Genomic DNA, 41,124 nt, shown 5'->3' on the forward strand with positions numbered 1-41,124 from the left:
CGGGGAGCAGGGGGCGCAGCGCGAGGTAGGCGACGTTTCCGGTGGTGCGGACGACGGTCCCCTCGGGGGCACCGATCAGCTCGTCGTGCGGGAAGGCGCCCTTGTGGGTGTGGAAGCTCTTCCCTGCTTCGAGCGTGAACGTGTAGTGGCGTCCCTTGGGGTCGGTGAGCTGAACCTGGTCCCCGACCTTGAAGGGCCCGCGACGGCGGGCGGCACCGGTCGGTTCGGACATGGGCGCAAGCCTAGTCCACCCGGGTCACGGCGCCGACCGCGGCCGGGGGGAGGCGGCCGGACGGGCCATGGCGTCGATGAAGGCCCGTTCGACGTCGCTCGTCGAGAGCACACCGTAGATCTCGCCGGTCTCCTCGACGACCAGGTACTCGGTGGCCGGGGTGGCCCGCAGCCGGTCGAGCAGTCCCTCACCGGTGAGGTCGGCGGGCACCCGCATGCCCTCGGTCAGGTCCTGGGCGAGCGTGCTCACCGCGACCCACGGCCTGCGGTGCTGCGGAACGCCGGCGATACCCGACTCCCGCACCACGGACTGCGGCGTCCCCTGGCCGTCCACCACGACCAGGGCCCGGGCACCCGCGTCGTTCGCGCGGCGCAGCGCCTCGGAGAGCGGGGTCTCCGGGCTCACGGGAACGGCCCTGCGGGTGAGGGCGCGGGCGTTGAGCGCGGGCAGGCGCTCGCGGAGGCGGGCCATGCGCAGGCTGTTGCCCGCGCCGGTCCAGATGATGGCGGCGAGGATGGCGGCGAGCAGCGCGTCGGTCAGGGACTGGAGCCCGGAGAACGAGTCGCGGTCGGCGACCGAGCCCATGTGCGTGGCCAGCGGGAAGCCGATGAGCACGACGATGGCCAGCACGCGCCCGGTCCACGCCGCGGCGACGGTGCCGGTCATCGGGCTGCCCGAGAGCTTCCATACGACGGCGCGCAGCATCCGGCCGCCGTCCAGGGGCAGGCCGGGAAGCAGGTTGAAGACGGCGACGATGAGGTTGGAGATCATCAGGCCGGCCAGCAGGACGCCGGGTACGGTGCCGGACTCCACGGCCAGCATGCCGACGTAGAAGACGCCGGCGAGGACGAGGGAGAGCAGCGGGCCGACGCCGGCCAGGACGAACTCGCGGCCCGGGGTCTGGGACTCCTTCTCGATCTCCGATACGCCGCCGAAGAACTGGAGCTGGATGCGCCGCACGGGCAGGTCGAAGCGGACCGCGGCCAGGGTGTGGGCCAGCTCGTGGACCAGCACGGAGGCGTAGAAGGCGACGGCGAAGAAGAGGGAGACCAGATAACGGCCGCCGCCCAGCTCGGGCAGGACCCGGTCGAGCTGATTGCCGAAGAACCAGGTGATGAGTGCGGCGACCAGGAACCAGCTGGGAGCGACGTAGACCGGAACGCCGAACACCCGGCCCATCAGGATGCCCCCGCCGCCCTCCTTGGGGCGCCGCTGCTCGTCGTCCCGAGCCTCCTGGGCCCCGGAGCGCGCTTTCCGGTCGCTGTCCGAGTCTCCCACCGGTTCCCCTCGTCGCGTTAAGCCCGATCATGCCGTGCCCCGGGCCCGGAGTCGATGGTATGCCGCTGTCTGTCAGTGACGCGCCGTAGGGTTCGTTCCATGACTGGGTCTTCCGCGGCGCCGCCCCACTCTCTTTCTCCTTCCCGGGCTGCCGACTTCATGCAGTGTCCCCTGCTTTACCGCTTCCGGGTGATCGACAAACTGCCCGAGGAGCCGAGTGCCGCGGCGACGCGGGGGACGGTGGTGCACGCGGTCCTCGAGCGCGTCTTCGACGCACCGGCCGGGGAGCGCAGCGCGCGGCGGGCCCGTTCGCTCGTGGTGCGCGAGTGGCAGCGGCTGCTGACGCGGCGGCCCGAGCTGGCCCGGCTGTTCGCGCCTGAGGACGGCGGCGCTGCGGAGCCGGTGGAGGGCGACGGGGCGCAGGCACCGCCGGTGGACGCCGAGCGGCTGGCCAAGTGGCTCACGGAGGCCGAGGAGTTGGTGGAGCGGTGGTTCACCCTTGAGGACCCGGCGCGGCTTGAGCCGGCGGAGCGGGAGCTGTTCGTGGAGACGCGGCTGGACTCCGGGCTGCGGCTGCGCGGGGTGATCGACCGGGTGGACGTGGCGCCCACCGGCGAGGTGCGGATCGTCGACTACAAGACGGGCCGGGCCCCGCGCGCGGAGTTCGCCGGGGACGCGCTGTTCCAGATGAAGTTCTACGCGCTGGTGCTGTGGCGGCTGCGGGGGGCCGTTCCGCGGCGGCTCCAGCTGGTGTACCTGGGCAGCGGCGACGTGCTGACGTACGACCCGGACGAGGCCGATCTGCGCGGGGTGGAGCGCAAGCTGCTCGCGCTGTGGGAGGCGATCCGGCGGGCGACGGAGAGCGGTGACTGGCGGCCGAGCCCCGGCCGGCTGTGCGACTGGTGCGATCACCGTTCGCGCTGCCCCGAGTTCGGCGGCACTCCCCCGCCCTACCCGCTGCTGGTCCAGGATCAGCTGCCGCTCGCGGTGCCGCCGCAGGCGGCGCCGGACGCGGACGCGGATGCGGACGGCGCGGATGCGGACGGCGTCGGGGGCGCGGGCGGACTCCCGGGCGCGGGGGCCGCTGCACCGTGAGCCAGAATGGGGGCGCGGCCACCGGCGTCTCGGGCCGTCCCCCCGACCGAAGGGTTCCTTCATGCCGATCCGCGTTCTGCTGGTCGACGACCAGCCGCTGCTGCGCACCGGGTTCAGGATGATCCTGGAGGCGGAGCAGGACCTCGCCGTCGTCGGGGAGGCCGGGGACGGTCTCCAGGCGCTGGATCAGGTGCGGGCGCTCCAGCCGGACGTGGTGCTGATGGACATTCGCATGCCGCGGATGGACGGGGTGGAGGCGACGCGGCAGATCACGGGCCCGGCGAAGGACGGCCCGGTGAAGGTGCTGGTGCTGACCACGTTCGACCTGGACGAGTACGTGGTGGAGGCGCTGCGGGCCGGTGCCAGCGGCTTCCTGTTGAAGGACGCGCCGGCGGCGGAGCTGGTGCAGGCCATCCGGGTGGTCGCGGCGGGCGAGGCGATGCTCGCGCCGAGCGTCACCCGGCGGCTGCTGGACATGTACGCGGAGAGGCTGCCGTCGGGCGACGAGCCGGTGCCGGACGCGCTGCACACGCTGACGGACCGCGAGGTGGAGGTGCTGAAGCTGGTGGCGCGCGGCCTGTCGAACGCGGAGATCGCGGCCGACCTGTTCGTGAGCGAGACCACGGTGAAGACGCATGTGGGACACGTGCTGACGAAGTTGGGGCTACGGGACCGGGTGCAGGCGGCCGTGTTCGCGTACGAGAGCGGTCTGGTGCGGCCGGGCAGCTGAGGGCGGTCAGTCCTGCGGCGTGCGGGCGATCTCCCACAGGCGGAAGACGTCCGTGCGGTCGAGGGCCCAGGGGAGCCCGGTGACGCTCTCGCCCGCGACGGCGTACTGCCTGCTCTGCCACAGCGGGACGAGCGGCACGTCCTCGGCCACGATGTCCTGTAGCTCGGCGAAGTCCTCCGCGGTCGCGCCGCGGTCGCCCTGCCGCTCCGTGCGCGGGATCAGCTCCTCGGTCACGCGCGGCGCGGCGTAGCCGCCGGTGAGCAGCCCGCCGGTGCCGAAGTAGGGGACGGTGTAGGCGTCCGCGTCCGGGTACTGGGGCGCCCGGCCGTGCGCGAAGGCGCCGAACGAGCTGTCCGCCACCCCCTGTTCGAACGTGTCGGCGGCCACGCTCGTGACCTGCGCGTCGAACAGGCCGCTGGCGTTCAGCCGGGCGGCGAGGTGCTCGAACGCCGCCTCCGTTTCCGGGCCGTGGCGGTCGAGGGTGATCCACAGCGTCAGCGCGACGGGCTCGGTGATGCCCGCCTCGCGCAGCGCCGCCTCGGCACGGTCGCGCCGCGGCTCGTCGCCGTAGGCGTCGAGGAACGAGGGGGTGTGCCCGGGAATCCCGGCCGGGATGACGGAGTACAGGGGCTCGGCGGTGCGCGGCCGCACGTCCTCGATCAGGGCGGCGCGGTCGACGAGGTGGGCGACGGCACGACGGACGCCGGGCCGGCCCGCGACCGGGTCGTCCAGGTTGAAGGCGAGGTGCAGGGCAGCGGCGCCGGTGCCGTCGACCGTCTTGGGGCCGCCGCCGTCCGCCGCGGCGGGCGGCTCAAGGTCCGCGAGGTCTGCGCTGCCGAGGCCGCGGGCGACGTGGACCTCGCCGGCTGCCAGGGCCGCCCGCAGCGCCGCCCGGTCGCCGTGGAAGAGGCGGAGGGTGACGCCGGTGTTCCGGGCGACGGCGGGGCCGCGGTAGTCGGCGTTGAGGGAGAGGACGGCCTCGTTCCCGGTGAGCCGCTCCAGCCGGTAGGGGCCTGAGCCGGTGGCGCCGCCGTCGGCGCGCAGGGCGTCGGCGGGGTAGGCACCGGGATCGACGATGGCTCCCACGGCGGAGGCGATCTTCTGCGGGAAGGTGGCGTCGGGTCGGCCGAGGTGGAAGGTGACCGTCTCCTCGTCCGGGGTCTCGATGCGGTCGATCGAGGACAGCAGCGCGGCCGGGCCGCCCGGGGCGTCGATGCGCAGCGTCCTGTCGAAGGAGAACTTGACGGCCGCCGCGGTCAGCCGTTCACCGCTCGTGAACGTCAGGTCGTCACGGAGGGTGCAGGTGAAGCGGCGGCTGACGCGGTCGGTGAAACCGCATTTCTCGGCCGCGTCGGGCTGCGGCTCGGTCCGGCCCGGCGGGAAAGCGAGCAGCGACTGGAAGACGTTGTCCAGGAGCACGGCACTGCCGGGCCCACCACCGGCGGCGGGGTCGACGGCGGCGATCTCCTCTGTGGTGCCCACCACGACCCGCTCGTCCAGGGCCGAGGCGTCCTCGCTGCCGAGGTGGCGGCCCAGGGACAGCACGGCGAGCAGGCCGCAGGCGAGCGGCAGGGCCACCGGGGTGGCACGTTCGCGTAAGGGGCGCTCCCGCCGGGCGGCCGCGCGCGGCGGCGGTCCGCCGGCGGGGTGGGTCATGGGCGAACGGTCCTTGCGGGCGTTCCCCCGGGGGCCGGGGCGGCGGCGACCTCGCGCAGGAGGGCGAGGTCGACCTCCTCCAGCGTGCGCACCAGGGTCCGCCCGTCGGCGGCGGGGATGGGCGCGACCGAGGGCACGGCCACGACGCGGCAGCCGGCCGCCTCGGCGGAGGCGACGCCGGTGGCCGTGTCCTCGACGGCGACGCAGCGTGCCGGGTCGGCGCCGAGACGGGTGGCCGCGGTGAGATAAGGGTCGGGGTGCGGCTTGGTGCGGGGCAGCTCGTCGCCCGCGACGGTGACCGCGAAGTACTCGGGGCCCAGGGAGCCGAGGATGCGGTCGATGACGGTGCGGTGCGAGGCGGAGACCAGCGCGGTGGGCACCCGGTGGGCGGCCAGCTCGGTCAGCAGCCTGCGGGCGCCGGGCATCAGGGGGACGCCTGCCTCCAGGCGGCGCAGGAACGTCGCGTTGAGCAGGAGGCGCAGCTCGTCGAGCGTGATGTCCGCGCCGGTCACCTCGATGAGGTAGCCGGCGCTGCGGGTCATGGGGCCGCCGACGACGACCTCGCGGTGCTCCTCGGCCAGCTGGTGGCCCAGCGCCTCGAAGACCTCGCACTCGGCGTCCCACCAGAAGCCCTCGGTGTCGACCAGCGTGCCGTCCATGTCCAGCAGAACGGCCTGGGGGCCGGGCCCCGCGGGCAGGGCCGTGTCGACGGCCGACAGGGAACTCGTCATCCGCGCGCACCTCCATGGGGGCGAGCAGGCCGGCCGTCCGCGGCGGGACGGCCGACCTGTACCGGACCGATCAGTCTACGTCGGCGGAAAAACCGCCGCCGCCCCATATCACTCGCACGGGTTAGCGGGCGTTGAAATAGTTGGCTTCGGGATGGTGAAGGATGAGGGCGTCCGTGGACTGTTCCGGGTGCAGCTGGAACTCCTCGGAGAGCGTCACGCCGATGCGCTCGGAGCCGAGCAGCTCGGCGATCTTGGCGCGGTCCTCCAGATCCGGACAGGCCGGGTAGCCCAGGGAGTAGCGGCAGCCCTGGTACTCGGTGCGGAACATCCCGTCCAGCGCCTCGGGGTCGCCGCCGGCGATGCCCAGCTCCGCGCGGACCCGGGCGTGCCAGTACTCGGCGAGTGCCTCGGCGAGCTGGACGGACAGGCCGTGCAGCTCCAGGTAGTCGCGGTAGGCGTCGGCCGCGAACAGCTCGGCGGTGGCGTCGCTCACCCGCGGCCCGATGGTGACGGTCTGGAGGGCGACCACGTCGGTCTCGCCGCTTTCCGCGGGGCGGAAGAAGTCGGACAGGCACAGCCGCCGGCCGCGCCGCTGGCGGGGGAAGGAGAAGCGGGTGCGCTCCTTGCCGTCCTCGTCGAGGATCACCAGGTCGTTGCCCTCGGCGTGGCACGGGAAGTAGCCGTAGACGACGGCGGCCTGGAGCAGGTTGTCGGTGTGCAGGCGGTCCAGCCAGCCGCGCAGCCGCGGCCTGCCCTCGGTCTCGACCAGCTCGGCGTAGTCGGGCCCGTCGTCGCCGCGGGCCGCCTTCAGGCCCCACTGGCCCTTGAACAGCGCGTCGGGGTCGAGCCAGTCCGCGTAGTCCTTCAGCGGAACGCCCTTGATCACCCGGGTGCCGAGGAACGGCGGAACGGGCACAGGTACGTCCGTCGCCGTGGCCGAGCGGGCGGGCGCGTCCGTGTCGTCCGGCAGCGGCAGGGGGCTCTCGCGCTTGGGCACGCGCCGCTGCTTCAGCTCCGGCAGGGTGGCGCCGGGGACGCCGCGCTTGACGGCGACGAGCGCGTCCATCAGCCGCAGGCCCTCGAAGGCGTCGCGGGCGTAGCGGACCTCGCCCTCGTACACCTCGTGCAGGTCCTGCTCGACGTAGGCGCGGGTGAGGGCGGCGCCGCCGAGGATGACGGGGTAGTCGGCCGCCATGCCGCGCCGGTTCAGCTCCTCCAGATTCTCCTTCATGATCACGGTGGACTTCACCAGCAGCCCGGACATGCCGATGACGTCGGCGCGGTGCTCGGTGGCGGCCTCCAGGATCGCGGAAACCGGCTGCTTGATACCGAGGTTGACCACGTTGTAGCCGTTGTTGGTCAGGATGATGTCCACGAGGTTTTTGCCGATGTCGTGGACATCGCCGCGCACGGTGGCCAGGACGATGGTGCCCTTGCCGTCGTCGCTCGTCTTCTCCATATGGGGTTCGAGGTAGGCGACCGCGTTCTTCATGACCTCGGCGGACTGGAGGACGAACGGCAGCTGCATCTGCCCGGAGCCGAACAGCTCGCCGACCACCTTCATGCCCGCCAGCAGCGTGTCGTTGACGATCTGGAGGGCAGGCCGTTCGGCGAGGGCGGCGTCGAGGTCGGCCTCCAGACCGTTGCGCTCGCCGTCGATGATGCGCCGCTGGAGGCGTTCCTCCAGGGGCAGGGCCCGCAGCTCCTCGGCCTTGCCCGCCTTCATGGACTTGGCGTCGACACCCTCGAAGAGTTCGAGGAAGCGCTGCAGCGGGTCGTAGTCGGGGCGGCGGCGGTCGTAGATCAGGTCGCGGGCGACCTCGGCGTGCTCGGCCTCGATCCTGGCGATCGGCAGGATCTTGGCGGCGTGCACGATCGCGGAGTCGAGCCCGGCCCTGACGCACTCGTCGAGGAATACGGAGTTGAGCACCAGACGGGCGGCGGGGTTGAGGCCGAAGGAGATGTTCGACAGGCCGAGGGTGGTCTGGACATCGGGATGGCGCCGCTTCAGCTCACGGATGGCGGCGATGGTGTTCGCGCCGTCCTTGCGGGATTCCTCCTGCCCGGTGCAGATGGTGAACGTCAGGCAGTCGATGATGATGTCGGATTCGGCGACGCCCCAGTTGCCGGTGAGGTCGGCGATCAGCCGCTCGGCGATGGCCACCTTGTGCTCGGGGGTGCGGGCCTGGCCCTCCTCGTCGATCGTGAGCGCCATCAGCGCGGCGCCGTGCTCGACCGCGAGGCGGGTGACCTTCGCGAAGCGGGAGTCCGGGCCGTCGCCGTCCTCGTAGTTGACCGAGTTGATCACGGCCCGGCCGCCCAGCTTCTCCAGGCCGGCCTCGAGTACGCCGGGCTCGGTGGAGTCCAGCACGATCGGCAGCGTGGAGGCGGTGGCGAAACGGCCGGCCAGCTCCCTCATGTCGGCAACGCCGTCCCTGCCGACGTAGTCGACGCACAGGTCGAGCAGGTGGGCGCCCTCCCTGATCTGCTCGCGCGCCAGCTCCACGCAGTCGTCCCAGCGGCCGGCGAGCATGGCCTCGCGGAACTTCTTGGAGCCGTTCGCGTTGGTGCGCTCCCCGATGGCCAGGTAGGAGGCGTCCTGACGGAAGGGCACCGTCTGGTACAGCGAGGAGGCGCCCGCCTCCGGCTGCGGGTCCCGCTCCGCGGGCCGCAGGTCGCGCACCCGCTCCACGACCTGCCGCAGGTGCTCGGGCGTGGTGCCGCAGCAGCCGCCGATGAGAGAGACGCCGAATTCGGCGATGAACGACTCGTGCGCGTCGGCCAGCTCGGCCGGGCCGAGCGGGTAGTGCGCGCCGTCCTTGCCCAGCACGGGCAGCCCGGCGTTCGGCATGCAGGAGACCGGCACGCCGGCGTGCCGGGACAGGTACCGCAGGTGCTCGCTCATCTCGGCGGGGCCCGTGGCGCAGTTGAGGCCGATCATGTCAATGCCGAGCGGTTCGAGCGCGGTGAGGGCGGCGCCGATCTCGGAGCCGAGGAGCATGGTGCCGGTCGTCTCCACCGTGACCTGGACGAGCAGCGGCAGGTTGGCGCCCGCGGCGGTCAGGGCGCGCCGGGCGCCGAGCACGGCGGCCTTCGTCTGGAGGAGGTCCTGGCTGGTCTCGACCAGCAGGGCGTCCGCGCCGCCCGCGATCAGGCCCTCGGCGTTCTGCTGGTAGGCCGCGCGCAGCTCGCCGTAGGAGACGTGGCCGAGGGTGGGGAGCTTGGTGCCGGGGCCGATCGAGCCCAGGACCCAGCGCATGCGCCCGTCACGCACGGTGAACTCGTCCGCGGCCTCGCGGGCGACGCCCGCGCCGGCCCGGGACAGCTCGAAGACGCGGTCGGCGATCTCGTACTCGCCGAGCGCCGAGAGGTTGGCGCCGAAGGTGTTGGTCTCCACGCAGTCCACGCCGGCCTCGTAGTAGGCGTGGTGAACGGTGCGGACGATGTCGGGACGGGTGACGTTCAGCACCTCGTTGCAGCCTTCGAGCTGCTGGAAGTCGTCGAGCGACGGGTCCTGCGCCTGGAGCATGGTGCCCATCCCGCCATCGGCGACCACGACCCGCGAGGCGAACGCCTCGCGCAGGGCGGTGGCCCGGTCGGAGGGGCTGGCGAGGGGCGGGCTTGCAGAGGCCATGGAATTGCTCCCTGGGGTGCGACGGCTGTCGGCTATGCGGCCTCCGTGACGGAGCGCACCGAGTCAGCCTAACGGCCGGGGCCGCCGGATTGGGAGACACCGCAGGTCCCGGGACCGCCGTACACTCAATTCGCCCCCGGGGGCTATCGGCATGACCCGCTCGTGTTCGACAATGCCGAACGGGAGGCGCTTGGGTTACCCGGAACAAGGAGGCGGCCCCATGGCTCGGACCATCCAGTCGCTTGAGCGTGCCGCGGCAGTCCTGCGGCTCCTCGCCGGCGGCGAGCGGCGGCTGGGTCTGTCCGACATCGCATCCGCCATTGGTCTCGCCAAGGCAACCACACACGGCCTGCTGCGCACCCTCCAGCAGGAGGGCTTCGTCGAGCAGGACCCCTCCTCCGGCCGCTATCAGCTCGGCGCGGAGCTGCTGCGCCTGGGCAACAGCTATCTCGACGTCCACGAGCTGCGGGCCAGGGCCCTGGTGTGGACGGACGACCTGGCGCGCTCCAGCGGGGAGAGCGCGTACGTCGGGGTGCTGCACCAGCAGGGCGTGCTGATCGTGCACCACGTCTTCCGGCCGGACGACAGCAGGCAGGTCCTGGAGGTGGGCGCGATGCAGCCGCTGCACAGCACCGCGCTCGGCAAGGTGCTTGCCGCCTACGACCCGGTCGCGCACAACGAGGTCATGGAGAGCGATTTCGCGGCGATCACCGAGCTGACCGTGACCGACCCGGCGGAGTTCGAGCGCGGACTTGAACGCGTTCGGGCGCGCGGCTGGGCGAGTGACGTCGGCGAGACGTGGGACGGGGTCGCCTCCATCGCCGCGCCCATCCTCGATCGCCGCCGAATGCCGGTCGGCGCGGTGGGGATCACGGGCGCCGAGGAGCGCATGCGATCCGACGGCGCGCTCAGCCCGCGCCTCATCGCCGCGGTGCGGGACTGCGCGAGGTCCGTGTCGCGCGATCTCGGAGCCGGGCGCTTCTAGGACAATCCGGATACCCGAGAGGTATCTGCCGCCCAACCCTTGACGACAGCCTCTTCGGGGAGAAAACTCCCGTTCGATGGTCGACATTGTCGAACACTGGACGGACGTCGACCAGGAATCCCTGGACGAAGGACAAAGGAGTCACGGGTGTCCAGCTCCGACATCTTTTTCGGCGAGGTCCTCGGCACCGCCGTACTGGTCTTGCTCGGCTGCGGCGTGGTCGCAGGAAACGTCCTCAGAAAGTCGAAGTCCTTCGATGCCGGATGGGTCGCCATCACCTTCGGGTGGGGCATCGGCGTGCTCTCCGGCTTCTACGTCTCTACCCAGCTTTCCGGTGCCCACCTCAACCCGGCGGTCACGCTCGGCCTCGCGATCGACACCGGCGAGTGGGGCGACGTGCCCACGTACGTCGCCGGGGAGATGACCGGTGCGCTGCTCGGAGCCGTCCTGGTGTGGCTCGCGTACTACGGCCACTTCCAGGCCCACCTGGAACACCACAAGGTCGTCGGCGGCTCCAGGACCCCGGGCCCCAAGGCGTTCGACGCCGCCGCGGAGACCGAGGAACGCCGGGAACCCTCGCGCCAGGAGCCGGGCCCCGTGCTCGGCGTGTTCGCGACCGCCCCCGAGATCCGCAACAGCGTGCAGAACGTCACCACGGAGATCATCGGGACCGCCGTCCTCATCTTCCTGGTCCTCGGCATCGGCCTCAACGACGGCCTCACCATGTCCGGCACCGGCGGGCTCATGGTCGCCCTGGTCGTGGTCGGCATCGGCCTCTCCCTCGGCGGCCCCACCGGGTACGCCATCAACCCGGCCCGCGACCTCGGCCCCCGCATCGTCCACGCCCTCCTGCCGCTGCCGAACAAGGGCGGCTCCGACTGGGGCTACGCCTGGGTTCCGGTCGTCGGCCCGCTCGTCGGCGCCGCCATCGCGGCCGGCATCCACAACCTGCTGTTCTGACCGCCCGCCGCCCGCCCCCGCCCGCACCACGACCAGGAGCCGCGTTATGACCGACGCACACGACGACACCTCGGGCGCCCCGCGCGAGTACATCGCCGCCATCGACCAGGGCACCACGTCAAGCCGCTGCATCGTGTTCGACCGGGACGGGCGCGTCGTCTCGGTCGAGCAGAAGGAACACGAGCAGATCTTCCCCAAGCCGGGCTGGGTGGAGCACGACGCCACCGAGATCTGGACCAACGTGCAGGAGGTCGTCGCCGGCGCCCTCGCGAAGGCCCGCATCTCCAAGGAGCAGGTCAAGGCCATCGGCATCACCAACCAGCGCGAGACGACGCTGCTGTGGGACCGGGCCACCGGTGAGCCCGTCCACAACGCCATCGTGTGGCAGGACACCCGCACCGACGCGCTGTGCCGCGAACTCGGCCGCAACGTGGGCCAGGACCGCTTCCGCCGGGACACCGGACTGCCGCTCGCCTCCTACTTCGCCGGCCCCAAGATCCGCTGGCTGCTCGACAACGTCGAGGGCCTGCGGGAGCGCGCGGAACGCGGCGAGATCATGTTCGGCACGATGGACTCCTGGGTCATCTGGAACCTCACCGGGGGCACCGAGGGCGGCGTACACGTCACGGACGTCACCAATGCCTCCAGGACCCTGCTGATGAGCCTGCGCACCCTCCAGTGGGACGAGAAGATCTGCAACTCCATCGGTGTCCCCACCGCGCTGCTGCCCGAGATCCGTTCCTCGGCCGAGGTGTTCGGCACCGCACGCGGCGGAGCGCTCGACGGCGTTCCGGTGGCCTCCGCGCTCGGCGACCAGCAGGCCGCGCTGTTCGGGCAGACCTGCTTCTCCGTCGGCGAGGGCAAGTCGACCTACGGCACGGGCACCTTCCTGCTGATGAACACCGGGCCCAAGGCCATCAACTCCTACGCCGGCCTGGTCACCACCGTCGGCTACCGCATCGGCGACCAGGACCCCGTGTACGCGCTGGAGGGCTCCATCGCGGTCACCGGCGCCCTGGTCCAGTGGATGCGCGACCAGATGGGGCTGATCAACAGCGCCGCCGAGATCGAGACCCTCGCCCTGTCCGTCGACGACAACGGCGGCGCCTACTTCGTGCCCGCCTTCTCAGGACTCTTCGCCCCCTACTGGCGCTCCGACGCCCGCGGCGTCATCTCCGGCCTGACCCGTTACGTGACCAAGGCGCACCTCGCCAGGGCCGTGCTGGAGGCCACCGCATGGCAGACGCGGGAGATCGTCGACGCCATGAAGAAGGACTCCGGGATGGAGCTGACCACGCTCAAGGTCGACGGCGGGATGACCTCCAACAACCTGCTGATGCAAAACATCTCGGACTTCCTCGACGTGCCCGTCGTCCGGCCGATGGTCTCCGAGACCACCTGTCTCGGCGCCGCCTACGCGGCCGGACTGGCCGTCGGCTTCTGGAACGACGTCGAGGACCTGCGCGCGAACTGGCGCAGGGCCGCCGAGTGGACCCCGCAGATGGACGCGGCCGAGCGCGACCGCGAGTACCAGTTCTGGCTCAAGGCCGTGAATCGGACCATGGGCTGGCTCGACGAGGAGAGCTGACAGACGATGAACACCCCGCACCCGGCTGCCGCAGCCGTCGCCACGACCGCCACGGAACGGCGCGCCGAGACCAGGGACCGGCTCGCCAGCGCCGCCTACGACCTGCTGGTCGTCGGCGGCGGCATTCTGGGCACCTCCGTCGCCTGGCACGCCGCCCAGTCGGGACTGCGGGTCGCGATGGTGGACGCCGGCGACTTCGCCGGCGCCACCTCATCGGCCTCCTCCAAGCTGGTCCACGGCGGGCTGCGTTACCTCCAGACCGGCGCCGTCCGGCTGGTCGCGGAGAACCACCACGAGCGGCGCGTCCTCTCCCGCGACGTCGCCCCGCACCTGGTCAACCCGCTCACGTTCCACCTCCCCGTCTACCGCGGCGGGCCGCACGGCGCGGCCAAACTGGGCGCCGGCGTGTTCGCCTACTCGGCGCTGTCCGCGTTCGGCGACGGCGTGGGGCGCGTGATCTCCCCCGCCAAGGCCGCGGCCGCCAACCCGGCGCTGCGCACGGAGCACCTGAAGGCCGTCGCGGTCTACCGCGACCACCAGATGAACGACGCGCGCGTGGCCGTCATGACCGTCAGGGCCGCCGTCGAATCCGGCGCCGCCGTGCTCAACCACGCCGAGGTCACCGGCCTGCGCTTCACCCGCGGGCGCGTCACCGGCGCCGACCTGCGCGACCGGCTGGACGGCACCGAGTTCGGCGTCACCGCCCGGCTGGTGCTCAACGCCACCGGCCCCTGGGTGGACCACCTGCGGCGCATGGAGGACCAGGGGGCCGAGCCGAGCATCCGGCTGTCCAAGGGCGCCCACATCGTGCTGCGCCGCACGGTGCCCTGGCGGGCCGCACTGGCCACCCCGGTGGACAAGTACCGCATCACCTTCGCCCTCCCCTGGGAGGACCAGCTGCTGCTCGGCACCACCGACGAGGAGTACGAGGGCGATCCGGCCGAGGTCCACGCCACCGAAGCCGACATCCGGCAGATCCTCGACGAGGCCGCCCTCTCCATCCGCGACGAACACCTGTCCCGTTCCCTGCTCACCTACGCGTTCGCGGGACTGCGCGTGCTGCCCGCCGGTCCCGGCGGCGTCACGTCCGCGCGGCGCGAGACGGTCGTCTCCGAGGGCAGCGGCGGCATGCTGTCCGTCGCGGGCGGCAAGTGGACCACCTACCGGCACATCGGCCGGACCGTGCTCGACAAGGTCGCCAAACTGCCCGGCTCGGTGCTCGCCGAGGACATGGCACCGGTGGGCGATTTGGTGCGGCGGGTGCCGCTGCCGGGAGTCGCCAATCCGGACGCCGTCGCGCACCGGCTGCTCGCGGACCGCGATCCGGGCGCGGCCCTCGCCCCGGCGACGGTCCGGCACCTGGCCACCCACTACGGCTCCCTGGCCTTCGAGATCGCCGACCTCGTCCGCCGGGACCCGGCACTCGGCGAACGCGTGCACCCCGAAGGCCCCGAGATCTGGGCCCAGGTGGTGTACGCGCGCGACCGCGAGTGGGCCGGAACCGTGGACGACGTGCTGCGCCGCCGCACCACGGTGACGATCCGCGGCCTCGACACGGAGGAGGTAAGGGCCCGCGTCGCGGACCTGCTGCGCGGGCAATGAACGGCCCCGGCCGCCCCGGGCGTTCACCCGGCGGAGTGAGCGGCCGGTCACCGTGGATGACCGTGCGCATGCGTACGAGGACTGCGGGCTGGGCACGGTCACGCCGTAGGCTGGGGCCGCACGGAACACTTACGGCAGCCGGGCCGGGAGCACCTCCCCCGCCCCGGCCGGGAGGAGGCGCTGGGTGATCGAGCTCGACGGAGTTCCCGAGCTGGTCGACCCGGTCATGGTGGCCGCGTTCGAAGGCTGGAACGATGCTGGTGACGCCGCCTCCGCCGCGGTCGCTCATCTGGAGCGGGAGTGGAAGGGGGAAGTGTTCGCGGCGCTGGACGCCGAGGACTACTACGACTTCCAGGTCAACCGCCCGCACATCTGGCTGGACGGCGGGGTGCGCCGCGTCACCTGGCCGACGACCCGGCTGTCGGTGGTGCGGATCGGCTCGGAGCACGGGCCGGTACCGCGCCGCGACATCGTTCTGGTGCGCGGCATCGAGCCGAGCATGCGCTGGCGTTCGTTCTGCAACGAGATCCTCGGCTTCGCGCACGAACTGGGCGTGGAGATGGTGGTGGTGCTCGGCGCCCTGCTCGGCGACACCCCGCACACCCGGCCGGTGCCGGTGACGAGCGTGACGTCGGACGAGGACCTGGCCCGTTCCCTCGACCTGGAGGAGTCCAGATACGAGGGGCCCACCGGCATCGTCGGCATCCTCCAGGAAGCCTGCACGCACGCCGGGGTGCCCGCGGTGACGCTGTGGGCGGCCGTTCCGCACTACGTCGCGCAGCCGCCCAACCCGAAGGCGTCGCTGGCGCTGCTGCACGCGCTCGAGGACCTGCTCGGCGTCGGCATCCCACTGGGCGACCTGCCGGAGGACGCCAGGGCCTGGCAGATCGGCGTGGACCAGCTGGCCGCGGAGGACAGCGAGGTCGCCGAGTACGTGAAGTCGCTTGAGGAGGCCCGGGACACCGCGGAGCTGCCCGAAGCCTCCGGCGAGGCGATCGCCAAGGAGTTCGAACGGTATCTGCGCCGCCGCGACGGGCAGCCGCCCGCCGGGGACACCGGCTCCTACCTCCGCGACCCGGGCAGCGGGCGCACCAGACCGCGCAGACGCCCGCCGGAGTCGGACCAGAGCGGGCAGGAGCCGGGCGCCGGGGACCCGGACGACTGATCAGCCGCCGGGCCCCGGCCGCGGAGCTGTCAGAGAGCCACGCCGAGCAGGGCGTCCACGGCCCTGCTGATCACGCCGGGGGCGCCCGGGTCGCCGCCGCCCTCGCGGACCTGGGCGTCGGCCCAGCGGTCGACGGCGGCCAGCGCCGCCGGCGCGTCCAGGTCGTCCGCCAGCGCGCCGCGGATCTCCTCCACGACCCCCTCGGCGGGCGGCCCCTCGGGGCGGGACACCGCGGACCGCCAGTGCGCGAGCCTGCGCATCGCGGCGGCCGGCACCGCCTCCGTCCACTCCCAGTCGGCGCGGTAGTGGTGCGCGAGGAGGGCCAGGCGGATCGCCGCCGGGTCCTGCCCGTCCTGCCGCAGCCGCGAGACGAAGACCAGGTTCCCCTTCGACTTCGACATCTTCTCGCCCTCGTAGCCCACCATCCCGGCGTGCACGTAGGAGCGGGCGAAGGGGTGGGCGCCACTGAGGACGTGCGCGTGCGAGGCGCCCATCTCGTGGTGCGGGAACGCCAGATCGGTCCCGCCGCCCTGCACGTCGAAGCCCATCCCGAGCCGGTCGAGCGCGATGGCCACACACTCGATGTGCCAGCCCGGCCGGCCGGGGCCGAGCGAGGCGCCGTCCCAGGACGGCTCCCCCGGCCGGGCGGCGCGCCACAGCAGCGGGTCCACCGGGTCCTTCTTGCCCGGCCGCTCCGGGTCACCGCCGCGCTCCGCCGACAGCGTCCGCATCGCCGCGGCGTCCAGCCGCGAGACGGACCCGAAGCGCGGGTCGGCCTGGACCGAGAAGTAGACGTCACCGTCGACGTCGTAGGCGGCGCCGGTGGCCCTGAGCCGCTCGACGAGGGGAACGATGGCCGGTATCGACTCGACGGCACCGACAAAGTCGCGCGGCGGCAGCACGCGAAGCGCCGTCATGTCCTCGCGGAACAGGGCGGTCTCGCGCTCGGCGAGCGCCGACCAGTCGACGCCGGTCGCCGCGGCCCGCTCCAGGAGCGGGTCGTCGATATCGGTGACATTCTGCACGTAGTGCACCTGGCGCTTGGTGTCGAGCCAGACCCGCTGCACGAGGTCGAACGCGGTGTAGGTGGCCGCGTGGCCGATGTGGGTGGCGTCGTAGGGGGTGATGCCGCAGACGTAGATCCGGGCGACCGGTCCGGGGGTGAGGGTCACCCGGCCGTTCGTCGCGGTGTCGTGAATCGAGAGATCACGGCCTTGACCGGGCAGAACGGGAACCTTTGAGGCTGGCCAGGCATGCATGCCCCGAGCCTAACCGCATGCCGCCGCGGTCACGACAGGGCCGGGCGGGATCACACCAGGGGCCACGGAATCGCCGGCCACTCCCCGCTGGGCTCCGGGTAGCGCCCGGTGCGCAGGAGCGCGGCCGTTCTGGCGCGCAGCGCCTCGCACTCATCGGGGGTCAGCAGGGCGCGCAGCCGCGTCAGCAGCGGCCGGTCCGCCGCGAGTTCGGCGTCGAGGGTGCGCAGCGACTCGTGCACGGCGGGCGGCAGCGGCTCGCCCGCCCAGCCCCACAGCAGGGTGCGCAGCTTGTTGTCGGTGTGGAACGTGACGCCGTGGTCGATTCCGTACAGGCGGCCGTCGGGCAGCGGCAGCAGGTGCCCGCCCTTCCGGTCACCGTTGTTGATCACCGCGTCCAGCGCCGCCACCCGGCGCAGCCGCTCGTCGTCCGCGTGGACCAGCAGGGCCGTCTGCCCGGCCCCGACCTGGGCCAGACCCACGGCCTTCCAGCCCGGCTCCGGCACCTCGGCGTCGATCAGCGCGAGCAGCGAGTCGGGACCCTCGCCTGCCCCCTCCGCGCCCGGCGCGGGTCCCACCCACTGCTGGCACATGCCGCGCCCCAGCGGCCCCTCCCGCAGCACCGTGGGCGGCACCAGGTCCCAGCCGAGGGCTCGGGACACCTCGTACGTGGCGACCTCGCGCTGCGCGAGGGTGCCCTCGGGAAAGTCCCACAGCGGGCGTTCCCCCGAGACCGGCTTATAGACGCAGCCGAGGCGCTGACCCGCCCACTCCGCGGTGGCGTACAGCACCGTGTTGGAGGCGTCCACGATGCGTCCGTGGACGGTCAACTCGCCGCGGGAGAGCACCTCGTCGGCCGTCACACCCGGCTGCGGCGGTATCCGTTCTGGCGCGGACATACGTGTCCCTCCGGATCGAGCGGCAGGCTGCAGAGCGGGCAGGGCGGGCGGCCGGCGTTCACCACTTCGAGGGCGCGTTTGGCGAAGGCACGGGCCATCGTTCCGCTGAGGCGGACGCGCAGCATGGGCGGGCCGTTCTCGTCGTCCCGCAGGAGCCGCTCCTCGGCCTCGGCGAAGGCCTCCTCGGTTTCGGCTTCGAGTTCGACGAGGGCCTGGGCCTCGACGATCATGCGCTCGCTGTCGCTGTCCCAGGCCAAGGCCATGGTGCCGACGCGGAACTCCTCCTCGACGGGGGATTCCAGCGGCCCCGTGTCGGTCAGCTCGGCGGGCGCGACGGCGGGCACGGTCGTGTTGCCGCCCGCACGCCGCACCACTTCGTCGAGCAGCTCGTCGATGCGCTCGGCGAGGGCTTCCACCTGGGCCTTCTCCAGGGCCACGCTGGTCGTGCGGCCGTCCGCCGATGCCTGAAGGAAAAAGGTACGGCGGCCAGGCAGCCCGACCGTCCCGGCGACAAAGCGTTCGGGAGGGTCGTAGAGGAACACCTGACGGGACACGTACTGCTCCGTTGGGTCGACTGCTTGAGACACTGGCACCCTACTGCGGTTCGCGATCACCGTGGTCAGGCACCACCGCCCACGGGAGCCTCGGTGGCCTCCGCGGCATCGCGCGCGGCCTCCTCCGTGTCCGGAACGAACTCCTCCAGGCTGCCGGTGTCGCCGAACCTGAGCAGCAGCGGCGGCTCGCCGTAACGGATGGCGGTCACCGACGCCGGGTGCGGAACGATGCGCTGGAACAGGTCGAGGTGCAGGCCGAGGGCGTCCGCCACGATCGCCTTGATGTTGTCACCGTGGGTGCACATCAGCCACACCGCCTCGGGGCCGTGCTCGGCCGCGACCCTGGCGTCCCACTCCCTGGCCGCCGCGACCACGCGGGCGTGCACCTCCCGCATCGCCTCCCCGCCGGGGAACACCACGGCCGACGGCTGGCTCCTGACGGTCGCCATCAGCGGCTCCCCGGCCAGCTCCTTCAACGTGCGGTTGGTCCACTCTCCGTAGTCGCACTCGGTGACGCGGGGCTCGGCGTGCACCGGAAGGCCGGGGCGCGCCTCGCGCAGCGGGGCCAGCGTCTGGACGCAGCGCTCCAGCGGGCTGTGCACGGCGAGGGCCAGCGGAATGCCGGCCAGCCGGCCGGGGAGCGCGGCGGCCTGCTCCGTGCCGTGGCCGTCGAGCCGGACGCCGGGCGCGCGGCCGGCGAGGACGCCTGCGGAATTGGCGGTGGTCCGGCCGTGCCGGATGAGCAGCAGGGTGGGCATGCGGCAAGCGTAGATCAGCGGGGTTCAGGCGAGCCCGGCCCGTTCCATGGCCTCGACTCCGGCCCGCAGTCCGGCGATCCGTTCCTGGAGCGTGAAGCCCGCGGGCATCAGCGACAGGGTGGTGGTGCCCGACTCCGCGTATGCCCGCATCCGGTCGGCGATCCGCGGCAGCGGGCCGATGAGCGTCGTGGCGTCGATCAGCGAACGGGGCACCGCCGCGGCCGCGCCGTCCCGGTCCCCGCTCAGGTAGCGGCGCTGGATCTCGTCGGCCTCCTTCTCGTACCCCATGCGCTGCGCCAGCCGGTTGTAGAAGTTCTGCTCCCTGCTGCCCATGCCGCCGACGTAGAGCGCGGTGTAGGGGCGGAAGTGGTCCGCGAGCGCGTCCAGATCCTCGCCCACGGCCATGGGAACGGTCGGCACGACGTCGAAGCCGTCCAGCGTCAGCCCGGCCTTCTCCCGCCCGGCGCGCAGCGGCGCCAGCGTGGTCTCCTCGGCGTGCTCGGGCGCGAGGAAGAGCACCAGCGCGCCGTCTGCGATCTCGCCGGTCTGCGTCAGGTTCTTCGGGCCGATGGCCGCGATGTACAGCGGGATGCGCTCGCGAACGGGGTGGACGGTGAGCTTGATCGGCTTGCCCGGGCCGCCGGGCAGGGGAAGCGTCCAGTGCTCTCCTTCGTGGGTCAGCCGTTCGCGGGACATCGCCTTTCGGACGATCTCGACGTACTCGCGGGTCCTGGCGAGCGGCCGGTCGAACGCCGTGCCGTACCAGCCCTCGGACACCTGCGGCCCCGAGACGCCCAGGCCGAGGCGGAACCGGCCGCCGGAGAGCGCGTCCAGGGTGGCGGCGGTCATCGCCGTCATGGCCGGGGCCCGGGCCGGGATCTGCATGATGGCGGCGCCGACGTCGATCCTGCTGGTCTGCGCGGCCACCCAGGAGAGCACCGTGGGCGCGTCCGAGCCGTACGCCTCCGCGGCCCAGCAGACCTCGTAGCCGAGCCGGTCGGCCTCCTGGGCCACGGCCAGATTGTCCGCGTCCATCCCGGCTCCCCAGTAGCCGAGGTTGATTCCGAGTCGCATGTGCGCTCCTCCAGCCCGCTCTTACCCGTCAGTAACCCACCCGTCCCCCCGGACTGTAACGTGTGGCCGCAAGTACGCTCAACGCTCATGGATCTCAGGCACCTGGGCCGCACCGGCCTGCGCGTCTCGCGGCTCGGACTCGGCACCCTCACCTGGGGCAGGGACACCGGGGAACAGGACGCCGCGGAACTGCTGAAGACGTTCTGGGAGGCGGGCGGCACCCTGGTGGACACCGCGGACGTCTACGGGGACGGCGGCGCCGAGTACCTGCTGGGGCGGCTGCTCGACGGGCTGGTGCCCAGGCGCGACCTCGTGATCGCCACCAAGGCCGGCAGCGTGCCCGACCCCGACCGGCGCTTCGACGCCTCCCGCGGGCACCTGCTGTCCGCGCTCGACGCCTCCCTCGAACGGCTGAACACCGACTACGTCGACCTGTGGCAGGTGCACGCGTTCGATCCGGAAACGCCCATGGAGGAGACGCTCCAGGCCCTGGAGATCGCGGTGGGCAGCGGCCGGGTCCGGTACGCCGGAGTGTCCAACTTCTGCGGCTGGCAGCTCGCCAAGGCCGCAACCTGGCAGCTGGCCGCGCCCGGCGCGCGCACCCGCCTGGCCAGCACGCAGATGGAATACTCCCTCCTCCAGCGCGGAGTTGAACGCGAGGTGCTGCCCGCCGCCCTCGACCTGGGCATCGGGCTGCTGCCCTCCTCGCCGCTCGGCCGCGGCGTCCTGACCGGCAAGTACCGCAGGGGCGAGGCGCCGGCCGGCTCGCGGGGCGCGTCCGAGCAGCTGGCGCCGTTCGTCGAGCCCTACCTCGACGAGGCCGCCGGCCGGATCGTGGACGCCGTGACCATAGCGGCCGACGGCCTCGCGGTCACGCCGCTCCACGTCGCCCTCGCCTGGGTGCGGGACCGGCCGGGCGTCGCGGCGCCGCTGGTCGGCGCCCGGACGGTGCACCAGCTCGGCGAGGCGCTGTCAGTGGAGGACCTTAGCCTTCCTGAGGAGATCTGCCGAGCGCTGGACGACGTCTCGGCGCCCGTGCACCGGTACCCCGACCAGGACTGGAGTTCGCTGTGACCGCCGAGAACGCCGTGCCCGCCGACGAGCCCGCCGACGAGCCCGCGGCCGCGGCTGCGGCCGCCAAGGACCCCGCGGCAGAACTGCGCGCGGCCGTGCAGGCCGTGGAGAGCGGCGAACGGCCGGCCGCCTCGTTCTTCACCCGGCCCGCGCCCCCGCCGCCCGGGCCGGCCGCGACGCGGCCAGGCGCCGTGCGGCCAGGCGGGCCGGCGGCGGGGGCCGCCCGCCCGGTGGACGTGCCGGCCGCCGTGCCCGAGCTGCTCGCGCGGGGCGGCGCGCCGGACGCCCTGGCGCCACGGGTGGTGGCCGCTCTGGGCGAGGGCGCCGCCGAGGAGCTGGCGGCCGATCCGTGGCGGCTGCTCGCCGTGGACGGCGTGCGCCCCGAGCAGGCCGACGGATTCGCCCGCGCGCTGCTCGGGCCCGAGTGCACGCCGGGGGACGAGCGCAGGACGCGGGCGCTGACGGCATGGCTGATGGAGCGGGCCGCCGCGGCCGGGCACACCGCGCTCGAGCCCGCGTCCGTCGCGAAGAGCCTGGCCGAGCACGCGGTGCCCGACCCCGACGCGGCCGTCCGCGACGCCATCGAGGCCGGTACGGTCCTGGTCTTCCAGCACCCGCTGCCTGGCGGCCCTGCGGCCGGCGAGGACGAGGCCCCGCCCGTGTCCGTGCTGCTCGGCCTCGAACGGTACGCGCTCGCCGAGGAGAGCCTGGCGGACGGACTCTCCCGGCTGCGCGGCACGTTCGGGCCCGCGGCGGACGGCGGCCAGGACTGGGCCGGGGCGGCCGCCGCGGCGCCGTCGCCCTCCGCCGCCGAGCTGATCGGCGCCGCGGCCCGCAGCGCCCTGGTCGTCCACACGGGCGGCGAGGCGGCGCGCGCCGAGCCGGCCGCGCTCGTCACGGCCGCACGCGCGCTCGGCCTGCGCGCCTGCGCCGCGGCACACACCGAGGACGGCAGACGGCGGCTCGCCGCCCTGCTGCCCGCCGACGCGGCCGTGACCGTCGGCGGGCTGCTCGACGGCGCCGAGGGCCCGGGGCGCGACGAGGACGGGCTGTTCGCCGTCGACCTGCTGGCCGTGCTGGACTGCGACCGGCTCGGAGCCGAGGCCGCGGCCGCCCTGGTGGAGTCGCTGCCGGACGGCGCGCGCCTGGTGCTCAGCGGCGATCCGCAGCTGCTCGGCGCGGCCGACCCGGGCCAGGTCCTGGCCGATGTGCTGGCCGCGGGCGGCGTGCCGCACGTCCGTTCCAGAACGCCGGACCCCGGCCCGGTGGGCGAGCTGGTCTCGGGTATCGGCGTGGGCGAGCTGCACCAAGTCGCCGCCCCGGACAAGGAAGTGGTGATCGTGCCGGTGCGCGACGCGGGCGAGGCCGTTCACCGCACGGCGCAGTTGGTCACCGAATCGGTGCCGCGCGCCTTCGGGGTGCCGGCGGCGGACGTGCGCGTGATCACGCCGGGGCACGGTGGCGCGGCGGGGACCCGCGCGCTCAACGCGGCGTTGAAGGAGCGGCTGAATCCGGGGCCGGGTACGTTCGGCGGCTTCGATCCGGGGGACCGGGTCGCCCACTCCCCCGCCCCGGGGCACACGCGCCTGGCGACCGTGGCCGACGCGGACGGCGAGGGCCTGTGGCTCGACGGGGCGGACGGCAGGTTCCGCGTGGCGAAGGAGCGGGTGGCCGACACGGTGCGGCACGGCTGGGCCCTGACGGCGCATCAGGCGGCGGGCAGCCGCTGGCCCGCCGCGGTCGTGGTCCTGCCGGGCGACGCGTCGGCGGCGATCGACCGCGCCTGGGTGTACACGGCGTTCAGCCGCGGGGAGCGCCACCTGTCCGTCGTGCAGGGCACGGGGCCGGGTCTGGCACGGGCGGTCGCCGAGCCGCCCGCGCACCCGCGCACGACCCGCCTGCGCGCGCTGCTGAGCGAGCAGGCGGCCTCCGCGGCGCAGGCCCCCTGAGGGCCGTCAGTCGGCGGGGTCCAGGTCGTCCTCCTCGAAGGCTTCGCTGATGTCGAAGCGGCAGAGGACGCGTTCGGGATCGACCGACTCGAAGGGGGCGGTCAGCCACTCGCCGGGCTCCGCCGGCTCGTCGCCGGCCGTCACCCAGAGCGTCGAGTCGCCCTCGTCGAGGCCGAACTCCTTGTATCTGCTGGCGATCTCGTCCGGGTCGAACTCGCCGAACAGCACGCCGAGCGCGGTCTGCATGCTCCGGCCCGCGCCCTCCTCGCCGTCCGCCTCGTCCCCGTCGGTGGCGTCCGGGTCCAGCTCCGCGACGCGCTGTGCCTGCGCCAGCAGCCGCCGCGGCTCGACCACCGTGTAGTCCCGTCGGATGAAGACGCTCAGGGCGTCCGGCTCCTCCGGTCCCGCGTACACCGCTCCCCCGTCCGTTTCCGGCACCTCGAACGGGGTGACCTCGTCGTAGGCGTCGTACAGCAGCTCGTCGTACGCCTCGCCCGCGGCGGCCATCTCGTTGAATGCGGCGAACACCGCGGCGTCCGCCTCGGCCTCCGCCTCAGGCGCCTCGGCTCGCCGTTCGATGGCGGCGAGATGCCGGTCGATCGCCTCTTTGAGCGCGTCGGCGGCGGCGCGGACTTCGGCAGCGGTCGGCTGCACAGCATCAGACATGGTGCAGACGGTATCGGCATCCAGGGCTTGCCCGCACAATAGATACGATGCCGGAATATGAGTTTCGCGATGTGTACGTGCCACGGGGGGTCTCCCGTGCCGCCGCCACCCGCCTGCTGACCGATCACGCGGAGTACGGCCACTGGGAGCTGGCCCGGCTCCGCCTGTATCCGGACGGCAGCCGCCGGGTGCGGCTGCGGCGTCGCATCATCCGTCAACTGCGAGCCACATGGTGACGAGTGGGCCCCGCCAACGGGCGGGGCCCACTCGTCGTATCCGTACCTTCACGGATCAGCCCTGGCGCGCCAGCCGGCCGCGCCGGTAGAGCACCACACCGCCGAACAGCAGGCCGGCACCCAGCGGGAGTACCCCGGCGACCGGCAGGCCGCCGCCCGTCGCCGCCAGCTCACCGGCCGGGTCCTGAGCGTCGCTGACCGGGACCGCCTCCGGCGCCGGGTCGGCGGGCAGCGGGGCCGGCTCCTCGTCCACCGGCTCGGCCGGTGGGGCCGGGTCGGTCGGCTCCTCGGGAGCCTCCGGCGAGACCGGTGGCGCAGGCGGCGCCGGAGGCGCAGGCGCCTCGGCGTCGACGGCGCAGCCGTTGCCGAACACGGGGTTGAGCACGCCCACGACCGAGACGCTGTTGCCGCACGCGGTCACCGGTGCGTTGACCGGCGCCTGGATGTTGTTGCCCGAAGCCACGCCGGGTGACCCGGCCGCCGTTCCGCTCGCCTCGGCGCCGCCGCCCCCGCCGGGACCACCGGGGCCGCCGCCGGAGCCGCCGCCGACGACGCAGTTGTTGCCGAACGCCGGATTGAGCACGCCGACCACGTTCACGGTGTTCCCGCAGAGCGTGACCGGCGCGTTGACCGGTGCCTGAATGGTGTTGCCCGAGGCCACCCCGGGCGAATTCGCGGCGGCGCCGCCCGCGTTCGACTCGGCTTGTGCCGAGCCGGACGCCAGGCCGAGCAGACCGCCCGCGGCGGCTACGGTGATCAGGCCCTTTTTCGTGACCTGTCGCATGGTGATTCCCCTGCCTCGATTCTCATGGACGCGGGGTGGGGGTGTGAGGGCACCCGCGGCCTGACTGTGCAGCCGGAACGGCCCCGGAGTGAGCGGTGCTCGCCCTCCGGGGCCGCGGCTCAAGCCCTCAAGAAGTGGGGCAGAACCTCACTTGACGATGCAGGTGTTGCCAAAGGCCGGGTTCAGCACGCCGATGATGTCAATCGTGTTCCCGCAGACGGTGATCGGGAGGTTGATCGGCACCTCCACGACGTTCCCGGAGAGGACACCAGGAGAACCGACAGCGGCCCCTCCGGCGTTGGACTCCGCGAGCGCCAGACCCGACCCAGCCAGCATCAGACCGCCGGTGGCAGCCGCAACAGCGACGACCTTCTTGATCATTCTTCCTCCTTGTTGACAATGCGGTCCCAGCCGGGGACTGCACTTGCTGCAACGAGGAGGAGTGAAACGAGGGCACGAAACCTTCCGGTCTTTCACTCACCTTGAGGAACACCGGACGCCTGATCGATTATGACCGGTCGCAAAAGCTCAGCATTGGTCCAGAAATCGGTCCAGCACCCGAACGCCGAATTTCAGTCCGTCAACGGGCACCCGTTCGTCCACACCGTGGAACATCCCGGCGAAGTCCAGCTCCGGGGGCAGCTTCAACGGCGCGAACCCGAAGCCCCTGATGCCGAGGTCGTCGAAGGACTTCGCATCCGTCCCGCCCGACAGCATGTACGGAACGGCACGGGCGATCGGGTCCTCCGCCTGCAGCGCGGACTGCATGGCCTCGACCAGTGCCCCGTCGAACGTGGTCTCCAGCGCCTTGTCGGCGTGCACGTCCTCGCGCCTGACCCGCGGCCCGAGCAGCCGGTCCAGGTCGGCCAGGAACTCCTCCTCGAAACCGGGGAGGAACCGCCCGTCGACGTGCGCGGTGGCCTGCCCGGGAATCACGTTCACCTTGTACCCGGCGCCGAGCTGCGTGGGCGCCGCCGTGTTCTGGAGCGTCGCCCCGATGATCTTGGCGATGCCGCCGAGCCTGTCCAGCGTCTCCTCCATGTTCTCCGGGTCCAGCTCGGTGCCCAGCGCGTCGGACAACTCGTCCAGGAAGGACCGCACGGTCTTGGTGACCCGGACCGGGAACTTGTGCCGCCCGAGTCGCGCCACCGCCTCGCACAGCTCGGTGATCGCGTTGTCGTTGTTCGTCATCGATCCGTGCCCCGCCGTGCCCTCGACGGTCAGGCGCATCCAGTGCATGCCCTTCTGCGCCGTCTCGACGAGGTAGAGCCGCAGGTTCTCGTTCACGGTGAACGAGAAGCCGCCGACCTCGCTGATCGCCTCGTCGACCCCCTCGAACAGCTCCGGGTGGTGATCGACGAGATGACGCGCCCCGTACACGCCCCCCGCCTCCTCGTCCGCGAGGAAGGCCACCACGACGTCCCGCGGCGGCTTGCGGCCCGTGCGCAGCCTCTCGCGCACGACGGCGAGGGTCATCGCGTCCATGTCCTTCATGTCGACGGCGCCCCGCCCCCACACACAGCCGTCCGCGATCTCCCCGGAGAACGGGTGGTGCGTCCAGTCCTCGGCATTGGCGGGCACCACGTCGGTGTGCCCGTGGATGAGCAGCGCGGGCCGGGAGGGATCGGCACCCTCGATCCGCGCCACGGTGGACGCGCGGCCGGGCCGCGACTCGAAGATCCGCGGTTCGAGCCCGACCTCGGCAAGCTGCTCGGCCACGTACTCGGCGGCGGCCCGCTCCCCCGGCCCGGAATCGTCCCCGTAGTTGCTGGTGTCGATCCGGATCAGGTCGCGGCAGAGACCGACCACCTCCTCCTCCGCGCGCCGACTGCCTCCGTCATGATCCGGTGTCGGGCTCGACTGGCTCACGCTGCCTCCTCCTGCTGTGGGCTCCGCCTCCATACTCCCCCGACCCCTCTCTCCCCCCAAGGCCCACCGCCCGCCGATGCCCGGGGAGATCACCACCCCAGGACTTTGCTATGGTTTTCCACGTCACCGGGGCGCACACCCAGGCGACACACACCCCGTCCGGGTGGCGGAATGGCAGACGCGCTAGCTTGAGGTGCTAGTGCCCGATTAAGGGCGTGGGGGTTCAAGTCCCCCCTCGGACACCATCACTACAGGTTCTTCTCCAGCCGGGTGAGCTTATCGCGCATCCGTTCCGGCTCCGCGGCTTCCACAGCCTTCTTCGGCCTCGCCGGACTGGTACACCCGTCGGTCAGTGCGGTCAGGGCGGTCAGTGCGGTCAGGTCTCCGGCGTCCAGGGCCGCCCGCCGGCGCCGGGTCGCCGGACTCCGGGTATCGGGCCATCCATGCTGCTCATCTGGCCCAGGGCTCCTGCCTCGCCCAGGAAGAACAACCCGGCATACCGGGTGCCTCACCCCGCGCTTTCCGCCTCGGCGTCCTGGGGGCCGCTCTTGTGTTCCGGCGTTCGGCGTTCCTGTGGCAGCCGGTGCTCCAGGCGCAGCATGAGCACCGTGCCCAGGGCGGCGAGGAGGCCCACGGCGAGCCAAGGGAGCAGGCGATCCTGGCTGAAGAGCAGGCCGAACAGGCTGGGCCCGACGATACTCGAACAAGCGAAGGAGTACTGGAACGCCGCCAGGTAGGTGCCCCGCGACCCGGCCGGTGCCGCCTGCGCGGCGAGCGCGTTCGATGCGGGTCCGTAGGTCATCTCCGCGAGGCTGTAGCACACCACCACGACGGCGAGGTACGGCACCAGTACCTCGGACGGCATCAGGACGGCCCCCGCGGCCGTCGCGCACCACAGCGCCCACAGTCCGCCGGCCCACGCCATGATGCGGGGGCGGGTGCGGCGGCGGCCGACGAAGCGCGCGACGGCGCCCGTGCAGGTGGCCAGCAGCAGCGTGTTGAGGGCCAGCAGCGGGCCGGGGGCCCAGTCCGGTCCTGAAAGGCCCTGGACAACGTAGACGGGCAGCGACAGGGCGAGGAACGTGCTGCACAGGGCGAAGATCGAGCACGTCCCGATCAGCGCGAGATAGGGCCGGTCCCACAGCAGCGCCCGGTGGCCGGAACGGCCCTGGGCAGGTGGCGCGGCGTGCGGGGTAGGCGGGACCTTGAGGGCGATCACCAGTCCGGCGGCCAGGAACGCCAGTGCGCGCAGGCGCGCTTGAAGTCCGTCTCCGCGGCGACGAAGTAGTTGGACAGCAGGTTCGCCGCCGTCCGCGACCACGGGGAGCCGCTGGGTGCCTTCGCCAATCCGAGCGCGAGCGTGCGGTGAATGTAGGGGATGAACGGCGCGTCGTCGACCTGGAAGGCCAAGAACCGCTCGACGGTCATCCGTCCCCGTTCCAGGTCGGTCAGCCAGGGGTGTTCCTCGTACGCCTCCCAGTCGGCCGCCGTCGCCTCCCGGCATTGGTCGATGAAGGTGGTCGACATGTCGTCGTCGATGTCCGTGGCGATCACGCTGTCACCTCTCCGCTGTCGGCGACCAGCAACTCCGACAGCACGTCGTCGATGGGCACGGCAGGATTTCCCGGGGTTGTCGGAACGGCGAACTCCCACCCCCCGCCCGGTGGGGACGCGATGTCGTCGGATGAGAGCGACTTGTGGAAGAACCGTTCGGCGGGGAAAAGGTCCGCCGGGTACGTCGCCCACGCGCACGACGCGAGTGCGAGGCACACGTGCGCGCCGATCGGGCTTTCGAGCATGTTGCCGACGACCGCCCCGATGCCGGCCCGTGCCGCCAGTTCCCCGATCTCGGCCGCGGGCCCGAGGCCGCCGACGCGCCCCGGCTTCACATTGACGAAACCACAGCTGCCGAGCTTCAGGGCGAGCTCCAGGTGGTGGCGCGACCGGATCGACTCGTCGAGGCACACCGGCGTGTCCAGCCGCCGCTGGAGCTCCGCGTGGCCGAGGAAGTCGTCCTGCGCCATGGGTTGTTCGATCATGGCCAGGCCGAGTGGGTCCAACAGCGCCAGGTGGTCGATGTCGTCCCTGGTGAACGCCGCGTTGCAGTCGACATGCACCGGCGTCGGGGAACGCACGCCGTACCTCTCCGAGTTGGTCGATCCTCGTCTGCCTGCCCATCTTCAGCTTGACCCGCGGACATCCGGAGCCGAGCGCCTTCGCGATCTTCGCCAGCAGCTCGTCCGTATCGGCGTGGATGTCGAAGTCGGCGCCGGCCCGCACGGTCGAGCGGGTGCCACCGACGTAGTGGCTCAGTGGGCGCTGCTCGACGCCGCCGCGCAGCGCCCACCAGGCGGTCTCGACCGCCGTCTTGGCGAAGGTGTTCTCCCGGATCTCCGCGAACAGACCGTTCAGCTGACCGGCGTCGTCGGCGTTCGCCGCCACCAGGCGGGGCAGCAGATAGTCACGCACCAGTGCGAACGTCGCTCGCCCCCACTCCCCGCAGAACAGCGGCCATGTGCCAGGGGCGGCCTCACCCCACCCGGAAACCGCGCCGCTGTGGTGAGCCTGACGACCACCGTGTCGATGTCGGGCTGCGCCCCGAAGGACGTCTTCCAGGGGACCTTTAACGGCATGCGCAGCACAAGCGCACGCGCGGACTCGATATGCATGGCTCCATCCCGCCGTCCGGTCTGCCGATCGCCTGACTGGTGGTGGTACCCGTGGCCGTGCTCAGGCGTCTCTCGCGAGCCACTTCTTGACCTGCTCGGCGTACTGCGGCGCCCACTGCGGGGCCCAACGCCGGAAGTAGACGTGCATGTTCAGCGCGTGCAGCACGTGCGCGAGGTCGACGCGCCGCTCCCAGTCGTCCGGCAGCGGACACGCAGCGGCGTAGGCGTCGAGGAAGACCTCGCGGCCGGCCGGGAACGCGTCGAAGATGTGCTCGTCCAGCTTGCCGAAGTCGCGGAACCGCTCCGCGTACGTGGCGTGTTCGAAGTCGAGGACGCAGGTGATGCGTCCGTCGCGCACCAGAAGGTTCGGCAGCCACAGGTCGCCGTGAATGAGGGTCGGGACGCTCGCCGCGTCCGCCAGCCGCGCCACGGCGGCGCCGATCGCGGACCGGAGGGTGTCGGCGTCGCCGATCAGACCGAGTTCGGCGCCCGGGAGCAGCGCCTCCACCTCGGCCTCGACCGACTCCCGCAGCGACGCCCCTCTGCTACCGCCGAGCACATCCCCGAAATGCGGGCCCACGGCGGTGTGCAGCCGCCCGACGATGTCGCCGAGGTCCCGGACCAGCACCAGCCGTTCGTCCTCGGTCAGGGACTCCCATACCTCGTCCGCCGCCTCGCCCTCCTGGTACTCCTGGATGAGGGCCGGGCCGCCCAGGGCCGCATCGTGCGGCACCAACCGCCGGTAGCGCACCACGGGGACACCGTGCTCGGCCGCCACCCCCGCGCTGGCGACGAGTCGCCGCAAGTGCTCGGGGCCCGGGTCGCGCCGCGGCACCTTGACCAGCAGCCGGTCCTCGTCAGTGGTGACGACCCACTGCTTGCTCGTGTGGCCCTTGTCGAGTGAGTGAACCGCCGTGACGTGGTTCCCTGGGCACTCCCTCGTCACGAGGTTCCGGATCGCGGTCGCAATGTCGATTGGCATGGAGGTCACCGTAGTGGTTGCCATCGAGGTCACCGGTTCCCGGCGTTGAGGAGATGGGCCGGCACCTGCGTCGGCGCGAGCTTGAGACGGCCCTGCATCAGGGCGACGTAGGCCATACGCATCGCGGTGGCGCCTCGGCGGACGCGCTCCCACACGAGGTCGGTGACGCCCAGGCGTGCCGCCTCCGCCATGAGGAAGACGACGGCGTCGCGGGCCTTGGCCGAGTGGCCCATCTCGACGTTGTCGTCGGCGATGTGCAGGCGGGTGAAGCTCGTGTCGTACCCGAGGTCGGTCAGGTCGTTGGCCTTCGAGATGCCGGCCGTGCCCAGACCATGGAACTCGCAGACCATGTTCACACCGACGATCTCCGGGAACCTGCTCTGGGGAAACTCCGCGATTGCCAGCCGGAACACCGGCGCGAAGAAGCCCTCGTCGAGGAAGTCGACGTCCTCGATGAACTCTCTGGTCCAGAACTTGGGCAGGCGGTGACCGAGGAGCAGCGAAGTCATGTCCCCGCCATGGCAGCCCGCTACCTCTTGCTGTCGATGCGTGAGGACAGCTGGAACTCGCTGGCGGTCTACGCCGACGACGCGGTCGTCGGACACGCGATGTGGGGTCTGGACGAGGACGGCTCACACTGGATCGGGGGAATGCTGATCGATGGCGCCGAGCAGGGCAAGGGCGTCGGCCGTGCCCTTCTGCTGACCATGACGGGCTGGTTGGCGGCGCGGGAGGACTGCTGGACGATCCGGCTGGCATATCAGCCGGACAACGCCGTTGCCGGACGGCTCTACACATCGCTGGGTTTCGTGCCGACGGGAGCGGTTGATGGTGACGAGGTCATCGCCGAGTTGGCACCAGGCCGGGTCGGTAATCGCTGAGAAGTGACGGGCGGATCACCGGGCCCGGGCATGCGCCGGTGCAGGTAGGCGTGCAGGGCCCGGGTCCGGGCGGTGTGGTCCGGATGGTGGGAGTTGGCCAGGGTGAACTGCCGCAGCGGTCCGACGTGAGCCTCGATGGGGTTCGCCCAGGAGGCGTCGGTCGGCGTGAGCACAGCTCCACCTTCTGATTACCATGGGCGTGCGCACCGACGGCGGCAAGGAGCTGATCGCGCTCGCCGAAGACCACACTCCACCTCGTCGCCCTCATCGGCGACGACGCCCGCTGCTGTTCCTGGATGTCGACGGACCTCTCCTGCCGTTCGGCGACGGCCCGCAGCGCGAGCCGTCGAGCACCGCGACCGATTCGCACCTGACGCGGCTCGACCCGCGCGTCGGGCCTCGCCTCGCGGCACTGCCGTGCGAGCTGGTTTGGGCCACCACCTGGGAGGCGGAGGCGAACACCGACATAGCACCGCGGCTCGGCCTGCCGCCCCTGCCGGTCGTGACCTGGCCGGAAACCTCCGACGGGCATGAACGCGAGGACGAGTGGTTCGGGCTCCACTGGAAGACCCGAACCCTGGTGGCATGGGCGGACGGGCGGCCGTTCGTGTGGGTTGACGACGAGATCACCGACGCCGATCGAGACTGGGTGTCCACCCACCACCCCACCCCGACCCTCCTCCACCACATCGTGTCGTCCCGCGGCCTCACCGACGAGGACTTCGCAGTCCTCGATCGATGGCTGCGGGCCGCTTGAGGCTCCCGCGGTGAGCCACAGGAATCGCCGATTACCTCCCGGAGCCACGCCAGTCGCGGCAGCCGTCGCGGCGGTGGCGGGCTCGTTCGAGGCACAGCGGTCGGCCAGCTCATTCCGCCGGGCCGGGACCCCTGCCGGTGCTGGTCTGTCACAGTCTCGCCACCCGGCGGTCCACCCGACCGCGTCGCACGGCTGGTAGGGAGTGGACTGTTCATGCCCCCGGAACCCCCGAACCTCCACTTCACGCGGGACGATGTCGAGGCGGCGGCACCCGGCGGCAAACGGCCGTGGACCCGGCAGACGGAGTTCGACACCGAGGTCGACGCCGACGCGATCGCCGATGCCGCGGCCGCCTACGGGCGGGCGGCGGCCGAGGCGCTGGGGGCGCAGGACCTCGCCGTGCGCGCCACGGAGATCTCCGCGCGGGGCGGGGGCCTGGACGGTACCGCGCTGGTGGACGGCGAGGCACGCATCGACGAGACACGGGGCGGCCTGCAGGACGGCGGCGCCGATGTCGACGCCGTGGTCGGCCACCTCGTCCACGCCATGAACCTGGCACTCGCGACCAAGGACGACGTCCGCGGGCTGATCCACAACCCCGGAGGTCTTGACACCAAGTACGGCAACCACCTCGGGGCCGCCGCCGAGGAGTGGAACGGCTGGGCGCGGGCGTTCAACGACGCGCTGGCGGAGTACCGGGGGCGTGTCTGGTTCACCGAGCAGCCGCCCCCGCTGATCGTCAGCCACAACGGTGAGATGGTGCAGGCGTCGCTGACCTCGAACGGCTACGCCCTCCCGGACGACCTGGCCGGGCGAATCCGGGAGAAGCACCTCCGGCTCGCGGCGGGCGACGCGGCCACCACCTGGGACGACATCGAGGCGGAGATCGAGAGGTACCGCCGGCTGATGGCGGAGCGGGCCGACGAGCTGAAACGTCTCGGGCACGACGTGTCGGCGGGGCCGCTCGGGCTGTTCTCCACCGCCGAGATGGACCGGTGGGCCAACGAGCAGGCGTTCCTGGAGCTTTGCCGGCAGCTGGGGATCGATCCCGCCGCCTGGGACACCACCCGGGGGCTGTCCTTCAACGACGACCGCATCACGCGGGTGTACGAGTACTACGCCGACCTGTTCCTGCGCAACCCCGAGTTGCAGTGGGCGGGCATGGCGAAGCTGGCCGGTGGCCTGGTCTACGCGGGCATGCAGGACCTGCACGTGCTGCGCGGGCTCAGCGGCGACGAGCGCCTGAGCTGGATCGCGTCCGCCATGCCGGGGATGCCGCCGGGCCTGGCGATGGCGCTGGCCACCGCCGGCGAGGCGGAGCTGGACCACTACGAGGACACGTTCGTCGCCATGCAGAAGGAGATCTTCGTGGACATGGGCTGGCAGCACGCGGCCTACGACCGCGGCGGGATCGAGGAGATGCGGCGCCTGGCCGCCGGGGGCGAACTCTCCCCCCAGTTGCTCACCGCGTGGGAGGACATCGCCTCGGGCGATCCGCAGCGGATCGAGCAGGGCAACGCGGCGCTGCTCCGGCGTGAGCAGGAGACGATCCTCCAGGACGACTACGCAGCGATGCAGGAGCGGGACCTCGGCCGCGCCGTCACCTACATGCTCGGCGTCACCTCCGAGTCGCCGGTACCGGGCGGCAGGCCGTTCCGCGAGGTGGTGAACGATGTGCAGGTCGATCTCCCTGACCAGATCCGGATGCCTGTCCCGGCCCTGCCGGGCGCGGGGCCGGTCGAGGTCGACATCCCGGACGCGCTCACTTTCGACTCCCCGCTGCCCACCGGCAACATCGCGAACTTCGACTCCCGCTGGCAGTGGATCTCGCAGAACATGCTGCCGAGCTATCAGGCCCTGCTGGACCAGGACATGGAGAGGCTGCGCGGCGAAGTCGGCCGCCCGCTGAACGAGCGCGCGCAGGACTTTCGCCTCGTTCCGCTGCCCTATGACCCCCACGACGGCGTCAACTGACCTGGCGATCCGGTCTCAGCGACCTTGTTCCTGCCGAGGTAGCTCCCATGCCAGACCTGGGTTGCGATGCCGACGAGTTCCACGGTCACAGGAGGTCGATACGGGTGACAGCCGGCAAGTAGCGGGAGGCCCACGACGGGCAAAGTGTTCAGTCACATGACGATGTCGCTCGACGGGTTCGTTGCGGACCCGAATGACCAGGTCGGGGCCGCGGTTGCCGGGCGGGTCAACGGGGGTCGGCGGCCGACGGGTGCACGCCGAACTCGCTGGTCTCCATCAGCCGTGCCACGGCCCGGCCGGCGGGCGTCGGGGACAGGAAGGCGCGCGTCTCCAGGAGCCACGCGCGGTATCCGCCCGGCACGTCCTCCTCCGGCCCCTGGTGGGCCACGCCCTTCGGCGTCCACAGCAGCGTGCCCGGCGCGTCCACCGCTCCGTACGCCCCAGGACCGGCGACGTAGACGATCACCTCGTCGTAGTCGGCGTTGCGGTGGACCGGAGGCCGTGGGGTGCGGCGGCTGCCCACGGAGTAGATCATCGTTCGGGTCGCGTCGTCGCCGAGCAGGCAGACCGGCATGGGGTCGGGCCGCGCGGCGGGGTCGGGGGCGTGCACGTCCTCGATGCGGAACCGCCGCACGGCGGGGGTGCCTTCGACGGCCAGACACGGCAGCGGGTCCACCGGATGGAAGAACGAGGTGAGGCCGTCGCCGTGGCGGATCACGACCTCGTACTCCTCCTCGGCCGCGGGCGGCGGGCCCTGGGGGGCGGGGGCGTCCACGTGGCGCCGGGTGTCCAGCACCTCGGGGTCGTCGTCCGTCCGCAGGGTCAGCCGGTCCTCGGTGACCACGACGATCTCCTCCAGCGGCTCGGCCACGGCCCCGAACCGGTAGGTGACCGCGCGGGGCAGCAGGACGAAGTCCCCCGCGCGCACGTCGAGGACACCGTGGTCGGTCTCCAGGCGGGCCTGCCCGCGGAGCACATAGTGAAGTTCGTCCGCGCGGACGTTGCGCAGGGCGAAGGGCATGGGCACCTCGCGGCGGGCGGCCTCGACGCTCACGCCCTCCCCCGCCAGCAGAGGAACGGGCAGCGCGCGCGGCTCCGGGGGCCAGCCGGTGACGAGGGCGCCCACCTCCATGCGGTGCGGCGCGTAGGAGCCGTGGACGCGGCTGTAGGGCGGCGGGTACTGGGCGCGAACGATCGGGGTGGCAGGACCGGTGAACCCGTTCCGGGTGTACAGGTCGAGGTGCGGCGGCTCGGGCGGGACCGAGGTCACAGGGCTTCCTCCCATGGTGACGTGACAGGCGGACAGCAGTGGTGGGTGAGCACTCACCCACCACTGGTAAGTAAACACTCACCCCCTCGGTCCTGCCAAGCTCAGCGGCGTGGGAAGTCCGGCAGCGGGCTCGTGGGGTCCTGCACGACCCTGTCCAGCAGAGCGGTGAACTCCTCACCCCAGGCTTCGATCGTCGCGTGCTCGAACAGATCGGTGGAGTACTCGAAGGTCACCGTCATGCCCTCCTCCCGCGGCACCAGGACGACGTACAGGTCGTTCCGCGCGACGCCCGCCGTGGGCAGGCTGTGCACCGTCGCCGACACCTCGTGCAGGTCCAGGGCGGCCGCCGGAGTGGTGACGACGGTGAACAGCACGTCGGGGAACGGTCCGTCGGAGGTGCCCGGCGCGATCAGGTCGGCGACCTCGGCCAGCGGCAGCTCCTGGTGGTCCAGCGCGGCGAAGAGCGCGGTGCCGACCTGACGCACCAGGTCGGCGAAGGTGGCCGCCTCGCCGATCCGGGCGCGCAACAGCACGGCCTCGCCCAGCAGTCCGACGACATCCGCTCGTTCGGGGCCGAGCCGGTTGGCGCTGGACGCGGCCAGCACGAGGTCGCCGGACCGGCCGCGGCGCCCGGCGGCCCAGAGGGCGAAGCCCGCCGCGAGCACGGCGTACGGCGGCGTGCCCAGCCGGCCGGCGGCCTGAAGGAGCCGTCCGGTCAGGGCGCCGTCCACGCTCCACGTGCGCAGGGCTCCCCGGCCGGACAGCACGGCCGGCCGGGGCCGGTCGTGCGGCAGGTCCAGCGTCGGCGCGACCCCTTCCAGCTCGGCACGCCAGAACCCTTCCAGCTGCGCCCGGCGCCCGTCGTCGAGCGCGTGCTCCGCGCGGGCGCAGTCCGTGAACTGCGCGGGCCGCGGCGGCAGCGGCGCGCCGACGCCCCCGCGGCGGGCGTTGTACAGCTCCTGTAGCTCATGCCAGAGGACCCCCATGGACCAGCCGTCGCAGATCGCGTGGTGCAGGACGATCACGAGCGTCCAGCGGTCCTGGCCGAGCCGGGCCAGCCGGAAGCGGAACAGCGGGGCACGGTCCATCGCGAACGGGTGCGACGCGTGCTCCCGGCACCACTCCCGCAGGCGGTCCTCGTCCGCGGCGTGTTCGGACAGGTCGCTGACCGGAAGCTCCACCGGCACCCGGGAGAGCACTTCGACGAGGTGAACGCCGCCGCGGTGCGCGCCCCGGCTGCGGAGCGCGTCGTGGCGTGCCACGAGGTCCGCCAGCGCGCGCCCGAGGTCGTCGGGCGAGAGCCGGCCGTGCAGGTCGACGCGGTGGGCGACGTTGTAGACGCTGGGGTCGGCTCGTTCGTGGTGGCGGCGCCACAGTCTGCGCAGGATGGACGTCATCGGCACGGTGTCCTGCACGTCGTCCGGGGCGGGCGCCTGCTGGTCCGCGGCCGCGGTGCCGGGCTGTTCGAGCCGGACCGCGAGCCCTCGGATCGTCGGCGAGCGGAACAGGTCGGACATGGGCAGGGTCAGCCCCAGCTCGGCGGCCATCCGGTTCACCAGCCGGATCGCGCTCAGGGAGTGGCCGCCCAGTTCGAAGAACGAGCGGGTCACCGGGACCCTGCTCAGGCCGAGTTCCTCGCACCACAGACCGTGCAGCGTCTTCTCCAGCGGCGTGGCCGGCTCCGCGCCCTCCTGCCGCACGCCCGCCTCGCCGGGCTCCGGCAGGCGTGCCCGGTCCAGCTTGCCCGAGGCGTTCACCGGCAGGCGGTCGAGGCCCGCCCAGCGGCGCGGGACCAGATGGTCGGGGAGGTCCGCGGCCAGCGCCGCGCGCAGTACGGCGAAGTCCTCCCGCAGGGCCGCGGGGGCCACGTAGGCGACGAGCTCCGTTTCTCCGTGCCCGTCGCGGCGGGGCACGACGGCCGCCTCGCGGACGCCGGGGAGTGCGGTCAACGCCGCCCGGACCTCTGCGGGTTCGACGCGGTGGCCGCGGATCTTGACCTGGTCGTCGGTGCGGCCGAGGTACTCAAGGGCCCCGTCCTGGCGCCAGCGCCCCAGGTCGCCGGTGCGGTACCGCACCGGCTCGGCACCGTCGGCAAGGAACGCCGCCGCGGTCTCCTCGGGCCGTGCGTGGTAGCCGTACGCCACTGGAACGCCGCCGACGTGTATCTCCCCGACCGCCCCGACGGGCACCTCCCGCCCGGCGGCGTCGAGCAGCTGAATGCGGGCGCCTGGCACCGGCCTGCCGATCGGCGGGTGATCGTCACCGCCGGGGTCCACCCGGTGGGAGGTGACGATGACGGAGGCCTCCGTCGGACCGTACTGGTTGTACAGGTCGCAGCGCGGATGGGCGGCGAGGAAGCGGCGGAAGGCGTCGGTGAGCCGCAGGGCCTCGCCCGCCGAGAACAACTCGCGCAGGGACGGCATGCGGGGGGCGGTCTCCATCAGGTGCGTCAGCGGCGTGCAGGGCATGAACATCCGCTCCACCCCGTGTTCGCGGACCGCGGCCGTCACGGCGTCCGGGTCGTGCCGCACCTCGTCGGCCACGAGGACGAGGGCCGCCCCGGACGCGAGGGTGGTGAAGATCTCCTGCACGCTGACGTCGAAGGCCGGGGACGTCCACTGAAGGGTGCGCAGGGCGGCGTGCCGCCGCAGGTGTTCCCGCACGAGGTTGGCCGGGCCGCGGTGGGGCACCACGACGCCCTTGGGGCGGCCGGTCGAGCCCGACGTGTAGATGCAGTACGCGGCGTCGTCGGGCCCGGCCCCGCCGTCCGGAACATCCGGAACGGCCTCGGCCGCGACGTCCGGCGCGGAGGTGCCCGGTGCCGAGGTGCCCGGTGCCGAGGTGCCCGGTGCCGTGTCGGTCAGGTGCACGGGCACCCGGGGCGCCAGCTCGGGGTGCCGGGCGAGGACGGCGTCGCACGTCAGGAGGAGGGCCGGCGCGCTGTCGTCGAGGAGCGCGGCGAGCCGCGCGGTGGGCAGCGCGGGATCGAGTGGCACGTAGGCGGCGCCGCTCCGCAGTACCCCGAGGAGGGCGGCGATCAACTCGGGCCCGCGCGGCAGCAGGACCGCCACGCGCTCGCCGCGCCCCGCGCCGCGGGCGTGCGCCCGCCGGGCGAGGTCCCGGGCGCGGGCCGCCAGGTCGCGGTAGGTGATGTGTTCCCGACCGGAGATGAGGGCAACGGCGTCGGGCGTGCCGCGGGCCTGCCGCTCGAACAGCCCGTGCAGGGTGTCCCCGGCCGCCGGCCGCGGCTCGTCCAGCCGGCCGAGCCGCACGAGGGCCGCCCGGTCGGCGTGCGTGAGGGCGGTCAGGTCGCTGAGTGGCGCGGCGGGCGCGTCGAGGGCGCGGCGCAGCACCTGTTCCACGTAGTCCACGAGCCGGCGCACCGTGCTCTCGTCGAAGAGGGCCGTGTCGTACTCGACCATGAACCGGACGCCGTCCCCGTGGTGTGTCAGGTAGATGCTGAGGTCGAACGGGGCGCGTTCGCTGGGCACGTCCAGCAGCGTGGCGGCGAGCCGTGGCGGGTCGAAGTCGACCTCGCCCTCGTTCTCGTACTCGACCATGACCTGGAAGAGCGGGTTGCGGCCGGGGTCGCGCCGCGGGTTGACCGCGGCGACCAGTTCGTCGAAGGGGACGTCACGGTGTTCGTACGCCGCCGTGCTGCTGTCCCGGACGCGGCGCATCAGCGCGGGGAAGTCCGGGTCGCCGCCGAGGTCAAGACGCAGGGGCACGGTGTCGAGGTAGAGCCCGATCCGGTCCTCGGCGCCGGCCGGACGGGCGGCGACCGCGGTGCCGACGACCAGGTCCCGCTGTCCGCTGAACCGGCCGAGTACGGCCGCGACGGCGCTCGTCAGCGTCATGAAGAGAGTGGCGCGGTGCTCGGCGGAGAACGCCCGCAGGCGGCCGACGAGCCGGCGGTCCAGCGCGTGGGTGAGGCTCGCGCCCGCCCCCGTCCTGACCGGCGGGCGCGGCCGGTCGGTGGGCAGGTCAAGCTCGAGGGCGCCACTCAGCGTGTGCCGCCAGAACTCCAGGGACTCGGCGGACCGGTCCTGGTCCGGCCGGTCGGCCCCCGGCAGGTCGGCGCGGGGCGCGTCGGCGAGGGGCGGCGGTTCCGGGTCGCCGTGGGACAGGGAACGGTAGTGGGCGGCGAGGTCGCGGACCAGCACGACCGTGGAGGCCGAGTCGAAGACGAGGTGATGGGCCATCAGGAAGAGCAGGTGCCGCTCCTCCGACAGGCGCAGCACGCGGGCGGAGAGCAAGGGGCCGGTGCCGAGGTCGAGCGGGTGGTGCCCCGCGCTCCGCAGGGCGGCCCGCAGCGCCTCCGCCTCCGACGCGCCGGTGTGGTCCTCGACGGGGCAGTCGAGGACCGTCCGGGGCAGGACCTCCCGGTAGGGAACGCCTTCGTGCTGCCGGAAAACCGTCCGCAGCGCCTCGTGCCGGCCGACAACGCTCCGCAGCGCCTGTCGCAGGGCCGGCACGTCCAGCGGGCCGTCCAGGCGGATGGCCTTGGGCTCGTGGTACATGCTGGTGCCGGGGTGCAGCTGCTCCAGGAACCAGATGCGGCGCTGCGCGGGCGACAGCGGCTCGCGCCGCGGTGCGGGCGGCACCCGTCCGGCCGAGGCGCCCGCGGTGCGCAGGCGGACCCGGTCGAGCACCGGCAGTGCGGCCAGGACCTTGTCCTTCGGCACCCCGAAGTCCACGAAGCACGCGATCTCGTCCGCCCCGGCGGCCGTGAGGCGGCTCACCGCCTCGGCGGCCGCGTGCTCGTCGCCGATCAGGGCGCGGGAGGCGCAGTAGCGGTCGTAGGCCCGTTCGAGCAGGAACTCCACGTCCTCCTCGGGGGTGTTGTCGAGGTCCACCTCGACGCCCAGGCTGTTGGTCACCTGGTCGAAGAGGGCGAGCGAGGACCGCAGGTAGGAAACGAAGGGCCGGTACGCCTCGGCCCGCGCGCGTTCCGCGTCCTCGTCGAGGTAGGTGTGCACGAGCACCACGACCCGGCCGGCCGCCGGGTCGAGGCCGTGCTCGGCGCGGGTGCGCCGGTACAGCGCGATGTTCTCCGTCAGCTGTTCGACGGTCTGCGCCATCAGGTTGGTGACCACGCCCAAGTCCTCGGCGGCCGCCCGGCGGTAGCTGTCCGGGTTGCCCACCACGGCCAGGTACATGGGTGGTTGGTCCTGGATCGGGCGGGGTTGCAGCCGTATCTCCACGGGCTTGCCGTCCCCCGCGGTCGTCGCCAGTGGCTGTCCGGACCACAGCTGCCGGACCGTCTCGACCTGCTCGAACAGCGCCTCGCGGTGGCGGCCGAAGTTCTGCGGGGCGAGGGCGAAGTCGGTCGCGTGCCAGCCGCTCGCGAAGCACAGGCCCGCCCTGCCGCCGGAGATGTTGTCGACGACCGACCACTCCTCGGCGACCCGGACGGGATGGTGCAGCGGCAGCACGACGGACCCCGCGTGCAGCCGGACGCGGCTGGTCCGTGCCGCCAGCGCGGCGGCGAGAACGGAGGGGTTGGGGAAGAGCGCGCCGAACGAGTTGAAGTGCCGCTCGGGGAACCACAGGGCGTGGAAGCCGTTCCGGTCGGCGAACTCCGCCGCATCGAGGATCAGCGCGTACTTGTCGTGGGCGGCGTCGTCCGGGTAGTCGCCGAAGAAGTAGAGGCTGAAGTCGCATCCGGCGGCGGGGGCCGAAGCCTGCGCCCGGGTGGGGGACGGCCGCGGGGCGGGGGCCGGGGCGGGACTCGGCTCCCTGGCCGACCTCGGTGCCGGTGCCGGTGCGGGCCTCGGCGCGGGCGAGGCGGTGGGCGGCGCCGGGGCGGGCTGGGC

General features: G+C 72.6%; 34 protein-coding genes, 1 tRNA gene and 1 pseudogene (1 of these 36 only partly in view). 14 read left to right on the top strand and 22 right to left on the bottom strand.

What is annotated here, in order from left to right:
* Both RM779_RS09995 and RM779_RS10000 read right to left on the bottom strand, forming a co-directional pair.
* On the bottom strand, positions 1 to 232 hold the 5' portion of the coding sequence (locus tag RM779_RS09995) for a tRNA (adenine-N1)-methyltransferase (protein ID WP_077062446.1). 668 nt of this gene lie to the left of the window's left edge; the window shows 232 of its 900 coding nt (coding positions 1–232); the start codon lies at positions 230 to 232; the stop codon falls past the left edge of the window.
* 24 nt (positions 233 to 256) lie between these two features.
* Complete coding sequence (locus tag RM779_RS10000) at positions 257 to 1,510, bottom strand: site-2 protease family protein (protein ID WP_311617303.1); 1,254 nt, start codon at positions 1,508 to 1,510, stop codon at positions 257 to 259.
* A 54-nt stretch (positions 1,511 to 1,564) separates the two neighbouring features.
* Here RM779_RS10000 and RM779_RS10005 point away from each other — a divergent pair, with 54 nt between their 5' ends.
* Both RM779_RS10005 and RM779_RS10010 read left to right on the top strand, forming a co-directional pair.
* Entirely contained in the window at positions 1,565 to 2,605 is a 1,041-nt protein-coding gene (locus tag RM779_RS10005; protein ID WP_394813262.1) for a RecB family exonuclease, read from the top strand.
* 61 nt (positions 2,606 to 2,666) lie between these two features.
* Positions 2,667 to 3,335, top strand: a complete 669-nt coding sequence (locus RM779_RS10010) for a response regulator transcription factor (protein WP_311617305.1) — start codon at positions 2,667 to 2,669, stop codon at positions 3,333 to 3,335.
* Positions 3,336 to 3,341: 6 nt separating this feature from the next.
* Here the strand turns inward: RM779_RS10010 and RM779_RS10015 are convergent, their stop codons facing one another.
* From RM779_RS10015 to metH, 3 genes are all read right to left on the bottom strand, one after another.
* A complete protein-coding gene (locus RM779_RS10015; protein WP_311617306.1) occupies positions 3,342 to 4,991 on the bottom strand; it encodes an ABC transporter substrate-binding protein in 1,650 nt (549 codons plus the stop codon).
* Entirely contained in the window at positions 4,988 to 5,722 is a 735-nt protein-coding gene (locus tag RM779_RS10020) for an HAD family hydrolase (RefSeq protein ID WP_311617307.1), read from the bottom strand. Before RM779_RS10020 ends, RM779_RS10015 begins: the two co-directional genes overlap by 4 nt.
* Before the next feature lie 121 nt (positions 5,723 to 5,843).
* Positions 5,844 to 9,356, bottom strand: coding sequence for a methionine synthase (metH, locus tag RM779_RS10025; protein ID WP_311617308.1), 3,513 nt, complete (start codon positions 9,354 to 9,356; stop codon positions 5,844 to 5,846).
* Between the two features lie 220 nt (positions 9,357 to 9,576).
* Between metH and RM779_RS10030 the strand changes: the two genes are divergently transcribed.
* The 5 genes from RM779_RS10030 to RM779_RS10050 all read left to right on the top strand — a co-directional run bounded on the left by RM779_RS10030 (position 9,577) and on the right by RM779_RS10050 (position 15,656).
* Positions 9,577 to 10,341, top strand: a complete 765-nt coding sequence (locus tag RM779_RS10030; protein WP_077062440.1) for an IclR family transcriptional regulator — start codon at positions 9,577 to 9,579, stop codon at positions 10,339 to 10,341.
* A 147-nt stretch (positions 10,342 to 10,488) separates the two neighbouring features.
* On the top strand, positions 10,489 to 11,301 hold the full coding sequence (locus tag RM779_RS10035; protein ID WP_311617309.1) for an MIP/aquaporin family protein: 813 nt from the start codon (positions 10,489 to 10,491) through the stop codon (positions 11,299 to 11,301).
* A 46-nt stretch (positions 11,302 to 11,347) separates the two neighbouring features.
* On the top strand, positions 11,348 to 12,889 hold the full coding sequence (gene glpK, locus RM779_RS10040; RefSeq protein WP_311617310.1) for a glycerol kinase GlpK: 1,542 nt from the start codon (positions 11,348 to 11,350) through the stop codon (positions 12,887 to 12,889).
* A 6-nt stretch (positions 12,890 to 12,895) separates the two neighbouring features.
* A complete protein-coding gene (locus tag RM779_RS10045; protein ID WP_311617311.1) occupies positions 12,896 to 14,491 on the top strand; it encodes a glycerol-3-phosphate dehydrogenase/oxidase in 1,596 nt (531 codons plus the stop codon).
* A 184-nt stretch (positions 14,492 to 14,675) separates the two neighbouring features.
* A complete protein-coding gene (locus tag RM779_RS10050; protein WP_077062436.1) occupies positions 14,676 to 15,656 on the top strand; it encodes a PAC2 family protein in 981 nt (326 codons plus the stop codon).
* Positions 15,657 to 15,685: 29 nt separating this feature from the next.
* Here the strand turns inward: RM779_RS10050 and mshC are convergent, their stop codons facing one another.
* The 5 genes from mshC to RM779_RS10075 form a co-directional block, all read right to left on the bottom strand.
* Positions 15,686 to 16,915, bottom strand: a complete 1,230-nt coding sequence (mshC, locus tag RM779_RS10055) for a cysteine--1-D-myo-inosityl 2-amino-2-deoxy-alpha-D-glucopyranoside ligase (protein WP_311617312.1) — start codon at positions 16,913 to 16,915, stop codon at positions 15,686 to 15,688.
* 50 nt (positions 16,916 to 16,965) lie between these two features.
* On the bottom strand, positions 16,966 to 17,811 hold the full coding sequence (locus tag RM779_RS10060; protein WP_311617313.1) for an SCO1664 family protein: 846 nt from the start codon (positions 17,809 to 17,811) through the stop codon (positions 16,966 to 16,968).
* The gene (locus RM779_RS10065; RefSeq protein WP_077062433.1) at positions 17,772 to 18,365 is read right to left on the bottom strand and encodes a DUF3090 domain-containing protein; all 594 of its coding nucleotides are present in this window, start codon (positions 18,363 to 18,365) and stop codon (positions 17,772 to 17,774) included. Before RM779_RS10065 ends, RM779_RS10060 begins: the two co-directional genes overlap by 40 nt.
* A 65-nt stretch (positions 18,366 to 18,430) precedes the next feature.
* The gene (locus RM779_RS10070) at positions 18,431 to 19,123 is read right to left on the bottom strand and encodes an MSMEG_4193 family putative phosphomutase (protein WP_311617314.1); all 693 of its coding nucleotides are present in this window, start codon (positions 19,121 to 19,123) and stop codon (positions 18,431 to 18,433) included.
* Between the two features lie 24 nt (positions 19,124 to 19,147).
* The gene (locus RM779_RS10075) at positions 19,148 to 20,197 is read right to left on the bottom strand and encodes an LLM class F420-dependent oxidoreductase (RefSeq protein ID WP_311617315.1); all 1,050 of its coding nucleotides are present in this window, start codon (positions 20,195 to 20,197) and stop codon (positions 19,148 to 19,150) included.
* Between the two features lie 87 nt (positions 20,198 to 20,284).
* Here RM779_RS10075 and RM779_RS10080 point away from each other — a divergent pair, with 87 nt between their 5' ends.
* Together RM779_RS10080 and RM779_RS10085 are read left to right on the top strand one after the other, a co-directional pair.
* Positions 20,285 to 21,271 (top strand): aldo/keto reductase, encoded by a 987-nt coding sequence (locus tag RM779_RS10080; protein WP_311617316.1) that lies wholly within the window; start codon positions 20,285 to 20,287, stop codon positions 21,269 to 21,271.
* On the top strand, positions 21,268 to 23,220 hold the full coding sequence (locus tag RM779_RS10085) for a helix-hairpin-helix domain-containing protein (protein ID WP_394813263.1): 1,953 nt from the start codon (positions 21,268 to 21,270) through the stop codon (positions 23,218 to 23,220). Before RM779_RS10080 ends, RM779_RS10085 begins: the two co-directional genes overlap by 4 nt.
* Positions 23,221 to 23,226: 6 nt before the next feature.
* On the opposite strand, the gene RM779_RS10090 is transcribed toward RM779_RS10085, so the two are convergent.
* The gene (locus RM779_RS10090) at positions 23,227 to 23,886 is read right to left on the bottom strand and encodes a hypothetical protein (RefSeq protein ID WP_311617317.1); all 660 of its coding nucleotides are present in this window, start codon (positions 23,884 to 23,886) and stop codon (positions 23,227 to 23,229) included.
* Between the two features lie 47 nt (positions 23,887 to 23,933).
* On the opposite strand from RM779_RS10090, the gene RM779_RS10095 reads away from it, so the two are divergent.
* Positions 23,934 to 24,122: a DUF5703 family protein gene (locus RM779_RS10095; protein ID WP_077062428.1), complete on the top strand. Its 189-nt coding sequence runs from the start codon at positions 23,934 to 23,936 to the stop codon at positions 24,120 to 24,122.
* 55 nt (positions 24,123 to 24,177) lie between these two features.
* Here the strand turns inward: RM779_RS10095 and RM779_RS10100 are convergent, their stop codons facing one another.
* From RM779_RS10100 to RM779_RS10110, 3 genes are all read right to left on the bottom strand, one after another.
* Positions 24,178 to 24,906, bottom strand: coding sequence for a chaplin (locus RM779_RS10100; protein WP_311617318.1), 729 nt, complete (start codon positions 24,904 to 24,906; stop codon positions 24,178 to 24,180).
* A gap of 147 nt (positions 24,907 to 25,053) precedes the next feature.
* The gene (locus tag RM779_RS10105) at positions 25,054 to 25,287 is read right to left on the bottom strand and encodes a chaplin (RefSeq protein WP_077062426.1); all 234 of its coding nucleotides are present in this window, start codon (positions 25,285 to 25,287) and stop codon (positions 25,054 to 25,056) included.
* Positions 25,288 to 25,434: 147 nt separating this feature from the next.
* Entirely contained in the window at positions 25,435 to 26,808 is a 1,374-nt protein-coding gene (locus RM779_RS10110) for a M20/M25/M40 family metallo-hydrolase (protein WP_311617319.1), read from the bottom strand.
* Between the two features lie 124 nt (positions 26,809 to 26,932).
* Between RM779_RS10110 and RM779_RS10115 the strand changes: the two genes are divergently transcribed.
* Positions 26,933 to 27,020 (top strand) — tRNA-Leu (locus RM779_RS10115).
* Positions 27,021 to 27,283: 263 nt separating this feature from the next.
* On the opposite strand, the gene RM779_RS10120 is transcribed toward RM779_RS10115, so the two are convergent.
* The 5 genes from RM779_RS10120 to RM779_RS10140 all read right to left on the bottom strand — a co-directional run bounded on the left by RM779_RS10120 (position 27,284) and on the right by RM779_RS10140 (position 30,935).
* The gene (locus RM779_RS10120; protein WP_311617320.1) at positions 27,284 to 27,994 is read right to left on the bottom strand and encodes an MFS transporter; all 711 of its coding nucleotides are present in this window, start codon (positions 27,992 to 27,994) and stop codon (positions 27,284 to 27,286) included.
* A complete protein-coding gene (locus RM779_RS10125) occupies positions 27,991 to 28,329 on the bottom strand; it encodes a hypothetical protein (RefSeq protein ID WP_311617321.1) in 339 nt (112 codons plus the stop codon). The genes RM779_RS10120 and RM779_RS10125 overlap by 4 nt, the downstream gene beginning before the upstream one ends.
* Complete coding sequence (locus RM779_RS10130; protein WP_311617322.1) at positions 28,326 to 28,910, bottom strand: enolase C-terminal domain-like protein; 585 nt, start codon at positions 28,908 to 28,910, stop codon at positions 28,326 to 28,328. The genes RM779_RS10125 and RM779_RS10130 overlap by 4 nt, the downstream gene beginning before the upstream one ends.
* Before the next feature lie 595 nt (positions 28,911 to 29,505).
* Positions 29,506 to 30,426: a phosphotransferase family protein gene (locus RM779_RS10135; protein ID WP_311617323.1), complete on the bottom strand. Its 921-nt coding sequence runs from the start codon at positions 30,424 to 30,426 to the stop codon at positions 29,506 to 29,508.
* Between the two features lie 29 nt (positions 30,427 to 30,455).
* Positions 30,456 to 30,935, bottom strand: coding sequence for a hypothetical protein (locus RM779_RS10140; protein WP_311617324.1), 480 nt, complete (start codon positions 30,933 to 30,935; stop codon positions 30,456 to 30,458).
* A gap of 9 nt (positions 30,936 to 30,944) precedes the next feature.
* Between RM779_RS10140 and RM779_RS10145 the strand changes: the two genes are divergently transcribed.
* Entirely contained in the window at positions 30,945 to 31,307 is a 363-nt protein-coding gene (locus RM779_RS10145; RefSeq protein WP_311617325.1) for a GNAT family N-acetyltransferase, read from the top strand.
* A gap of 32 nt (positions 31,308 to 31,339) precedes the next feature.
* Here the strand turns inward: RM779_RS10145 and RM779_RS10150 are convergent.
* A pseudogene (locus RM779_RS10150) lies at positions 31,340 to 31,491 on the bottom strand (IS630 family transposase); the annotation flags it as partial.
* A gap of 9 nt (positions 31,492 to 31,500) precedes the next feature.
* On the opposite strand from RM779_RS10150, the gene RM779_RS10155 reads away from it, so the two are divergent.
* Both RM779_RS10155 and RM779_RS10160 read left to right on the top strand, forming a co-directional pair.
* Complete coding sequence (locus RM779_RS10155; protein WP_311617326.1) at positions 31,501 to 32,064, top strand: HAD domain-containing protein; 564 nt, start codon at positions 31,501 to 31,503, stop codon at positions 32,062 to 32,064.
* Positions 32,065 to 32,277: 213 nt separating this feature from the next.
* On the top strand, positions 32,278 to 34,038 hold the full coding sequence (locus RM779_RS10160; protein WP_311617327.1) for a DUF2515 family protein: 1,761 nt from the start codon (positions 32,278 to 32,280) through the stop codon (positions 34,036 to 34,038).
* A gap of 226 nt (positions 34,039 to 34,264) precedes the next feature.
* On the opposite strand, the gene RM779_RS10165 is transcribed toward RM779_RS10160, so the two are convergent.
* The gene (locus tag RM779_RS10165) at positions 34,265 to 35,308 is read right to left on the bottom strand and encodes a cupin domain-containing protein (RefSeq protein ID WP_311617328.1); all 1,044 of its coding nucleotides are present in this window, start codon (positions 35,306 to 35,308) and stop codon (positions 34,265 to 34,267) included.
* A 101-nt stretch (positions 35,309 to 35,409) separates the two neighbouring features.
* The coding region (locus tag RM779_RS10170) for a MupA/Atu3671 family FMN-dependent luciferase-like monooxygenase (RefSeq protein ID WP_311617329.1) at positions 35,410 to 41,124 on the bottom strand (5,715 nt) is incomplete at its 5' end.

The organism is Streptomyces johnsoniae (genome assembly GCF_031845565.1).
Taxonomy (GTDB): domain Bacteria; phylum Actinomycetota; class Actinomycetes; order Streptomycetales; family Streptomycetaceae; genus Streptomyces; species Streptomyces johnsoniae.

Excerpts from the sequence above, each read along its gene's own strand:
- RM779_RS10005 (WP_394813262.1), top strand. The coding sequence starts at position 1,565 with ATGGTATGCCGCTGTCTGTCAGTGACGCGCCGTAGGGTTCGTTCCATG.
- RM779_RS10010 (WP_311617305.1), top strand. The coding sequence starts at position 2,667 with ATGCCGATCCGCGTTCTGCTGGTCGACGACCAGCCGCTGCTGCGCACC.
- RM779_RS10015 (WP_311617306.1), bottom strand. The coding sequence starts at position 4,991 with ATGACCCACCCCGCCGGCGGACCGCCGCCGCGCGCGGCCGCCCGGCGG.
- RM779_RS10020 (WP_311617307.1), bottom strand. The coding sequence starts at position 5,722 with ATGACGAGTTCCCTGTCGGCCGTCGACACGGCCCTGCCCGCGGGGCCC.
- metH (WP_311617308.1), bottom strand. The coding sequence starts at position 9,356 with ATGGCCTCTGCAAGCCCGCCCCTCGCCAGCCCCTCCGACCGGGCCACC.
- RM779_RS10030 (WP_077062440.1), top strand. The coding sequence starts at position 9,577 with ATGGCTCGGACCATCCAGTCGCTTGAGCGTGCCGCGGCAGTCCTGCGG.
- glpK (WP_311617310.1), top strand. The coding sequence starts at position 11,348 with ATGACCGACGCACACGACGACACCTCGGGCGCCCCGCGCGAGTACATC.
- RM779_RS10045 (WP_311617311.1), top strand. The coding sequence starts at position 12,896 with ATGAACACCCCGCACCCGGCTGCCGCAGCCGTCGCCACGACCGCCACG.
- mshC (WP_311617312.1), bottom strand. The coding sequence starts at position 16,915 with ATGCATGCCTGGCCAGCCTCAAAGGTTCCCGTTCTGCCCGGTCAAGGC.
- RM779_RS10060 (WP_311617313.1), bottom strand. The coding sequence starts at position 17,811 with ATGTCCGCGCCAGAACGGATACCGCCGCAGCCGGGTGTGACGGCCGAC.
- RM779_RS10070 (WP_311617314.1), bottom strand. The coding sequence starts at position 19,123 with ATGCCCACCCTGCTGCTCATCCGGCACGGCCGGACCACCGCCAATTCC.
- RM779_RS10075 (WP_311617315.1), bottom strand. The coding sequence starts at position 20,197 with ATGCGACTCGGAATCAACCTCGGCTACTGGGGAGCCGGGATGGACGCG.
- RM779_RS10080 (WP_311617316.1), top strand. The coding sequence starts at position 20,285 with ATGGATCTCAGGCACCTGGGCCGCACCGGCCTGCGCGTCTCGCGGCTC.
- RM779_RS10090 (WP_311617317.1), bottom strand. The coding sequence starts at position 23,886 with ATGTCTGATGCTGTGCAGCCGACCGCTGCCGAAGTCCGCGCCGCCGCC.
- RM779_RS10095 (WP_077062428.1), top strand. The coding sequence starts at position 23,934 with ATGCCGGAATATGAGTTTCGCGATGTGTACGTGCCACGGGGGGTCTCC.
- RM779_RS10100 (WP_311617318.1), bottom strand. The coding sequence starts at position 24,906 with ATGCGACAGGTCACGAAAAAGGGCCTGATCACCGTAGCCGCCGCGGGC.
- RM779_RS10105 (WP_077062426.1), bottom strand. The coding sequence starts at position 25,287 with ATGATCAAGAAGGTCGTCGCTGTTGCGGCTGCCACCGGCGGTCTGATG.
- RM779_RS10110 (WP_311617319.1), bottom strand. The coding sequence starts at position 26,808 with ATGGAGGCGGAGCCCACAGCAGGAGGAGGCAGCGTGAGCCAGTCGAGC.
- RM779_RS10135 (WP_311617323.1), bottom strand. The coding sequence starts at position 30,426 with ATGCCAATCGACATTGCGACCGCGATCCGGAACCTCGTGACGAGGGAG.
- RM779_RS10140 (WP_311617324.1), bottom strand. The coding sequence starts at position 30,935 with ATGACTTCGCTGCTCCTCGGTCACCGCCTGCCCAAGTTCTGGACCAGA.
- RM779_RS10145 (WP_311617325.1), top strand. The coding sequence starts at position 30,945 with ATGGCAGCCCGCTACCTCTTGCTGTCGATGCGTGAGGACAGCTGGAAC.
- RM779_RS10155 (WP_311617326.1), top strand. The coding sequence starts at position 31,501 with ATGGGCGTGCGCACCGACGGCGGCAAGGAGCTGATCGCGCTCGCCGAA.
- RM779_RS10160 (WP_311617327.1), top strand. The coding sequence starts at position 32,278 with ATGCCCCCGGAACCCCCGAACCTCCACTTCACGCGGGACGATGTCGAG.